The following is a 57,234-nucleotide window of genomic DNA, read 5'->3' as shown; positions in this document are numbered from 1 at the left end:
GTCGCCCACGGCCAGGAGGGCGCGGCCGAGATCGCCCGCCGGGTGGCCGGCCGCGAGGGCCTGAAGGTCGTCACGTACGGCGAGGAGCCCGAGGCCGACGTACGGATCACCAAGATCACCGCGCGCGGTCTGACCAGTGAGGTCACCGTCGTCCTGGACGGGCGGATGCTCACCTTCACCGTCTCCGTGCCCGGCCGCCACTACGCGCACAACGCCGTCGCTGCCCTCGCCGCCGGTGTCGCACTCGGCATTCCGGCGCACAACCTCGCCTCCGCCCTCGGCAAGTACACCGGGGTCAAGCGCCGCCTCCAGCTCAAGGGCGAAGCGGCCGGCGTCCAGGTGATCGACTCCTACGCGCACCACCCCACCGAGATGACCGCCGACCTGGAGGCCATCCGCGGCGCGGCCGGGGACTCCCGGATCCTGGTGGTCTTCCAGCCGCACCTGTTCTCCCGCACCCAGGAGCTCGGCACGCAGATGGGCCGGGCACTGGCCCTCGCCGACGCCTCCGTGGTCCTGGACATCTACCCGGCCCGCGAGGACCCGCTCCCCGGCGTCACCAGCGAGATCATCATCGCCGCCGCCCGTGCCGCGGGCGCCGACGTCACGGCCGAGCACGCCAAGGGCGCCGTCGCCGACGTCATCGCGGGAATGGCCAAGCCCGGCGATCTCGTTCTCACCATGGGCGCGGGCGACGTCACGGACCTCGGTCCGGCCATCCTCGCCCGCCTGTCGAACTAGAGGGAGGGAGACCCATGTCGTACGAGGTCCACAAGACGGACGAGCAGTGGCAGGCGGAGCTGACCCCGTCCGAATACCAGGTGCTGCGCCTCGCGGGCACCGAGCCGGCCTTCCGCGGTGAGTACACGGACACCAAGACGGAAGGCGTCTACTCCTGTCGCGGCTGCGGCGCCGAGCTGTTCCGCTCCTCGGAGAAGTTCGACTCGCACTGCGGCTGGCCGTCCTTCTACGACCCGAAGGACACCGACGCGGTCGAGCTGGTCGCCGACACCTCGCACGGCATGGTCCGCACCGAGGTCCGCTGCGCGACGTGCGGGTCCCACCTGGGCCACGTCTTCGAGGGCGAGGGCTACCCCACCCCCACCGACCAGCGCTACTGCATCAACTCGATCTCGCTGCGGCTGACCCCGGCCGACGGCGAGGGCTGACCCCTCGGGCCCGGGGCGGGCCCTCCCGGCCCCATGGCGGCCGGGAGGGCCCGCCTTGATGTCGGGGGCGTCGCGGTTGGGTTCCGATCAGGTCTCCCGCCTGCCGTGATCCGCCGCCAATAGCACGCTTTGGCCGCGGAAGACACCTATCTGTTTCCTCGGGATGGCTGGTTATGATCGGCACCCTCACATCCCGCCGCAACCGGACCGGTTGTGTACGGTCCGGCCGTCCGGCTGCCCCCGCCGCCCCCGTTCCCGAGGTCCGATGTCTCCGATAGAACCCGAAGGCGCACCAGGGCGGTCGACGGCCCGTCGCCGGCAACGGGTGCGCCTGCGCACCCTGCTCATCTGGCTGGCCGTGCTCCCCACCGTGGCGATGGGCACCCAAGTGGGGGTGACCGCCGGGCGGTTGCTGACGCAGGCGGAGCACCTGCGGGCCGATGTCGCGGCCGCGGAGCGGATCGGCGCGCCGCTCTACACGCTCATGGTCGACATGCAGGCCGAGCGGACGACGACCGCCGCGCTGTGGGCGGGCACCGCGGGCGCCGAGGAGGAGCTGGGGAACCGGCGGGCGGCGACCGACCAGGCCGTGGCCGAATTCCGTCGGCTGTCGGGCGAAGCGAACGCCTCCTTCGACGAAGTGAACCGGCGGCTGGACGGCCTGGCCGCGTACCGCCAGCGCGCGGACGCCCGCACCGGCGGCGCCGACGCGGCCCTCGCCCACTACACCGGCGTGATCGACGCGGTCATCCGGGCCTACCAGCGGGAGTTCAGCCACGCGGACGACGCCGACATCGTCCAGGAGAGCCGGCCCGTGGTGTCCATGCTCGCGGCCACCGAGATGGTGGCGCGCGAGGACACGATCCTGTCCCTGGCCGGACCGTCCCGGCAGCTGAACTCCGCCGGCTTCGACCAGTTCATCACCGCCGTGGGTGCCCACCGGCACCTGTACGAGACGTGGATCGTGCCGTACCTGCCCGAGGGCGACCGCCGGTTCTACGAGCGGATCGCGGCCTCCCCGGACTGGCAGACGAAGGTCCGCATCGAGAACGCCGTCATCTCCGAGCACACGGACGTCGACTCCGGCATCAGGCTGCCCGCCGACATCGCCGGCTGGCGGTCCGCACACGCGAACTTCTCGGTGCAGATGGCCACCCTCAACGTCGACCGGGCGCGGAAGGTCCTCACGCGCGGCGAGGACAAGGCCGCGGAGCTGGAGACCGAGGTCGCCTGGCTCATCGGGGGGAGCGGCGGCGGGCTGCTGGCCGTCGTACTGGTCGTCGTGTTCACCACGCGGTCGCTGCTGCGCCGGCTCCACGACCTGCACGCGCGCACCGTCACCGTCGCCGAGGAGACCCTCCCCGACGTCGTCGCCCGGCTCCAGCGCGGGCAGTCCGTCGACGACGGGGCCCTGCCGGCGGTGCGCGGGGAGCGCGACGAGGTCGGCCGCATCAGCGACGCGTTCGCCCGGGCCGTCGCCGTTTCCGTCGACGGGCACCGGCAGCTCGCGGCCGAGCGCCACGGGTTCGGCCTGTTCGCCACCGGGATCGCCTCGCGCACCGGAAACCTGGTCAGCCGGCAGCTGAGCCTCACCGAGGACCTCCAGGACGCCTTCGGGCACGACGAGGCGCTGCTCGCCCAGCTGATGCGCGCCGACCAGCTGACGGTGGGCATGCGACGGCAGATCGAGAACCTCCTCATCCTGGCGGGCGGCGAGGTCCCCGACCCGCACACCGAGCCCATGCGCATCGCCGACCTGCTGCGCGAAGCCGCCGCGGAGGTCGAGGACTTCCGGCGCATCGAGCGGCAGGCCCTGGACGAGATCAGCGTGGAGCCGCAGGCGGTCAGCCAGATCAGCCACCTGCTGGCGGAGCTGCTGGACAACGCCACCCGGTTCTCCCCGCCGCGCTCGAAGGTGGTCATCCGCGCCGAACTGGTCGCCGACGGGCTGTCGGTCGAGATCGAGGACCGTGGACCGCGGGTGACCCCCGAGCGGTACGAGGAGATGAACGGGCGCCTGCACCAGGCACCGCCGTACTCCGTCCTCGCTCAGAACGCGCACCGGCTCGGGCTGTTCGTGGTCGGTCACCTCGCCGAGCAGCTCCGGGCGACCGTCACCCTGCGCCGCTCGGTGTACGGGGGAACCTCCGCCGTGGTGGTCCTGCCCGGGGAGCTGCTGGTGGCCACCGGGGGCGCAGCAGCGCGCGAGAGCGCGCCCGCGGCGGCGGCGCCGGCCCCCGAGCCGTCCGCCGCCGTACCGGCGCCGCGCCCGGCCGGGGGCCGGGCCCCGGAGCCGGCCGGGCACACGGCCGCCGGGCTGCCCACCCGCCCCACGAAGCCGGCCGCGCGTGAGCCCCTGCCCGCGCCCGTGTCCGTATCTGCGCCCGTATCCGCGTCTGCGCCCGTGCGCGGGCCCGAGCCGGAGCCCGAGCCGGAGCCCGAGCCCCGGACGGCCCCGGCGGCCGCCCCCGCGCGGCCGGCGCTTCCCGAGCGCGTCCCGCAGACCCACATCGCCGAGCAGCTGCGGGCGCCCCGAGCCCCGGAACCAGACCTCCGGCCGGACACGGCGACACCCGACGAGGTGGCCGACGCCTGGGCGGACTACGAACGCGGGACCCAGACAGTGGAAGAAGAGCTCCGACGGGATCGGCCATGACTACCTCATCCAACACAGCGGCATCCAACGACGCCATCTACAGCGTCCTGGACAACAACCTGAACAGGATCGCCGGCATCCAGGGAGCGGTGCTGCTGTCCAACGACGGCATCAAGCTCAGCGCCTACCTGCTGGACGAGCCGCAGGCCGAGCGCATGGCGGCCGCGGCCTCCGGCATCGCGGCCACCATGAAGGCGATGTCCCGGGAGGTCGACGGCGGCCGCGTCATCCGCCAGCTGGTCGAGATGGACGACCGCTACCTGTGCATCGTCGGGTGCGGCGAGGGCAGCACGCTCATCGTGGTGACCTCCCGCAAGGCGCGCCTCGGGGAGCTCGGCGGCGAGGCCGTACGGACCGCGCAGGCGCTCGGCGAGTGGCTGGGCACCCCCGAGCGCGGCCAGGTGCCGACCGCGTAATGCCGCAGGACGAGCCCCAGCCCGCGCGCCGCCGCCGTACACGGCTGTACGCCCTGACCGACGGGCGCACGGCCGCGCCGCACACCGTCCTCACCATGGACACGACGATCACGGCGGCGGCCGGCGGGGAGGCGCCGGGCGGCCTGCCCACCGAGTGGCGGGCCATCCTCGCCATGTGCGCGCCGCCGGGCGGCCTGGCGGTCGCCGAGATAGCGGCCCGGATGCACATCCGCCTCACGCCGATGACGCTGCTCCTGGGCGAACTCGCGGACCGCGGGCTGATCCACCACCGGCCGCCCCTGGACCGGTCCGAGACCACCGACGTCCACCTGCTCAGGAAGATCAGGGACAACCTTGCCCGGATATGACATTCCCGCCCCGCGGGAAGCGGCCCCCGTCAAGATCCTCGTCGCCGGGGGGTTCGGGGTCGGCAAGACGACCCTGGTCGAGACGATCTCCGAGATCGAGCCGCTGCGCACGGAGGAGCGGCTGACGGCCGCCGGCGTCGGCGTGGACGACCTCGACGGCATCGAGTCCAAGACGGTGACCACCGTGGCGATGGACTTCGGCCGCCTCACCCTCACCGACGCCTCGGTCGTCCTCTACCTGTTCGGCACGCCGGGCCAGGAGCGCTTCTGGTTCATGTGGGACGACCTGCTGAACGGGGCCCTCGGGGCGATCGTGCTGGTCGACACGCGCCGCCTGGACCGCAGCTTCCCCGCGGTCGACTTCTTCGAGAGCCGCGGACTGCCCTTCGTGGTCGGCGCGAACTGCTTCCACGGCGAACAGCCCTACACGGCCGAGGAGATCGGGGCGGCGCTGCACCTGCGCGACCCGCACACCCCGGTCCTCATGCTGGACGCCCGTTCCCGCCCGGACGTCCGCGCCTGCCTGCTCGCGCTCCTCGACCGGCTCATCGCCGGCGCGGAAGCAGTGGCGACGGGCTGACCCGCCCGCTCCGGTCGCCCGCGGCCACCTCGGCCAGGTAGTCCGCCAGGGTCCGGCCCGGACCCCAGCCCCGGGACCGGGCCCTGGTCGTGTCCAGGACCACGGAGTGGGCGAGCTGGTCCACCGCGTAGCGGCTCAGCGCCGGTTCGGCGGTCGGCAGGCACTGGGCGAACCGGGCCGCCGCGTGCGCCACCGGCAGCGGCAGGTGCCGGATCCGGGCCCGGACGCCATGGGCGCGCAGGACCTCGCGGAGCGCCAGGTCGCGGGCGTACGGTTCGGCGTCGGCCACGTTGTAGGCGCCCGGGGGCCAGCCGGCCGCCGCCAGGCAGGCGTCCGCGAGGTTCTCCACCGCCGTCAGGCTCAGCATCACGTCCGGGCCCGGGAGCAGCAGGGTCCCGGCCCGGACCCGGGAGAGCAGCCGGGGCAGGAGCTGGGTGTCACCCGGGCCGTAGACCGCCCTCGGCCGCAGCACCACCGCACCGCCGGCCAGCGCGAGGGCCTCTCCGGCCGCCTTGGTACGGCCGTAGGCGTTCAGCTGGCCCGCGCGCGGATGGTCCTCGGTGACCAGGCTCCGGTCCAGCCGCGGGTCGTAGACGCTGGCGCTGCCGACCCAGACCACGGGCCGCCCGCCCGCCGCCCGGAGCAGCCGCTGCGTTCCCGCCACGTTGACCGCGTGCATCAGCGACTCCGCCGCGGAACCGGGCGCCGGATCGCCGACCGCGGCCGCGCAGTGCACCACCAGGTCCACCCCCGTCAGGTCCGGATCGGCCACGGCGGCGTCCCAGGTGCGGTGCTCCCCCTGCGGCCCGGGCCTGCGGCCCAGGCACACCACCTGCGCCCCGCGCGCGGCCGCCGTGCGGGCCACGTGACCGCCGCAGAAGCCGCTCGCCCCGGTGACCGCGATACGGATGCTCATGCGCCGGCCTCCACCAGCAGCGTCCGCCAGCCCGGCAGGGCCGCCCGCCGGTCCACCCGGGCCCGCGTCACCACCGGCCGCGCGGGGGCCAGCGCTGCCAGTACGTCGGCCAGTTGCACCTCGGCCAGCCGGGCTCCCGGGCAGGCGTGTGGCCCCGAGCCGAACACCAGCCGGGCGGCCCCCGGCCCGGCCGGCCGCCGGGCATCGGGGTCCCGGCGGTGCGCCTCGGCGGCGTGCCGGGCGACCAGCAGCAGCCGGTCGCCGCCCCGCACCGGGCAGCCGCCGACCGTACCGTCCGCGGCGGCCACCCGCGGCAGCAGCGGTGAGGCGGCCGTGACGCGCAGCAGCTCGGCGGCCAGCGCCGGCCGCAGCGCCTCGTCGGCGGCCTGGTCCCACAGCCCGGCGTCGGCGCACCACGCCACCGACCGCGGCAGCGCTGCCACGGTGGTGTTGACCGCGGCCACCGCCACCATCGCGGCCAGCGCCCCGTCGTTCAGCGGTCCCGGTCCCGCCGCCCCAGCCCCCCGTAGCCCCTCCGGCGGGGCCAGCACCCGCCGCAGCCGGGCGGCTGAGCGGACTGCCGCGGCCTGCGCGCGCGGGCGGCCCGGCCCGGGCAGGTGGCTGCGTACGGAAGCGGCCGCTGCCTCCGCGGCCGCCGCCGCCACGGCCCGCGGATCGGCGTCCGAGCCCAGCAGCGCGCAGACCACCGAGCCGGCCAGTTCCCGGGAGAGCCCGACCAGGTCCACCGCGCCGCCCCGGGCGAGCGGTTCGAGGCGGCGGTCGAGCAGCGGCCGCCACCCCGCCCGCAAGCGCGCCAGCCCGGCCACGGAGAGCTGCCCGGCCAGGTCCCTCCGGTCCGACCGGTGCCCGCCGCCGTCCTGGTCGAAGAGCACACCCCCGTCGCCGGCCAGCGCGGAGCGCGCGGCTCCGCCGGTGGTGCCCTGCGCGGTCCGGTCCAGCGGCAGCCGGGTCAGCGCTTCGCGGTAGGCCTCCGCCCCGTGCACCAGCACGGTGCCGCCGAGCCGGCGGACGGGCCGTCCGCGCGTCGCGGCGAGGAACCCGAACAGCACGGGATGGCTGCCGAGATAGACCCGGCGGTCGCGCCTTCGGGCCCGGGCGTGGGACGTGCTGCTCATCGGGAACGCACCTTCGTGGGGATCGGGACGGGGGAAGCGGGTCCGGCGGGCCGGGCGGATCCGGGCGGATCAGGACGGTCCGGGCGGTCCGGGACCGTCGCGGGCGATCCGGGCGGTCCGGGACCGTCGCGGGCGGGAGGTCATGCCGTCGGTCCCAGGCGTTGTGCCGCCATCGCGGACGTGGCCGCCCGGTCCGGTTTGCGCGAGCGGCCCGACAGGGGGATGCGGGCGAAGAGCAGGGCGTCGGGGCGCGCCGTGCCCATCCGGTGCAGGGGACCCGACAGGGCGCTGCGCAGGGCGGGTTCGGGCACGCCGCGCCCCGGCTGCACGACGGCGACGAGCCGTTCGTCGCCGTCACCCGCCGGGACGCCGACCAGGACGGCCAGTTCCACGCCCGGCACGTGCAGGGCGGGCTCGTACAGCCCCGGGTAGATGTTCTCCGCCCGGCGCAGCACCATGTCCTTGCACCTGCCCTCGAGGACGATCCGGCCCGCGCCGTCCAGCCGTGCCCGGTCGCCCGTGCGCACCCACGGGTCGGGCTCCTCGCCGAGGTAGCGGCGGCGGGCCGCGGCCCCGGCCAGCAGCAGTTGGCCGTCCGCGTCGGTCTCGGCCAGGACGCCCGGCAGCGGGGCGCCGACCAGGTCGCCCGGGCCCTCGAAGGCGGACTTCTCCCGCGCTTCGACGGCGGCGGCCGGGAACAGTTCGGTGAGCGCGTACACCCCCCACGCCCGGGCCGCGCCCGCGTCCCGCACCCGCTCCAGCAGGGCGGCGTCGGCCGGGGCCGAGCCCGTCCAGACCCGGCCGTGGAAGCGGGCGCCCGCGTCCAGCGCGTCCCGCAGTGCGGGCGGGGTCAGATAGGTGTCCCGGGGGCGCAGCCGGTGGAGCTGGCGGGCCAGCACCCGCGGGTCGCGGGCCGGCAGCGCGACGGGGGCGCCGCAGGTCAGCGACGGGACCAGGACGAAGAAGGTGCCCCCGAGCACGGGCTGGTCGGGGGCCGCGTCGAAGAGGGAGGCGACCGTGGCCATCCCGGCGGCCAGGCTCGACCGGGTGTGCACCACGGCGCGCGGCCGGGAGGTGGTCCCCGAGGTGAACACGATCACCGCGTCCCCGTCGTGGTCCCCGTGCACCGGGACCCCGGCCCGGGGGGCCGCCGGGTCCAGCGCGGGCGCACAGCCGGGCAGCCGGGGGCCGACGGTGGCCACCGGGCCCAGCTCGGCCAGGTGGGGCAGGGCGAGCCCCGCCCGGCGGGCCAGCGGCCGGGCCCAGCCCGCCACCGCCTGCGCCGCGGCGTCGGCGAGCACCAGCGAGGGCCGGGCCAGGGCCAGCCGGGCGCGCAGCACGTCCGGCCCGGCGCCGGGGTCGAGCACGGCCCCGCGCAGCCCGAGCCGCCACAGGGCGAGCAGGACGGCCAGGGCCCGCGGACCGGGGCGTACGGCGACGCCGACGGTGTCCCCGGCGCGCAGTCCGCGTGCGTGCAGGGCGGCGGCGAACGCATCGGACAGCTCGGCCAGTTCACCGCCGGTGGCCCGGACCCGGGCGGCGCCGGTACGCGTGGCGGTGAGCACGGCCGGCCGCTCGGGGCGGCTGCGCAGCGCGTGGTCGAGACGGTCGAGCATCAGCGGGGATCCGTTCCGTGCGGGCCGCTGCCCCGGTCCAGGTACCAGCGGGCTGTGCCCGCGATCCCGTAGGCCCGCAGGCGCCGCGTGGAGTTCTCCACGACCATCTCCCGGCAGTGTGCGATCCGGTCGGTGTGGCGGCGTACGGCGTTGAGGAAGAGCCGGTCGGTGGGGGAGGGGCGCCGGGGCATGCCGCCGACGGCCAGGTACAGGTCGGCGGTGATGGCCATGTTGTTGCCGGCGTGCATGCGGTAGGGGGCCCGGAAGCCGTTGCGGCGCGCGTGCCCGGGACGCAGCCGTCCGAACAGCGCGGCGAGCGCCACGAGGAGGCCGAAGCCGGCCCGGCCCAGCGGGCCGTGCTCGTCGCGCCGGGCGACGATCCGGCCGCACACCAGCCCGGGGCGTTCGGTGAGGGCGGCCCGCGCGGCGCGCGTCCAGCCGGGCCGGGGCAGGCAGTCGGCGTCGGTGCGGGCGAGCAGGGCGGCGCCCCGGTCGATCGCGTACCGGAAGCCGGTGTCCACGGCCGAGCCGACCCCCTTCTCGGGCTCCTCGATCACCTCGACCGGGAACGGCGCGCCCGCCGCGAACTCCCGGGCGATCGCGGCCGTCCGGTCCGCCGAGGCGTTGTCGACGACCAGCAGGGTGAAGTCCCGGTCCCGCTGGGCGGCCAGGGCCCGCAGGGTCTGCCCGAGGCGGGCCTCCTCCTCGTGCGCGGGCACGACCACCCACATCGACCGGCTCACGACTTCTCCCAGACCATCGTCATGATGCTGATGCCGCCGCCGAGGCCCACGAACAACACCCGCTCCCCAGGGGCGAGTTCGGTGAAGACCCGGTCCAGCTGGAGCCCGATGCTCGCGCTCGCCACGTTGCCGAGCTCGGGCACGGTCACCACCAGCTTCCCGGCCGGCACCCCGGTCAGCTCCGCGAACCGCTCCAGGTAGGGCACGGTCACCTGGTGCACGAGGACCTTGGCGAAGCCGTCCCACTCCATACCCGTCCGGTGCAGCGTCCGGTCGATGACGGCGGTGCCCACCTTCTCGAAGACGCCGCGCAGTTCGTGGCCGTCGCCGCGGAAGTAGGTGTACTCGTCCCCGCGCGGGTGGCGCGAACCGCCGCCCGGGATGCCGCCGACCTCCCAGTGCTCCGAGTGGGTCTCGGTGTCCACGTCGAGGATCCCGCCGCGCTCGACGGCCTCCACGACCACGGCGGCCCCCGCGTCCCCGAACGTGTATCCCGCGAAGCCGCTGCGGAACTCGGCCGCGTCGGCGGGGTCCCTGCGCACCGCCCGGCTCGGGGTCTCCCCGGTGACCACCAGGGCCCGCCGCGCCCGCCCGGCGAGGACCATGGAGCGGGCGAGGTCGATCCCGTTCACGAAGCTGTTGCAGGCGTTGGTGACGTCAAGAGCGTGGGCCCGCGAGCCCAGCTCAGCCTGCACGATGTGCGCGGTGGCGGGCTCGACCATGTCGCGGGAGGCGGAGGCGAACAGCAGCAGGTCGATGTCGAGCGGGCTCAGACCGGCCGCGTCCAGCGCCCGGCGGGCGGCGCCGACGGCCAGCGTGGAGGCGTACACCCCGGGGCCGGCGACGCGGCGGGAGACGATCCCGGTCGCCTGCCGGAGCAGCGTCGGGGGCAGGGTGAGGCCGCTGCGCAGGGCCACCTCCCGCTGCAGGGAGTCCGAGGAGAGCGCCTCGGCGGGCAGCATGCTGCCGACGGCGGTTATCCCGGCACGCGATGGTGGGTCACATGGCTGAAAGGGCATGCCCACACGATGACAAGGCGCCACAGCCCGGGCATGAGTACGCGTGCTCAGATCGGCGCACAGGCCGGATGAGTATCCCCGCCCGGCGCTCGGAGCGCGAAGTGCAGTGATTCAGGGGGCTGTTGTGCGGGGGGTGGTTCGCTTACCGTCGTCGCCAGACGCGCGGGCCGTCGGCAGCGACCTTTCCGTTCTCCGGCTGTACGGCCAGGTGTCAGACAGGGATCTCCGTCCGGTACGCCGGGGGCGCTGTCCTTGGGGCGCCCCTCGCCTCCCTCACTCACCCGCAGAGGTCGTCACGCCATGGCAGAACTCAATCGCCGCAGGTTCCTCCAGATCGCCGGCGGCACCGCCGCGCTGACGATGCTGAACGACAGCATCGCGCGGGCCGCCGCCATCGAGGCGCAGGGCACCACCGGCACGATCCAGGACATCGAGCACATCGTCGTCCTGATGCAGGAGAACCGTTCCTTCGACCACTACTTCGGCGCGATGAAGGGAGTCCGGGGCTTCGGAGACCCGCGCCCCGTCCTCCAGGACAACGGCAAGTCAGTCTTCCACCAGTCCAGCGGGACGAAGGACGTCCTTCCCTTCCACCCGCAGATCGAGGACCTCGGGATGCAGTTCCTCGAGGGCCTGGACCACGACTGGGCCGGCGGCCACCAGGCGTACAACAACGGCAAGTACGACAAGTGGATCCCGGCCAAGACGGCCACGACCATGTCGTACATGACCCGGAACGACATCCCGTTCCACTACGCCCTCGCCGACGCCTTCACGGTGTGCGACGCCTACCACTGCTCCTTCATCGGCGCCACCGACCCCAACCGCTACTACATGTGGACGGGCTACACGGGCAACGACGGCACCGGCGGCGGCCCGGTCCTCGGCAACCAGGAGGCCGGATACGGCTGGAAGACCTACCCCGAGCGCCTGGAGGCGGCCGGAGTGTCCTGGAAGGTCTACCAGGACATCGGCGACGGCCTGAACGCGGCCGGTTCCTGGGGCTGGATCAACGACGCCTTCCGCGGCAACTACGGCGACAACTCCCTGCTGTACTTCAACTCCTACCGCAACGCCCAGCCGGGCAGCCCCCTCTACGAGAAGGCCCGCACGGGCACCAACGTCAAAGCGGGCGAAGGGTACTTCGACCGGCTGCGCGCCGACGTGGCGGGCGGCACCCTTCCCCAGGTCTCCTGGATCGCCGCCCCCGAGGCGTTCAGCGAGCACTCCAACTGGCCGACGAACTTCGGCGCCTGGTACATCTCGCAGGTGCTCGACGCACTGACGGCGAACCCGGCGGTGTGGGCGAAGACCGCCCTCTTCCTCACCTACGACGAGAACGACGGCTTCTTCGACCACGTGGTGCCCCCGTACCCGCCCGCGTCCTCGGCCTGGGGCCTGTCCACCGCGAGCGTGACCGGCGACCTCTACAACGGGGGCGGCGGCTACGCGGCCGGTCCCTACGGGCTGGGCCCGCGCGTCCCGATGATCGTGGTCTCGCCGTGGAGCAAGGGCGGCTACGTCTGCTCCGAGACCTTCGACCACACCTCCGTGATCCGCTTCATGGAGAAGCGCTTCGGCGTGCAGGAGCCCAACATCTCGCCGTGGCGCCGCGCCGTCTGCGGCGACCTGACCTCGGCGTTCGACTTCACCCGGGCGGACGCCGCGCCGGCCGCCCTGCCGTCCACGGCCGGGTACGTCCCGCCGGACAAGAACCGCCACCCGTCCTACCACCCGACCCCGCCGGCCACCGGCACGATGCCCCGCCAGGAGGCCGGCTCCAAGCCGACGCGCGCGCTCGGCTACAGCCCCTACGTGGACGGCCGGGCAACGCCCTCCACCGGCAAGTTCACCCTGACCTTCGCCTCCGGCCCCGCCCTCGGCGCCCATTTCCACAGCACCTCGGGCAACCGCACGGACGGCCCCTGGCCCTACACGGTCGAGGCGGGCAAGACGCTCTCGGACACCTGGAGCACCAGCAGCTCCACCGGCAACCAGATCAACCTCACGGTCTGGGGCCCCAACGGCTTCCTGCGGACCTGGAAGGGTCCGGCGAAGAAGGCCGGCCCCGAGGTCACGGCCCGCCACGACGGAGCCACCGGAAACCTCAGGCTGACCCTGGCCAACTCCGGTTCCACCGCGGTCAACCTCACGGTGACCAACGCCTACAACGGCGCCGCCCAGACCCTGCGGGTCGCGGCCGGAGCCACGGCCGCGTACACGGCGGACCTGAGCGCGACGGGCCGCTGGTACGACGTCACGGTGGTCTCCGATGCGGACGCCACCTTCCTGCGCCGCTTCGCCGGCCACGTGGAGACGGGCGCCCCGGGCGTCTCCGACCCGGCGATCAAGACCGTCTGACCCCCTCCCGCGCGCCCCCCGTCACCTGCGCCCTCCGGGGAGCCGCCGCCCGCGGTGACTTCGCGGACGGCGGTGTGACGGTGGGGCCAATGGGCAGGAAGTACGGCGTTGGTTTTCTCCACCCCGTCACCGAGGGAGAACGCATGGCCATCGCGCACCGCAGGATCGGCACCGGACCCGTTCGCGTCATCGTCCTGCACGACTGGTTCGGGACCTGCGCCAACTGGGGCTCCGTGCTGGACTACTTGGACCCCGAGGAGTTCTCGTACGCCTTCCTCGACTACCGCGGCTACGGTGAGCGGCGCAACGTCCCGGGCCGCTACGACCTCCCCGAGATCGCCGACGACGTCCTGGAGCTCGCCGACGGGCTCGGCTGGGAGACGTTCTCCCTCCTCGGGCACTCCATGGGCGGCAAGGCGATCCAGCAGGTCCTCGTCCGCGCCCCCGAGCGGATCGAGAAGCTGATCGGGCTCGCCCCGGTGCCGGCCGCGCCGTACGAGATGGACGGCACCACCCGCGCCCTCTTCTACGGCGCCGCCGAGGACCCGGAGAAGCGGCGCGTCATCCTCGACCTGGTCACCGGGAACCGGGCCAGCCGCCACTGGGTGCAGCGCATGGTCGCCCACTCCCTGGACGTCTCGCGCCCCGAGGCCTTCGCCGCCTACCTGGCGAGCTGGCAGCCGCTCGACCTGTCCTCCGCCGTGAAGGGCAGCACCGTCCCGGTCCTGGTCCTGGTCGGGGAGTACGACCTCGCGCTGACCGCCGACGTGATGCGCGCCACGTGGCAGGCCTGGTACCCGAACTGCCGGATCCGCACCCTCGCGGGCGCCGGCCACTACCCGCCCCACGAGACCCCCGTGGCGTTCGCCACCGAGGTGGAGGCCTTCCTGCGGGCCTAGAGGTGCCCTGCCGACCGGGGAAAAGCCCGTGAGGGGTACGAGGAAACCTCGTACCCCTCACGGGACCAACAGGGTGAGTGACGGGACTTGAACCCGCGGCCACCTGGACCACAACCAGGTGCTCTACCAACTGAGCTACACCCACCACGAAGGGCGGCGGACCACCCGTTCGATGTGCAAGCACAGCATAGCCGATCAGGAGGGTGGTCCCGCGACGCGTTATCCGGCGGACCGGCCGGCGGCCGGCGTGGCGGCGAGCGTGCCCGTGAGCCCGTCCGGCCGCCCCGCGGCACGGGCGACGGCGGCCGCGGCGAGGGCCCGGACGATCGGGTGCGGCCGCGTCCCGTCCCCGTGCAGCTCCGGCTGGAACAGCGTCGCCAGGAAGAAGGGGTGGCCGGGCAGCTCCACGATGCGCGCCCCGCCGTCCTCGTCGTGCCCCGACAGCCGCAGCCCGTGCTCGGTGAGCGTCGGCAGGTGCAGGGGCGACGGCCCGTAATTGCAGTGGTAGCGCTCCATCGACCGCTCCGCGCCCAGTGCGGACTCGGCGAGTGAGCCGGGCTCGGCCCGCACGAGGCCCTCGTGTCCGACGAGCGAGCACGCGAGCGGCGCGATCAGCAGGTCCGTGGCATCCGGGTCGTTCTCGGCGTGCGCGGCGCCGGTCAGCCCGCAGACCGTCCGGGCGTACTCCAGCAGGGCGTGCTGGAAGCCGCCGCAGGTGCCGAGGAAGGGGATGCCCTCCTCGCGGGCCACCCGGATCGCGGCCAGTGCCCCGGCCTCGCTGGCGTACGGGCTCCCGGGCAGCACCCACACGGCGTCGAAGCGGGCCAGCGTCCCGGACCCGGCCTCGGCCTCGGCGTCGCCGGTGGGGATCCAGTAGGCGTCGAGGACGAGTCCGTCACGGGTGGCCAGGGCGTCGAGGAGGAGCGGGATGCGGGTGTGGGACTTCACGTGGGGGGAGCGGTCGCCGACGAGGGCGATCCGGGCGATCGGTGCGGAGGATGCGGACGGTGCGGACGGTGCGGACGGCGCGGACGGTGCGGTGGTCATGTGGATCATCCTGCGGCCGGCCCCGCTTCAGCGCCAACGATTGTTTCTGCACTGCCGATAAGCAACGCTGATGACCATGGACCCGCACCTGCTCCGCACCTTCGTCACCGTGGCCCGGCTCTCCTCCTTCTCCGCGGCCGCCCGCGAGCTCGGCTACACCCAGTCCGCCGTCTCCCAGCACATCGCCGCCCTCGAAGGAGACCTGTGCACCGGGCTGCTCACCCGCAGGCCCGTCGCTCCGACCCCGGCCGGGACCCGGCTGCTGGAGCACGCCGGACCTCTGCTGCTGCGGCTCGACGCCGCCCGGGCCGACGTGCTGCGGCTGGCCGCCGCGCCACCCGGCCGGGTCACGCTCGCCGCCTCCCCGCTGGCCATCGGCCCCGCGCTGCTCGCCGCGCTGCCCGCCACCGGGGTCACCCTGCGGGTGCTGCCCCCGGCGGAGGTGCCCGCCGCGGTCGCCACCGGCGGCTGCGACCTCGGCCTCGTCGACGGCCTCGCCGCGCCCAGCGACCCCTTGCGGCTGCCCGACGTGGCCCCGCTCACCGTGACCGGTCTGGGGGAGGAGGGCCTGGCCGTGCTGCTGCCCGCCGGGCACCCCTTCGCCGGGCGGGCCGCCGTCCGGCTGGACGACCTCGCCGACGCGCGCTGGATCGACGCCCCCGCCCTGGGGCTCGCGCTCCCCGCCACCCGCCGCGCCCTGCGCTACGACGGCACCGACGTGCTCGCCCTGTGCGCACTGGCCACCGCCGGGCACGGCCTCGTCCTGCTGCCGCGCCGGGTCGCCGGGGCCGCCGGCGCGGGGGCCGCCGTACCGCTGTCCGTGCCGCGCCTGGTGCACCGGACGGAGCTGCTGTCACCGGGTACGCCGACCGGCGCGGCCGCTGCGCTCGCCGCACGGCTCACGGCAGGATCACCCGTATGACCCACGAACCCGCACCCTTCACGGCCGAGGACTACGCCGCCCGGATGGCCGCCGCCGCGCAGAGCGCCGCCGACGCCGGACTGGCCGGGCTGCTGATCGCACCCGGGCCCGACCTCACGCACCTCACCGGCTACCGCCCCACCGCCGAGACCGAGCGGCTCACCCTGCTGGTCCTGGCCGCCGGACGGGAACCGGTGCTCGTGGTGCCCGCCCTTGAGGCCCCCGACGCCGCCAAGGCCCCCGGCGCCGCCGCACTGAGCCTGCGCGACTGGACCGACGGGAAGAACCCGTACGCGCTCGCCGCCCCGCTGCTGGACGCGGCCGGACGCTTCGGCGTGAGCGACAACACCTGGGCCCTGCACCTCCTCGGCCTGCAACGGGAGTTGCCCACCGCCTCCTACGCGCCGCTCACCGACGCGCTGCCCATGCTGCGGGCGGTGAAGGACGAGCGCGAACTGGAGCGCCTCGCCGCGGCCGGCGCCGCGGCCGACGCCGCCTACGCACAGGCCCTCCACCTCCCCTTCGCGGGCCGCCGGGAGACCGAGGTCGCCGAGGACCTGGCCGCGCTGCTGCGCGCCCACGGCCACTCCCAGGTCGACTTCACCGTCGTCGGTTCCGGACCCAACGGGGCCAACCCGCATCACGAGGCCGGTGAGCGCGTCATCCGGCACGGCGACATGGTCGTCCTCGACTTCGGCGGCCTGCGGTACGGCTACGGCTCCGACATCTCCCGCACCGTGCACGTGGGCGGGCCGACCGCCGAGGAGCAGCGCGTCCACGACGTCGTCCGCGAGGCCCAGCAGGCCGGCGTGGCCGCGGTCCGGCCGGGGGCCACCTGCCAGGACGTGGACCGCGCGGCCCGCGCGGTGATCACCGAGTTCGGCTACGGAGACCGCTTCATCCACCGCGCCGGCCACGGGATCGGCGTCACCACCCACGAGCCGCCGTACATGGTCGAGGGCGAGGAACAGCCGCTGGTCCCCGGCATGTGCTTCTCCGTGGAGCCGGGCATCTACCTGCCCGGCCGGTTCGGCGTCCGCATCGAGGACATCGTGACCGTCACCGAGGACGGCGGGCGCCGCCTCAACAACGCCCCCCGCGAGCTCGCGGTCGTCGAATAGCCGCGGTCAGGGGCCGAGGACGACCGCCGATTCGGCCGGTACCCGGATCCGCCCGTCCGGACCCGGGTGGTCGACCGGCTCCCAGGCGGCCAGCACCCGTACCCCGTTGCGCCCCAGCGCGATCGTCACCGGCTCCGGGGCGAGGTTCACGACCACCCGTACGTCGCCCCGCCGGAAGGTGAGCCAGCGGCGCTCCTCGTCATGGGCGACCCGGACCGCCGCCAGGTCCGGGTCGCGCAGGTCCGGCAGGGTGCGGCGCAGTGCCACGAGGGTGCGGTACCACTCCAGCAGGCGGGCGTGGCCCGCCCGCTCCGGCTCCGTCCAGTCCAGGCAGGAGCGGTCCCGGGTCGCCGGGTCCTGCGGGTCGGGGATCTCCTCGGCCTTCCAGCCGTGCTCCGCGAACTCCCGCCGCCGGCCCGCCCGTACGGCCTCGGCCAGCTCCGGGTCGGGGTGGTCGGTGAAGTACTGCCACGGGGTGCCCGCCGCCCACTCCTCGCCCATGAACAGCATCGGCACGAACGGCCCGGTCAGCGCCACGGTTGCGGCGCAGGCCAGCAGCCCGGGGGACAGCGAGGCGGCGAGGCGGTCGCCGAGCGCCCGGTTGCCGATCTGGTCGTGGGTCTGCGTGTAGCCGAGGAAGCGGTGGGCCGGGATCCGGCGGCGGTCCACCGGCCGGCCGTGGCTGCGGCCGCGGAAGGAGGACCAGGTCCCGTCGTGGAAGAAGGCGCGGGTCAGGGTCTTGCCGAGGGCGGCCAGCGGTGCCCGGGCGAAGTCGGCGTAGTACGCCTGGGATTCACCGGTCAGCGCACAGTGCAGGGCGTGGTGGAAGTCGTCGTTCCACTGGGCGTGCAGCCCCAGGCCGCCGTCGGCGCGCGGGGTGATGGTGCGCGGGTCGCACCGGTCGGACTCGGCGATCAGGAACAGCGGCCGGCCGGTCTCGGCGCCCAGGGCGTCCACCGCGGCGGACAGTTCCTCCAGGAAGGTCAGGGCCCGGCCGTCGGCGAGCGCGTGCACGGCGTCCAGCCGCAGCCCGTCGATCCCGTAGTCGCGCAGCCAGGCCAGCGCGCTGTCCAGGAAATAGGCGCGCACCTCGTCGGAGCCGGGCGCGTCCAGGTTCACCGCCGCGCCCCAGGGGGTGTGGTGGGTGTCGGTGAAGTACGGGCCGTAGGCGGGGAGGTGGTTGCCCGACGGGCCGAGGTGGTTGTGGACCACGTCCAGGACCACGCCCAGACCGGCGGCGTGGGCCCTCTCCACGAACCGGGCCAGCCCCGCCGGGCCGCCGTACGGCTCGTGCACCGCCCAGGGGGCGACCCCGTCGTACCCCCAGCCGTGCCGGCCGGGGAAGGGGCAGACGGGCATCAACTCCACGTGCGTGACGCCGAGGCCGGTGAGGTGGTCCAGGCGCGCGGCCGCCGCGTCGAAGGTGCCCTCGGGGGTGAAGGTGCCGATGTGCAGCTCGTACAGGACCGCGTCCTGGAGCGGGGTCCGCCGCGCCGCGGCCCCCGGCGCGGGGAGGGCCGTGAAGTCGACCACGGCGGACAGGCCGTCGGGTCCGTCCGGCAGCCGTCGGCCGCGCGGGTCGGGCCGCGGCACGCCGTCGCCGTCCAGCAGGAATCCGTACCGGCTTCCGTCGGCGGCCGGGGCCTGCACGGTCCACCAGCCGTCCCGCTCCGGATCGCGCGCCATGTCGTACGTCGTGTCGTCGAGTCGCATGGCGACATGACCGGTCAGCGGTGCCCACACCTCGAACTGCACGGACGTTCCCCTCGTCTGCGGCCCTGTTCACCATGCGTATCCTGCCCATCATTCCGGGCGTGGCGGGGGAGTTCTGGACACTCCGGCCCCGACGGGCCGACAATCACCCTGTGACGTCGAGTTTTGAGTTCCCCGCCTACCCCGCGCCGCGGCTCTCGGACGCCGAGCGCGACCGGGCGCTGGGCCAGCTCAGGGAGGGCGCTGCCCTCGGCAAGCTGTCCCACGACACGTTCCTCCGCCGGATGGAACTCGCCCTGGTGGCCCGCCGGTCCGAGGACCTCGCCGTCCTCACCGCCGACCTCCAGACGCGGGGAGCCGAAAGCCCCTGGACCCGTCGGCTGTTCGGCTGGGTGGGGCGGGTTTCGGCCGTTTCGGTCGGGGTCCGGCGCGCCTGGGCCGTCGAGAAGCTGCCCAAGCTGCTGCTGCCGCACCCCGGAGCGGGGGCCCTGCGGATCGGCCGTGACCCCGGCAACGGGCTGCGGCTCAGCCACGAGACCGTCTCCCGGGCCCACGCGGAACTCAGCCTGCGCGACGGGGTGTGGGTGCTCAAGGACCTCGGCTCCACCAACGGGACCACGGTCAACGGCCTGCGGGTGACCGGCTCCGCGGTGGTCCGCGACGGAGACCAGGTCGGCTTCGGGAAGATGAGCTTCCGGCTGTCCTCGAGCTGAAGCCGCCTACCGGCCTGTCCGAGCGCCGGTAGGGCCTGCCCGTGGAGCCCCGCTAGGAGGCGGAGGCGATGAGGCGTTCGTACGTCGCCAGGACCGTCCGGGACTGGTGTTCCACCTGGGTGGCCACCGGGACCCAGCGCGCCTGGAAGCGTGCCGCGAAATCCTCGCACCACCCGGTGACCAGCCGGTCCAGCCCGGGCGCCGAGGGGTGGCCCTGTGTGCGCAGCACCCGCAGCAGCATCGCGGCGGCGCGCAGCGACAGGCGCCGCGCGAAGGCGTCGATGCTGGCCACGTAGGCCGCGCTGGCCTCGGCGGGGGCCCCGTCGCCGGCCCACTCGGCGGTGATCCGGGGGATCAGCGCCAGCGTCCAGTCCACCGCGCGCAGCAGGGGCGCCGCGGCCGGATCCTCGTACGGCAGCGGGCCGCGGCGGATCCCGTCCCGTACGGCGGCCACGCGCGCGGTGTCCTCGCCGAGCCGCCGGGCCAGCATCCGCAGGGCCCCGCGCGGGTCCGGGTGCGGGGTCGGGTCGTCCACCAGGTCGGAGGCCCACATGGGGACTTCGACGATCGCGGTGGCGCCGGCGTAGCGGTGGGCGTGGTACCAGGTGCTGAGCCGGGTGTCCTCCGGGTGGAAGGCCCCCGCGGCCTCGCTCCCCGGCTGCGGGATCACGAAGATCCCGGGTCCGGGGGAGGGCCAGCCGGCGGCGTCCGAGGCCCCGTTCTCCACCGGGATGCGCAGCTCGGCGGCCGATTTGCCGAAGGGCTCGGCGAGGCCCGGTATGTCCCGGGTGAGCTGGACCCAGGAGCCGCCGAGGTCGGTGGCGTGCAGGGAGACCTGGAGGACGGGCCGCAGTTCGTCGATGAGCGCGGTCAGGGCCAGGGTCTCGGGCGGGAGCCGGTCCGGGGGCAGTAACGACGGTGCCCACTCGGGCTGTTCGGGCCCGGGGGGCCGGAAGAAGTGCCGGTGGTAGTCGAGGAGTGAGTACGGGCGGGGCGTGCGGTGCAGGTCGGCGCCGTCGGGATCGGCGCAGAGCAGGAAGTGCCAGCCGCTGCCGGCGCGCGGGGCCGGGTCGTGCAGGAGGCGCCGGGCGAGGGACAGGACGGTGGCGCCGCCGACGGGCTCGTTGGCGTGGGCCCCGGCGACCACGAGGACGTCCCGCGGGGCGGCCGGTGCGGATGCCGGTGCCGGTGCCCGGCCGGTGGCCGCGACGGAGAGCACCCAGAGGGGCTGCCCGGCCCGGGAGGTACCGGCCTGGCGCAGCCGGACCACGGCGGGGTGCTCGTCCGCGAGGGCGCGGGCGGCCAGGGCGAGCTCGTGCGGTGTGGGGTAGCGCATGTCTCGGAGGAGGGTCACAAGGGATGCCATGCCCGCAGCACAGGGCCCCTACTGCTGCGCAGCCCCCGTAGTTCCCCTCACCCCGGGCCGTCCCCGCACCTCGCGCCCCGCGCCTCGAACGCCGGCGGGGCTGGTGGGGGTCGGCGGGGACGGAGATCGGGGCTTCGTCCCCGGGGCCCGGGCGGGGGCCCGTGGTCACGGGGTGCGCAGGAGGAGGGCCACGGGGGACGCGGTCAGGAGGGTCGACAGGTTCGCCTCGGTCTCGTACGGGGGCTCCGTCGGGTGGGACGGGAGGCGGGTCCAGCGGCCCGGGGGGAGGGGGAGGGCCGTGCCGCGCCAGCCGCCCGCCAGGGCCAGGCGGTGCGAGAGGCGCGTGGCCACCACCACCAGGCCGGGCGAGCGGGCGAAGGCCAGGCAGTGGTCCGCCGCGGGACCCCGGGCGGCCAGCGGGGCGTACCCGGCGAACAGTCCCGGCCGGTCCCGCCGCAGCCGCAGCAGGGCGGCCGTCAGGGCGAGCTTCTCCTCGTCCGGCCCGGACGGCTCGGCCCCCGCGTCCAGCCGGGCCAGTTCCCGGCGCGGGAAGCGGGCCGGCCGCCGGTTGTCGGGGTCGACCAGGGCCCGGTACTCCGTCTCCGCGCCCTGGTAGACCTCCGGCACCCCCGGCATCGCCAGGTGCACCACCGCCATGCCCAGCAGATTGGCCCGGGCCGCCTCCGCCAGCTCCGCCGGCAGGTCCAGCGGCCCGGGCGCGTACCCCGGTACGGCCGCCTCGTAGGCCTCGTCCGGCTCCGTCCAGCTGGTCCGCAGCGCGGCCTCCCGGGCCCCCTTGAGCAGCGCGTCCGCCAGCCGCGGCGCGGCCTGCGGCACCTCCCCGAGCCCCAGCGCGGTCTGCCGGGCCGTCCACGCCAGCGCCGGGTCCGCCCCGGCCGTCCCGTCCATCGGCTCCGGCGCCTGCGACAGCACCGAGATCCTGGCCCGAACGTCCGCGCTGCGCTTGGTGTCGTGCGTGGACAGCACCGTCCCGGTCCGGGGCCACTCCCGCTCCAGCCGGTCGCAGTACGCGTGGAACTCCGCCACCGACACCGCCGGCTGCCCCGGATCCCCGCCGACCTCGGTGGCCGACAGCAGCGGCGCGTACCGGTAGAAGGCCCGGTCCTCCAGCGACTTGGCGCGCAGCGCGGCCGAGGTCTGGGCGAAGCGGGCCGCGAACGCGGGATCCCGCAGCAGCAGCTCCCGTACGCCGGCCACCGCAGCCGGACCGGCCACCGCGGCGGCCCGTTCCACGGCCCGCGGATCCGGCTGCGGCTCGCCGGGGTAGGGCCGGTAGACGGGGTAGGCGATCAGCAGCTCGCGCACGGCCACCGCCAGGTCATCCCCGGCCAGGCGCTCCAGCGTGCCCAGTTCGGCCGCCAGGTCGCCGGCCAGTACCTCCCGCGCGCACGCGTGCGCCGTCAGCTCCCACTCCGGGAGACCGGTGAACTCCCGGTAGCGGGCGGCCAGTTCGGCAGACCCGTCCGGGTCGGTGAAGACGCCGTCCACCCGGTGCAGCGCGTCGTACCCGGTGGTCCCCGCCACCGGCCAGGCGGGCGGCAGCCGCTCCTCCCGGGCCAGGATCTTCTCCACCACCACCCAGCAGTGCGGGCCCGCCGCCGCGCGCAGGCGCCGCAGGTAGCCCTCGGGATCGGCCAGCCCGTCCACGTGGTCGATCCGCAGCCCCTGCGCCACCCCGTCCCGGACGAGTTCCAGCACCTTGGCGTGCGTGGCCGTGAACACCTCCGGGTCCTCCACCCGGACCCCGATCAGGTCCGAGATGGTGAAGAAGCGCCGGTAGTTGAGCGTGGTCCGGGCCTCCCGCCACCAGGCCGGCCGGTACCACTGCGCGGCCAGCAGCTCGGCCATCTCCAGGCCCGCGGTCCCCTCCCGCAGCGGGAACTCCTGCTCCCCGTACCGCAGCACCTCCCCGTCGGCCTTCAGCTCGGCGGCCTCCACCGGTCCGGCGAGCACCGGGAGCAGCACCTGCCCGCCGCCCGCCTCCCAGTCGATGTCGAACCAGCGGGCGAACGGCGAGCCGGGCCCCTCCCGCAGGACCTCCCACAGGGGCCTGTTCAGCCGCAGCGGCGCCGGTACCGCCATGTGGTTCGGCACGATGTCGAGCACCAGGCCCAGCCCGTGCGCGCGGGCGGCCGCGCCCAGCGACCGCAGGCCGCTCTCGCCGCCCAGTTCCTCGCGCACCCGGGAGTGGTCGGTGACGTCGTACCCGTGCGCAGAGCCGGGCACCGCCTCCAGCACGGGGGACAGGTGCAGGTGGGACACGCCGAGCGAGGAGAGGTACGGTACGGCTGCCTCGGCCGCCGCGAAGGGGAACTCCGGACGCAGCTGGAGACGGTAGGTCGACGCCGGGGTGACCGGTGCCGGAACGTCAGATTCCGAATGGATGCTTGACGGTGGCAGGCTCATGAGAACGTACGTACCCAGTCAGCCGGATTCCGTGCCATGACCCAATGCATACGAGTGACTGCGGCGCGTTAGCGTTGCTCGAATGGTTGGAACCGTCAACACCTATCGAAGAGTCATCGCCCTGACCGGGCCCCTCCTGCCCCTCATCTCCTTCCTCGCCCGACTGCCCGTCGCGATGTCCCAGTTCGGCAGCGTGGTGCTGGTCGCCCAGACCAGCGGCTCGATCGCCACCGGCGCCGTCGTCGGCGGCACCCTCTCCGCCGGCCAGGTGGCCTTCGGGCCCGTCCTGGGCCGGCTCGCCGACCGGTACGGCCAGCGGCCCGTCGTCCTGACCGCCGCCGCGGTCAACGCCGTCGCGACGGCCGCCCTGGTGGCCGGGGCCCTCGGCCACCTCGCCACCGCCCCGCTCGCCGCCGTCGGAGCCGTGGCGGGCGCCTCCATCCCGCTGATCGGGCCGCTCGCCCGGACCCGCTCCGTGGCCCTGGCGCACCGGGCGAAGTCCGGGGAGGGCGTGGTGGGCGCCGTCCACTCGCTCGAAGGCACCCTGGACGAGGTCTCCTTCGTCCTCGGCCCGGCCCTCGTCGGACTCGCCTCGATCGTCGCGCACCCCGCGGTCGCCCTGGGCGGGGCCGCCGTCCTCGTCGCCGTGTTCGCCACCGCCTTCGCGCTGCACCCGACCGCCGCCGTCACGGCCGGGGGCCCCGCACGGGCCCGTACCGCGGGGCGCCGGACCCGGCATCCGGGCGTGGTCCACGCCGTCCGCGGCTCCCTCGCCCTCCAGGGCGCCATGTTCGGCGCCTGCCAGGCCGGGATCGCCGCGCTCACCCTGCAGCTGGGCGTCCCGGAGCAGGCCGCCGTCGTGTACGCCGCCATGGGCGTCGTCAGCGCCGTCGTCGGCATCTCGCTCGGCGCGCTGCCCGCCCGCTTCGGGCTGCGGCTGCGCTGGCGGGTGGCCACCGGCGCCGCGCTGGCGCTCTCCGTGCCCCTGCTCCTCACCGGCTCCCTGGGGACGCTGTACCTGGTCGTCACGGTCCTCGGCGCGGCCTACGCCCCGCACCTGATCACCGCGTTCGCCCTCACCGAGCGGGTCGTCGAGCCTTCCCGGCTCGCCGAGTCGATGGCCTTCGCCGCCAGCTCCCTCGTCGCCGGGCAGGCCCTCGCGCTGCCGCTCTGCGGACGCCTCGCCGAGTCCTACGGGCCCCCCGCGGCCTTCGCCGTGGCCGTGGGGGCCGCCGCCCTGTGCCTGCTCCTCGCCCTCCTCACCCGGGTGCCGGCCGCCCGCACCCACGGCGCCGCCTTCATCCCGGCGCAGCAGACCGGCTCCCCGTCCGTGGACGGGAGCTCCGCCTACGCCGGGCGCTGAAGCACCACCAGACACCGTCCCGTCAGCGCCACCCGGTCCCCGGCCGCGTACTGCGGCCCGGTGCCGGGTGGCAGCACCTGCGGCCGCGCCGTGTCCACCACCAGCCGCCACTGCGCCCCGTGGCCCGGCGGAACGGTGAACTCCTGGGGATCCGCGCCCGCGTTGAACATCAGCAGGAACGAGTCGTCGGTGATCCGCTCCCCGCGGGTCCCCGGCTCGGAGATCGCCTCCCCGTTGAGGAACACCGTCAGCGCCCGCGCGTGCTGCGCCTGCCAGTCCCGGGCCCGCATCTCCTCGCCGTGCGGGGTGAACCAGGCGATGTCGGAGAGCTCGTCGTGCGTCCCCTCCACCGGCCGCCCGTGGAAGAACCGGCGCCGTCGGAAGACCGGGTGGTCGCGGCGCAGCCACACCATCCGCCGGGTGAACTCCAGCAGCGAGGGCGCCGGTTTGCCCGGCTCCGGCCAGCGCACCCAGGACAGTTCGTTGTCCTGGCAGTACGCGTTGTTGTTGCCGCCCTGCGTGCGGCCGAACTCGTCGCCGTGGCTGAGCATCGGCACGCCCTGCGACAGCATCAGCGTCGCCGTGAAGTTGCGCATCTGCCGCTCGCGCAGCTCCAGTACCTCGGGATCCTCGGTGGGGCCCTCCACCCCGCAGTTCCAGGACCGGTTGTGGGTCTCGCCGTCCCGGTTGCCCTCCCGGTTGGCCTCGTTGTGCTTCTCGTTGTAGGAGACGAGGTCGTGCAGAGTGAAACCGTCGTGGCAGGTGGTGAAGTTGATCGAGGCCAGCGGGCGCCGCCCGTCGTCCTGGTAGAGGTCCGAGGAGCCCGTCAGCCGCCCCGCGAACTCCGCCAGCGTCCGCGGCTGACCGCGCCACAAGTCCCTGACGGTGTCGCGGTACTTGCCGTTCCACTCGGTCCACAGCGGCGGGAAGTTGCCCACCTGGTAGCCGCCCTCGCCCAGGTCCCACGGCTCGGCGATCAGCTTCACCTGGCTGACCACCGGGTCCTGCTGCACCAGGTCGAAGAACGAGGACAGCCGGTCCACCTCGTGGAACTGGCGGGCCAGCGTCGCCGCCAGGTCGAAGCGGAAGCCGTCCACGTGCATCTCGGTCACCCAGTACCGCAGGGAGTCCATGATCAGCTGGAGCACGTGCGGGGACCGCATGAGCAGCGAGTTCCCCGTGCCGGTGGTGTCCATGTAGTGCCGCGGGTCGTCGGCCAGCCGGTAGTACGAGGCGTTGTCCAGCCCCCGGAAGGACAGCGTCGGGCCCAGGTGGTTGCCCTCCGCCGTGTGGTTGTAGACCACGTCGAGGATCACCTCGATCCCCGCCTCGTGCAGGGCGCGCACCGCCGACTTGAACTCCAGCACCTGCTGGCCGCGGTCACCCGAGGCGTAGCCGTTGTGCGGGGCGAAGAAGCCGATGGTGTTGTAGCCCCAGTAGTTGCTCAGCCCGTCGTTGACGAGCCGGTGGTCGTTGACGAACTGGTGCACCGGCATCAGCTCCAGCGCCGTGACCCCGAGCTTGGTCAGGTGCCCGATGACCGCCGGGTGCGCGAGCGCACCGTACGTGCCGCGCAGCTCCTCCGGGAGGTCCGGATGGCTCATCGTCAGACCCTTGACGTGGGCCTCGTACAGCACGGTGTGGTGGTACTCGTGACGCGGGGGCCGGTCATTGGCCCAGTCGAAGTACGGGTTCACCACGACCGAGCTCATGGTGTGCGGGGCGGAGTCCAGGTCGTTGCGGGAGTCGGGCCGCCCGAAGTGGTACCCGTACACCGCCTCGCCCCAGTCCACGTTCCCGCTGATCGCCCGCGCGTACGGGTCCAGCAGCAGCTTCGCCGCGTTGCAGCGCTGCCCGCGGTCGGGCTCGTACGGTCCGTGGACGCGGAAGCCGTAGCGCTGGCCGGGCATGATGCCCGGCAGGTAGGCGTGCCGGACGAAGGCGTCCGTCTCGCGCAGTTCCACGGCGGTTTCCGAGCCGTCGTCGTGGAGGAGGCACAGCTCGATGCGTCGGGCGGCCTCGCTGTAGACCGCGAAGTTGGTTCCGGCGCCGTCGTAAGTGGCGCCGAGCGGATACGCCTGTCCCGGCCAGACCTGCATAGATAACGACTCTTCCCATCCTGCTCCGGCTGATCCGGCTGGACCACGTCACTGCCAGATCTTCCCCGAAAGAGGGTCCTCACGCGTGGACTTGGGTTGGTCCCTCCGGGTGACCCGCAGAGCTGATATCCGGGTCGGACGACTGTGTGGGCATCGGATAATGGGTCAACGGGCAGCCGGTGTAAGGGCCATCGGGCTGCGTCGGGCCGCGCGCGCGGAGTACTCTTCCGTGATCACTGGAGACGGGCGTCCAGACGCAGAAGGCGGTGCACGGGTGAGCTCGGGAGGTCTGGAGCTGCCCCCTGGTGACAGCGGTCACGAGGGCGGCCCCGCGGACGCACCGCCGGCGGGGGTCGCGGCCGGGGCGGTGTCGCTGGCCCCGCAGACGGCCGGCAGCGCCCCGGCCGGCGCCGAGCTGGACTGGAGCACGGAGGCCTGGAGCGAGGTCCGCACGCGCGCCCAGCGGGCCGGCCGTGCGTACATCTGGCTGAACCTCATCGAGCAGCGGCTGCGGTCGGTGGTCGGGGCGGTGCTGCGGCCGATCTACGAGCCGGTGCACGGCGGGGACGACTGGGTGGTCGCCGCCGCCGGGCCCGCCGGGCAGGAATGGGTGCAGCGGGCGGTGGCCGTGCGCGAGGTCAGCCGGCGCAAGGGGTACCTGCTCGACTCGGCCGACGACAACGTGCTCAGCTTCCTGACGCTGCCGCAGCTGCGCGAGCTGATGGTCCAGCACTGGCCCTGCTTCGAGCCGTACTTCGACGACCGGCGCGAGATCGAGCTGGCCCTGGACGAGCTGGAGGTCACCCGCAACGTGGTCTCCCGCAACCGGGCGCTGTCGCGCCCGGTGCTGGAACAGGCGGAACGGGCCTCGGCGCGGCTGCTGGAGGTGCTGGGCGGGGGCTCGGGCAGCCCGGCGGCCGACCGGTTGCCGATCGACGCCGTCGAGGACCTGGTGGGCGACCGGTACGCGGACGTCATCTCGGTCCATCCGGACCGGGTGCGCCTGCAGCGCCAGCTCCCGGCGGAGGACCTGTTCGGCGGCGCGCGGCGGCTCGACGCCATCGGCATAGGCCTCAACCTCCTGGTCCAGAACTTCTCGGGCCGAAGACTCGTCCGGCTCACGGAGGCCGGCTGCCGGGTGCGGCTGCTGTTCCTGAACCCGGCGAGCAGCGCCGTCAAACGGCGCGAGCGCGAGCTCGGGCTGCGCAAGGGCGAGCTGAGCCGCTCGGTGGAGATGAACATCCTGCACGTCCGCCGGGTGCGGGCGGGCCTGCGGGACCCCTCGCGCTTCGAGATCCACGTCTTCGACGAGACCCCGCGCTTCACCGCCTACCTGGTGGAGGGCCAGTCCTCGGGGATCGCGGTGGTCCAGTCGTACCTGCGGCGGGCGCGCGGCATGGAATCGCCCGTCCTGGTCCTGCGCGGCGGCGGCCGCGGCGTGCCGAAGGACGCCGACCACGGGCTGTTCGCGACGTACCGCGAGGAGTTCGAATCGGTGTGGGAGGACTCCCGGCCGGTGTCGTGACGCGCTCCCGTGGTGCGCTCTCCTGCCCGGTGGCGTGCCGCGGTGCCGGGACGCGGTGCCGGGACGCGGTGCCGTGCCCCCGCCGAGCCCCCGGCGGCCGGCCTGTCAGTGGCCCGTGGCAGGCTGAAACTCGTTGACCGGAGCTGTACGGGGGGAAGGGCGCGTGATGGGGGACTGGCACGGCGGTGTGCTGATCGGGTTCGACCTGGAGACGACCGGCACCGAGCCGGGGGAGTCGCGGATCGTGACGGCGGCGCTGGTCGAGGTGCGGGGCGGTGAGGTGCGCGAGCGGCGCGGCTGGCTCGCGGACCCGGGGATACCGATTCCTGAAGGGGCGTCGGCGATCCACGGGATCAGCACGGAGCGGGCCGTCGCCGAGGGCCGTCCGGTGCGGGAGGTCGCCGACGAGGTCGCGCAGGCGCTGGTCGGGCACTGGCGCGGCGGGGCGGTCGTCGTCGCCTACAACGCGGCCTTCGACCTGACGCTGCTCTCCGCGGAACTGGCCCGGCACGGGCTGCCCTCGCTCGCCGACCGGCTGGGCGGGGCGGAGACCGGGCCGGTGGTGGACCCGCTGACCATCGACCGGGCCGTCGACCGCTACCGGCGCGGCAAGCGCACCCTGGAGGCGGTCTGCGGGGTGTACGGGATCACCCTCGACTCCGCGCACGACGCCGGGGCGGACGCCCTGGCGGCGGTCGAGGTGGCCCGCGCGATAGCCGCGCGCCACCCCGAAGTGGCCGCGCTCAGCCCGGCCGACCTGCACGCCCGGCAGGGCGGCTGGCACGCCCGCTGGGCCCGCGACTTCCAGTCCTACCTCCGCCGCCAGGGCACCCCCGACGCGGTGATCGACACCGCCTGGCCGCTGCGGGGCCTGGTCCCGGCAGCCGGTTAGACGGCGTGGCCGGGCCCGCGGGCCGGGTCACAGGCGGAAGGCGGACGGGTCGATCGAGGCCAGGCGCCTCACCACGGCCGGTACGCCGAGCCCGCGGTCCTCGCGGTGCTCCACCGCGCGGAGGGTGGGGATGACCAGGCGGGCGCCCGGGTAGCGCACCGGCTCCGGGGGGATCCAGCCGCCCGGCGGGCGGGTGAAGGCCGAGCCCGACCATTCGTCCTTCGTACCCAGGACGAGGGAGGCCAGTACCTTGGCCATGAGCCGGGAAGGGCCCACGCCGTCCCCCGAATAGCCCGTGGCGTAGCAGACCCCGGGCACCGACTTCAGCCAGCCGGCGAAGGGCAGCGAGGTCGTCGAGTACTCGACCGGGGCGGTCCACGCCGCGTCCACCGGCGCGTCGGCGAGTTCCGGGAAGAGCCGGGCGAGCTGGCGCCGCAGCTCGCCGGGCCGCAGCGGATCGCCCCACAGCGTGTCGGCCCCGCTCCGGCCGAAGGCCACCCCGGAGCCTCCCTTGCCGAAGAGCAGCCGGCCGTCCGGGGTCGTGCGGTAGTAGTTCAGCCTGCGGCGGGAGTCGCAGACCGAGGTGCGGCCGTCCCAGCCGAGTGCCTCCAGCCGCTCGGGAACGGGCTCGGTCAGGACGGTGTCGCTGGCCACGGTCACCATCCGGCGGTCGAGGTCCTCCAGTTGCCCGGCCCAGGCGTTGATGGCCAGGACGACCCGGTCGGCGCGGACCCGCCCGTACGGGGTGTGGGCGGTGGTGGCTCCGCCGGGCGCGGCCCGCAGGGCGGTCAGCGGGGTGCGCTCGTGGATGCGGACGCCCGCCTCGATCGCCACTCGGCGCATGCCCCGCGTCAGTTTGGCGGGCTGCAGTGTGGCGCAGCCCGGGTCGAGGACGCCCCCGAAGTGGTTGCGGGTGCCGACCGCCCGGCGGGATTCGGCGGCGGACACCTCGTGCAGCGGCTCGGTCCCGGCCCGGCGCAGATCCTCCAGGGTCTGCCGCCACGCCCCGCGCTGGGCGGGGGAGGAGGCGGCCCACAGCCACGGACCTCGCGTGTACTCGACGTCGATGCCGTGCTCCTCGGTGAAGGCGAGGATGTCGTCGACCGCCTGGGCGGAGGCCTCGCCCAGCCGGCGCGCCTCCTCGTGCCCGCCGATCGCGACGAGGCTGCTGAACCGGGCCCACATCGGCATCAGATAGCCAGCGTTGGCGCCGCTGGCGCCACCGCCGCAGACGTCCGCCTCGATCAGCACGATGTCCGTGCCGGGGGCCCGCCGCAGGATCTCCAGGGCGGTCCACAGGCCGGTGAAACCGCCGCCCACGACGAGGACGTCGCAGCGCACCTCGTCGAGCAGCTGCGGGGAGCGCCCGTCGTCGGGTCCGGCGCGCAGGGCGTCCCGCAGCCAGGCGGTGCGCCGCGCCGGGGGCGGGGTGTCGGGGCGGGGCCAGGTGCCGGGCAGGACGAGATCGGGATCGGTCACGGGTACGGGTCTCCACGGTCGGTGCGGTGCGGGCGGGTCGCAGGGAAAGGTGTGGTGCGGTGCGGTGCGGGTCGCAGGGAAGGGGGTGGTGCGGGAGGGGCCGCAGGGCGGGTGTCAGTTCTGGCGGGCGCGGCCGGCGGCGTCCAGGTGCTCCGCCGCCGTCAGCAGGTCGATCCGCGAGCTCACCCCGTAGGTCTTGAACAGCTTGCGGAGGTGGTAGTTGACGGTGTGCGGGGACAGCGCGAGGCGCCGGGCGATCTGCTGGTTGGTGAGGCCCTCGCGCACCAGCCCGACCAGGACCCGCTGCTGCTCGCTGAGCTCCGGTCCGGCGGGCGGCGCCTCGGCGAGCCCCGCCGTCGCCCGCAGCGCCGCCGCTTCCCGCTGGAGGGACAGGCGCAGCGAGTCCGGCATGGAGTCCGAGATGAGCCGGCGCAGCAGCGGGTTGGAGAACACGGCCCGGCCGCCGTCATTGCGCACGACGCCGGTGGCCTCCACCTCCTCGAGGGCGGGGAGCAGGGCGGAGACGGAGGTCCGCAGCATCAGTGCCAGGTCCTCGTAGACCACCTCGCACCCCAGGAGCGAGGCCACGCACAGCAGTTGGCGGCATCCGGGCGAGAAGCGCTCCAGGGTGGCCCGCACCCGGGTGGCCAGGCGCGCGGGCAGCTGCGGGGTCAGCAGCCTGACCTCGTCGTCCGCGGTCTCCAAGGAGCCCTCCTCCTGGAGCCCGGTGAGCAGTTCGATCAGCAGCCGCGGGTGCCCGCCGGCCTGGTCGATCAGCTGGACCAGGGCCGGTGCGGGCGGCGCGCCCAGCAGGTCGCGGGCCAGGCCCAGCGAGGGGGACGGCCCCAGCGGGCCCAGCGACAGCCGTTCGCTGCGGCCCGTGAGCCCGGCCGGCAGGGCCGGTCCCTCGCCGGGCCGGTGGGCCACCAGCCAGACCACGGGCTCGCCGCCACGCCGTTCACGGGGGGCGAAGGGCATCCGCGGCGGCCCGTCCACGGTGCGCCGGGTGTCGTCGACGAGCACGAGGACGGGCCCTGCCGGGGCGGGGCAGCGGCCGGGCCGGCCCCGGGTGTGGCGGGCCGGCGCGGCCCGGCGCCGCGGGTGACGGGGGTCCGCCCACGGGTCGGGGTGGTGCCCGGCGTAGCCCAGGCCGTCGGCGAGGAGGGCGGCTTCCCGCAGCAGCCGCGTCTTGCCGATGCCGGGCATGCCCTCGATCGACAGGACGGCGGGGCCCGAGCGGCGGCCGTACTCCAGCACCTCGCGGATGAGCCGCATCTCCCGCTCGCGCCCGCGCAGCGGCATGTGGGTGAGGGTGCCGTTCATATCGAGCCGCCGTAGCGGCGTACGCCGACGGTGTGGAAACGCGCGGACACGAAGGCGGCGTCGCAGTACACCGCGTTCCCCGACGGGTTCATCCCCGTGCCGTGCAGATCGGAGTAGACGGCCGACTGGGAGATGTACCAGTCGCCCATCAGGTTCGCGGACAGCATCACCCCGGCCTCGGCGCAGGCCCGTTCCATCGCCGCTTCCACCTCCGGCGACGTGGAGTAGAGCCCGACCGACAGGGCGCCGCACTCGCGGGTGGTACGGGAGACCAGCGCCACCGCGTCGGCGACGGAGTCCACCGCGACGGCGAAGACGACGGGGCCGAGCCATTCGGCGAGCAGCGTGGCCCGGTCCGCGGCCCGGTTCGCGTCGAGCGTGACGACGGCCGGAGTGCGGACGACCGCTTCGGGGTGTGCGGGGTCGCGCACGGCGCGGGAGGGCACGGCCACGGTCCCCGCCTCCCCGGCCATCACCCGTTCGAGCCGGTCCAGGACCGGGGGTCCCAGGAGCGCGCCCAGGACGGCGACCGCCTCGGCGTCATCGGCGAGCAGCGCGGCGAGGGCGGCGCCGAGGTCCGCGACGACCTCCTCGTACGTCCGGTGCCCCTCGTCGGTGCTGATCCCGGCGCGCGGGATCAGCAGGTTCTGCGGGCTGGTGCACAGCTGCCCGCTGTAGAGGGAGACCGAAAAGGCGAGGTTGGCGAGCATGTCGCGGTAGTCGCCGGTCGATTCGACGAGCAGGGTGTTGACGGCGGACCCGGCGGTGAAGACGCGTGCCTGGCGGGCGTTGTCCTCCAGCCACTCGCCGAAGGCGGTGCCGCCCGCGTAGTCGACGAGGCGGACCTCGGGTCGGGTGGCCAGCCGGCGTGCCAGCCCCTCGCCGGGGTGTTCGGCGGCCAGGCACACCAGGTCGGCGGGGAAGCCGGCCTCGGCCAGTACCTCGCGGGCGGTCCGGACGGTGAGGGCCAGCGGCAGGACGGCCGCCGGGTGCGGTTTGACGAGGACGGGGTTGCCGGTGGCCAGCGAGGCGAAGAGGGCCGGGTAGCTGTTCCACGTGGGGAAGACGCTGTTGGCGATGACCAGGGACACGCCCCGGGGCACGGTGGTGAAGGTCTTGGTCAGGGTGACGGTCCGGCCGTCGGCCTGCGGCTTGTGCCAGACGGAGGCGGCCGGCAGCCGGGTCTGCTCGGCGAGGGCGAAGGCCACCGCCTCGAGACCGCGGTCCTGGGCGTGGACGGCGCCCGCGTGGAAGGCCATCAGGAAGTTGTGGCCGCTGGTGTGCACGGCGGCGTGGGCGAACTCGCAGCTGCGGGCGTTGATCCGGTGGAGGATCTCGGCGCAGACCGCCGCACGGGCCTCGGGGCCCGCGTCGCGCCAGGCGGGCAGGGCGGCCTGCATGGCGGGCAGCAGGACCTCGGGGTCGCAGTGCGGGTAGGAGACCCCCAGCGGGCCGCCGTAGGGGGAGCGCTCGCCGCCGTTTTCCGGGGCGGGGCCCACGGCGCCGTCCCGGCCCGGCTGTCCGAGCTCGAAGGGCCGGCCGAGGAGCCGGCGGAAGGCGGCCTCGCCGGCGGCTCTCGCGCCCGGGCCGTAGGCCTGGGGATCCTCCGGGTCCTCCGCGTACGGCGACCAGTGCTCGCGGGAGCGGATCACTTCGCGCGCCCGCTCCAGGGTGCCGCGGTGCCGGGCGGCGAATCGGGTCAACGCGCCTGCGTCGGCGCGGGTTTCGGGAACGGGCGGCCGCACGCTGTGCGCCATGGTCCTCATCCTTTGTCGAACGGTGGGGGTCGGTCCGGGCCGGGGGTCACCGCGTCCGGAAAGCCTCGGCGATCACGCTAATTCGGCCGGTTCGCACGCACGGCGGAGTCTGGTCACGAAGGGAATTGACGGTCCGTTCACGCGGCCGCCCGGGAAAAGCGGCGGCAGGGCGGCCGCCCGGCCCGAGGGGGATACGGCGAAATGCGGGCCGGATCTGGGACGTTGGGCACGCCCGCCGAGAAGACGGGGCAAACTGTGACGATGGCCATATCCTGGGCGACTTGCCGCTCTCGGCCATCATCTGGCGTGATACCACCGCTCGGCGCCTCTCGGCGGGCGTGCCAACTGGCTGGTTCTGTACGGCCTCCTCGGCGGCCCCGCCCATTACTCAGGCGGGTCGCCCGGCGCCCGCGGCTACTCGGTGATCGGCCGGAGGTACCGGTCGAGCGCCGTGTCGGGCAGCACCCTCGCCAGGACGCTCACCTTCCGGGCGTCCCGGCCCACCCGGTAGCGGGTCCTGGGCCGCCGGGCCGTGAGGGCTTGGCGGACCGTTTCCGCGAAGTCCTCCGGACGGGTGGGGCTCTCCCGCGCCTGCCGCTCGTTGTGGTGCAGGAACCGGTTGAACGGGATCCGGTACAGCTCGGCCAGCTGCTCCGGGACACCCTCCATCGCCGCCCGTGCGACGTCGGAGACCTTGCCCCAGATCGGCGTCATGATGGCGCCCGGCTGCACGAGGGCGACGTCCACTCCCTGCGGCGCCAGCTCGCGCCGCAGCACGTCGGTCAGGGCCTCCTTGGCGAACTGCGCCGCCGCGTACGCCCCGAGGAAGGGGATCGCCACGCTGCCCAGGCCCGAGGTCACGTTGACCACCCGGCCGCGGGTGCGCCGCAGCAGCGGCAGGAACGCCTGGGTGACGGCGAGCTGCCCGACCACGTTGGTGTCCAGTTGCTCGCGCAGCCGCTGCGGCGAGACGCACTCCAGCGGTGCCGAGACGCAGATGCCTGCGTTGTTCACGAGGCCCCACAGGCCCTCCTGGCCGACCTCGGCCCCGACCCGCTCGGCCGCCGCGGCCACCGACTTCTCGTCCGTCACGTCGACCAGCACCGGGATCAGCCGGCCGTGCGCACCGGCCTCGGTCAGCGCCAGGGCGTCGGCCTCCTTGCGGACACCGGCGAAGACCCGGAAGCCCGCCTCCTCCAGCTGGAGGGCGCAGACCCGGCCGAGGCCGGAGGAGGCCCCGGTGACCAGGACGGACCGGCCGCGCGGCGACAGGTCGGAGCGGTGTGCGGCGGCGGACACGGGGTTCCTCCTACGGGAAGCGGGGGCGCTCATCCGGCCACCGCCGGGAAGGTGAGGGCGTCCTCCAGCGTGCGGGTGAGCCTGGACTGCGGCATGAACCGGAAGTACGCGTCCCGCACCGGCCGGCGGAACGGGTCCTCGGACTGCTCGAAGGAGCTGATACCGCGCGAGGCGGCCACCATCCCCCGGGTCCGCTCGCGGCGCTCGTCCTCGTACCGGCGCAGCGCCCGCGGCAGGTCGGGCGCGTCCTTCAGGGCCCGCCCGAGCACCACGGCGTCCTCGATCGCCATGCCCGAACCCTGCCCGAGACTGGTCAGCATCGGGTGCGCGGCGTCCCCCAGCAGGGTCACCGGCCCCCGGCCCCAGCGCTCCAGGAACGCCCGGTCCCGGGAGGGCACGGCGATGATCGACTCCTCCTGCGTGGCCAGGATCGCCTGCCGCACCTCGTCGGCCCAGCCGTCGTAGGCGTGCAGGATCTCCGCCTTGCCGCCCTTCCAGTCCCGCGAGAGCTCGGCCGGCATGTTCTTGGTGCCCCACCAGTACAGCCGTCCGGCGCCCATGTCCACGAGCCCGAAGCGCTTGCCGCTGCCCCAGAAGTGGGTCACCGAGCCGGGGGTGAAGCGGGGGTGCGAGAACGGCACCACCGCGAGCCAGCAGATGTAGCCGCTGTCCTGCGAGTCCTCCGGCCCCACCAGCTGCCTGCGGACCACCGAGTTGAAGCCGTCGGCCCCGATCAGTACGTCGCCCTCCGCGGTGGTCCCGTCGTCGAACGCGACCCGCACCCCGCCGCCCGGTCCCTCCTCCGTCTCGAAGCCGGTGGCCGCCGCGCCGAAGTGCAACGGGATGCCCTCGGCCGCCTCCAGCAGCGACTGCTGGAGGTCCGCCCGGGTGATGAGCACACTGGGCACCCCCAGCCTGCCGATGATCTCCGGGAAGGGGAACTCCCGGATCAGCCGGCCCGAGGCCGTCTTGACGTGGTAGGAGCGCAGGGCCTCCCCGCGCTTCTCCAGGTCGATTCCCACGCCCAGCGAGTTCAGCGCGCCCACCGCGTTGCTCATCACCGACAGGCCGGAGCCCGCGGCCCGCAGCTCGCCCGCCCGCTCGTGGACCTCTACGTCGAGACCCGCCTCGCGCAGTGCGACGGCGGCGGTGAGCCCGCCGATCCCCGCGCCGATCACCAGGGCCTTCTTGCGGTCCGTCATCCGTGTCATCTCACTGTCCGATCAGTTCGGTGACGACCTGGACCATGTGGGCCACGTACGGCTCCTCCATGATCGTGAGGTGGTCGCCGGGTACGTCCACGACGTCGAGCACTCCGCTGGTGCGCTCGCCCCAGCCGTTGCTCGGGTCCGCGTGCATGCTCTCGATGGCCGTGTGCATCGAGTTGAGGACCCCGGGCAGCGGCTCCGCGGCGTGGATGAGGACCATGTCCTGGTCCACCACCTCGGGCCGGTAGGCGAACGCCGCCTTCCAGTTGGCCTCGTACACGTGGAACAGGCGCCGCACGACGGCCCCGGTGCTCCCCGCGGGCAGGACGCCCTCGTCGATGGCGAGCCGGGCGATGAAGTCGAACTTCTCCTCCAGCGTCGTCAGCCGGTCCGGGATGAGCTCCAGCGGGGAGTCGCCCCCGCGCCGCAGCCACAAGAGCTCCCAGAAGAACCAGCCGAGCAGGGCCTCGTCGTCCGTGGTCAGGCGCCGGCCCGGGTTCAGGGCCGTGGTGTCCAGCAGCACCAGCCGGGCGATCTCCTCCCCGGCCGCCCGCAGCTGCCGGGCGATCTCGAAGGCGACGAACCCGCCGAACGACCAGCCGCCGACCACGTACGGACCGCTGGGCTGCACCCGGCGCATCGCCTCGATGTAGCTGGCCGCGATCTCCTCGACGCTGCGCAGCGGTTCGGTGCCGGGATCGCCGCCGGCCGCCTGGAGGGCGTAGAACGGCTGGTCCTCCTCCAGGTACGTGGCGAACCGGACGTAGCAGAGCACGTTCCCGCCCATCGGGTGGACGAAGAACATCGGGCGCTTCGACCCGTCCGGGCGGATCGGCACCAGCGGGTCGAACGCGGCCATGGCCTCGCCCGAACGCAGCCGCGCGGCCAGCTCGGCCACCGTCGGCGCCGACACGAACTCCGAGAGCGGGACGCTGATCCCGTAGCGCTGCTCGATCTGCACCACCAGGCGCATCGCGGTCAGCGAGGTCGCCCCGAGGTCGAAGATGTTGTCGTGCAGGCCCAGCGCGGGCAGCTGGAGCAGCTCCCCGACGATCTCCGCCAGGGTCTCCTCGTACGCGTCGCGCGGGGCCGCGGCGGCGTCGACGGCGGCCCCCGTGCTCAGCGCGGCGGCGCGCAGCGCCTGGTCGTCCCGCTTGCCGCTCGGCGTCCGCGGCAGGGCCGCCAGCCACTCGAAGTGCGAGGGCATCATGTACTCGGGCAGCACCGTCCGCAGCTGCTTGCGCAGCAGCGTCAGGTCCGCGCCGTCGGGGTCGCCCGTCAGGAAGGCGGCGAGGAAGGAGTCGTTGCCCTCCCGGCGGCGGGCGACGACCGCGGCCTCCGCGATGCCCGGGTGGCCCGCCGCGAAGCGGGTGATGGCCAGCTCGACCTCGGCCGGCTCCACACGGTATCCGCGCACCTTGACCTGCGCGTCGGCCCGGCCCAGGCACACCACGTCACCGCCGGGCAGGGCGAAGCCCAGGTCGCCGGTGCGGTAGAGCCGCGTCCCCGCCGCGGCGGCCCCGGGCGAGGGGTGCGGGACGAACCGCTCCTCGGTCAGGTCGGGGCGGCCCACGTAGCCCTCGGCCAGGCAGGCACCCGACAGGTACAGCTCACCGCGCACGCCGGCCGGGACCGGGCGCAGCCGGTCGTCCAGGACGTGGACGGCGGAGCCGGCGATGGCCCGCCCGATGGGCGGCAGGGCCGGGAACGCGGCCGGATCGCCCTGCATCGTGAACGCGGTCACCACGTGCGACTCGGTCGGCCCGTACTGGTTCTCCAGGATCACCCCGGGCAGGGCAGCGCACAGCCGGCGTATCTCGTCGGTGACGCGCAGCTGCTCGCCGGAGGAGAGCAGGGCCCGCAGCGAGCGTGGGGCGATCCCGAGCGCGTCAGCGGTCTCGGCCAGCTGCTGTAGGGCGACGTACGGCAGGCAGATGCGCTCCACGCCCTCCCGGTCGAGCAGGCGCAGCAGGGCCGGCATGTCGCGGCGCTCGTCCTCGGAGAGCAGGAGCAGGGTGCCGCCGCCCGCGAGGGTGGAGAAGATCTCCTGGAAGGAGACGTCGAAGCTCAGCGGCGCGTACTGGGCGGTCACTCCGCCGACGACCCCGCTGGGGACGCCGTTCTGCCAGGCGACCAGGTGGGCCAGTGAACGGTGCGGCATCGCCACGCCCTTGGGCGCACCGGTGGAGCCGGAGGTGAACAGGACGTAGGCGAGGGAGTCGGGGGTGATCTCCTGCGTCACCTCCGCGGGGATCCGCGGCAGGTACGGCCGCTCGCCGTCCTCGGCGAAGATCTCCTCGGCCTGCAGGACGAGCGCCGGCCCGCCGAAGACGGCGCCGTGGGCGGCGTTCGCGATGACCCGGAACGGGCGGGCCTGCTCGACCATCGCGGTCAGCCGGTCCACCGGGTAGCCGACGTCCAGCGGCACGGTGGCGGCGCCCGCCTTCATGACGCCGAGGATCACGGCGACCGTCTCGGGCGACCGGTCCATCGCGATGCCGATCCGGTCGCCGGGGCGCGAACCGAGCGCGATCAGCTCGCGGGCCACCCGGTCGGCGGCCTCGTCCAGTTCGGCGTAGGTCCAGCGGCGGGCGCCGAAGACCAGGGCCGTGGCGTCCGGGGTGCGGGCGGTCTGCTCCGCGACGGCGCGTACGACGTCGAGCGGGGCGTCGGCCTCCTGCCGGTCCCGGGCGGCGTCCCGGTCCCGGGCCGCGGCCCGGTCCTGGTCAGCGTCCTGGTGCGCGGCCCGATCCGGTGTCCCGGAGAGGTCCGGGCCGGGCGCCAGGAAGCCGAAGTCCGGTGCCTCGTCCGGATGGTGGACCAGCCGGTCCAGGATCGCCGTGAACCGCTGCGCGTAGAGGTCGGCCTGGGACGGCGTGAAGGTCAGCCCGTGGTGGTCCAGCCGCAGCCGGACGGAGCCGTCCACCGGATCGGTCATGGCGTTGACCAGCAGCTGGAAGTTGGTCTCCTCCCAGGTCCGGAAGTCCAGGAGGCGGACCCCGGGCAGCTCGAAGACGGCGGCCAGCTGGCGGAAGTGGATGTAGTTGAAGGCGGTCTCCAGGACGGTGGCACCCCGGTCCTCCTGGATCGCGCTGAGCGGGTAGCGGCGGTGGGCGTGGCTCTGCTGCTCCTGCCGGAAGGCGGCCCGGACCACGTCGGCCCAGCTGTCGGCGGCGGTACCGAGCCGCACGGGCATCGTGTTGAGGAAGAGGCCGGCGATGCGGTCGGCGTCCTCCAGCTCGGGGCGGCCGTGGGTGACCAGGCCGGTGGTGACGTCGTCGGAGCCGGAGAACAGCCCCAGCGTCAGGCAGTGCGCCGCGAACAGCACCGACTTCACGGGCAGCGTCCGCTCCCTCGCGAACCGGCCGACCTGCTCGGTGAGCTCGGCGGGCAGGTCCACGATCCGGGTGATCTGCGTGTCCGGGCCCGGGGCCTCGTGCTGCCGGAAGGCCTCCAGGCGCAGCAGTGGCGCGTCCCGCAGCCGTTCGCGCCAGAAGGCGCGGGCCGGCTCCGATTCCAGGGCCTCGCGCTCGGCCCGTACGTGGTGGGCCGCCGAGGGCAGGACGCGCTCGGCCACGGCCTCGATGGGGTGGCCCAGGCCGTGCAGGTAGTCCTGCAGCAGCTCGGCGACCAGGGTGGCCACGCTGCCGCCGTCGAGGATCGCGTGGTGGAAGCTCAGGACCAGCTCGAGGGTCTCCTCGCGGACGTGGGCGCGCAGGTGGTAGAGCGGGGCCTGCTCGAAGTCGTAGCGGTGGTAGCGCCGTTCGTCGACGTGCGCACGGATCGCGGCGAGCGCCGCGGCCTCCTCGCGGCCCCTCAGGTCCACGGCGTCGAAGCCGCCGGTCACCTGGTGTTCCACGATCTGCAACGGCTCGGAGAAGGAGCCCAGGTCGAAGGAGGACCGCAGGACGGGGTGGCGCGCGACGAGCCGCTCGAAGGCGCGCCCGAACGCCTCCTGGTCCCAAGCGGCCGTGACGCTGTACTGGAAGACGTCGCGGTAGACGGCGGAGTCCTGCTCGGCCCTGCTGTGGTAGAGCAGTCCGAGCTGGAGGCGGGTGAGCGGGTAGGCGTCGGCGCGGCCCTCGAGGCGGGCCCGGTCGACGCCCGAGACCAGGGCGAAGGGGGCGAGTTCCGCGGCGGGCGCGACGGCCGCGCCGCCGGTGGCCGACCGGGCGGCCAGCTGGGCGACGGTCGGCTGCTGCACCAGGTCCGTCAGGTCGAACACGATGCCGGCCTTCTCGGCCCGGGCGCGGATGCGCAGCATCGTGATGGAGTCGCCGCCGAGCGCGAAGTAGTCGTCGTGGATCCCGACCCGCTCCGCCTCCAGGACGTCCGCCCAGATCGCGGCGAGCGTCTCCTCGGTGGCGTTGCGCGGCGCCGTGTAGCGGGGGCCGGCGGCGGCGGCGGAGGAGGAGGGGGCGGGCAGGGCGCGGCGGTCGGCCTTGCCGTTCGGGGTCAGGGGGACGGCGTCGATCCGGATGAAGTGCGCCGGGACCATGAACTCGGGCAGGGCGGAGGCGAGTTCGGTGCGCAGCAGGGCCGGGCTGAGCTCGGTGTCCGCGACGTAGTAGCCGATCAGCAGGGTGCCCCGGCTGCCCGACTGGTGGTCGACCACGACGGCGTCCCGTACGCCGGCCACGGAGGCCAGCCGGTTCTGGACCTCGCCGAGCTCCACCCGGTTGCCGCGGATCTTGACCTGGCCGTCGATGCGGCCGAGGTACTCCAGGGTGCCGTCGGCCAGCCAGCGGGCGAGGTCACCGGTGCGGTAGAGCCGCCCGCCGGGGGAGAAGGGGTCCTCGGTGAACTTCTCCGCCGTCAGCTCGGGCCGCTCCAGGTAACCGCGGGCGACACCGACGCCGCCGATGCACAGCTCACCGGGGACGCCGACCGGCTGGAGCCCGCCGTGCGCGTCCAGGACGTACAGCCGGGTGTTGTCGATGGGCCGGCCGATGGGGACGCGCCGGACCGGCATCCCGGGGGCCGTCGGGCATTCGAAGTACGACACGTCGACGGTGGCCTCGGTCGGCCCGTACAGGTTGACCAGCCGCGGCGTGGCCGCGCCGCCGGTGCCGAAGACCCGGTTGAACTGCTCCACGCGCGCCGCGGGCAGGGCCTCGCCGCTGCAGAACACCTGCCGCAGCGAGACGGCTTCGGCGCGCAGCTCCGGGCGGTCCTCCAGCAGGTCCAGGAAGGGTCCCAGCATGGAGGGGACGAAGTGCAGGGTGGTGACCCGCTGTTCGGCGATGGTGCGCAGGATCCCGCGCGGGTCGCGCTGGCCGCCGACGGGCAGCAGGGCGAGCCCCGCGCCCTCGATCGCCCACCAGAACAGCTCCCACACGGAGACGTCGAAGGAGATCGGCGTCTTCTGGAGCAGGACGTCGTCCGCGCCGACCGGGTAGGCCTTCTGCATCCAGGCGAGCCGGTTGACCACCGAGTGGTGCTCGACCATGACGCCCTTGGGCCGGCCGGTGGAGCCGGAGGTGTAGATCACGTACGCGAGGTCGCGGGAGGTGGCCCGGTCCTCGAGCGGCTCGCCCGGGCCGGTCAGCAGCTCGTCGGTGCGCAGGACGGGGACGCCCTGGTCCCCGACCGGGGTGCCGCCGTCGGTCAGCACCACCTTGGCCCGGCTGTCCTGGAGGAGGAAGGCGATCCGCTCCGCCGGATAGCCGGGGTCCACGGGTACGTAGGCGCCGCCCGACTTGAGGACGCCGAGGAGGGCCACGATCAGCTGCGGCGAGCGGTCCATGAGGACGGCCACCCGGTCGCCGACGCCCACGCCCCGGCCGCGCAGGGCGTGCGCCACCTGGTTGGAGCGGGTGTCGAGGTCCGCGTAGGTCAGCGGCGGGGTCCCGTCGGCGCCGGTGACGGCGGTCCGGTGCGGGGTGCGGGCGGCCTGGTCGGCGATCAGGCCGTGCACGGTCCGGTCGTCGGCGTAGGAGGCGTCGGGCCCCTGCCGCAGCAGGGTGAGGTCCTCCTGCTCGGCCTCGTCCAGGACCGGCAGCGTCACCGCGGCCCGGCCGGGCTCGTCGAGCCCCGCGCCGATGAGGCGCAGCAGGTGGCCGGCAACCGAGGTGATCGGGTAGTCCTCGTCGAAGACGTCGACGGCGTAGTCGAGGTCGACCCGCAGCTCGGCGTCGTCCTCGAAGGCGTGCACCATCACCGACAGGGCGTCCTGGTGGTGGACGGGCGCCAGTACGACGGACTCCACCGCGGTGCCCGGGAGGGGGGCGGGCCGGGGGTGGCGCAGGTAGGAGAGGGTGATGTCGAACAGCCGGCGCGCGCCGGCGCCGCCGGCCGGGAGGTCGCGCAGCACGTCGCCGAGGGCGAGCCGCTCGTGGGCGCGCAGCTCGTCCGTGCTGCGGCGGACGGAAGCGGCCAGTTCGTGCAGGGTGGCCGCGGGGCCGACCGGCACGCGCAGCGGAAGGTTGTTGGCCAGCTGGCCGACCGTCTCGAGGTCCGCGGCCGCGTGCCGGTTGCGGAAGGGCACGCCGAGCACCAGCTCCTCGGTGCGGTGCACGCGGGAGAAGTAGGCGGCGAAGGCGGCCGCGAGGAACGCGAACGGGGAGCTGCCGCCGCCGCGGATGCGGCGGACCAGGTCGGCGTCGACGGTGAAGGTGTGACGGGCCCGGCGCCGCCCGCCCGCCGCGGGCGCCACGGTGGCGCGGGTGAACAGGGCGGGCTGGACGCCCTTCAGCGCGTCGCGGAAGTACGCCCGGTCCTCCTCGAAGGCGCCGGAGGCGCGGTAGGCGGCGTCGGACTCGACGAGCGCGGTGACGGACGGGGGAGCGGGACGGTCCGCGGGCACGGCGGCGGCCGGGGCCCCGGCCGCCCCGGCCCCGGCCGCGGCCGCGCGGTCGGCGTAGCGCTCCCACAGCTGCCGGCTGACCTGGTTCAGCGCCCAGGCATCGGCGATCAGGTGGTGGGCATTGAGGTGCACGTGGACGACCGAGGCACTTTCGCGCAGCACGGCAGCCGTGAACAAACGCGAACGCCGCAGCGTGAAGGGGTGCGTGAAGGAGTACTCCTGCCACGCCGCGCAGGCCGCCGCGGGGTCGGCCGCGCCGGAAAAGTCGACGTACTGCACCCACGGGCCCGCCTCCTCCTCGGCGTCGGCCCCGGCCACCCACTGGCAGGGGGTTCCGTCCCGTTCGTCGAAGCGCAGCCGGAACGCGTCGTTGTTCCGCAGAACGCCTTCCAGCGATTCCTTCAAGCTGTCCACGTCGACGTCGCCGGTCAACCGCTCATGAATGACCACGTTGAACTGGGGGTCACCCGGTGCGGTGGACTCGGCAGCCCAAATGTCCAGCTGATAGGCGGACAGAGGGAGCTGGCGTGTTGCGGGCATCGGCCTTCCTTCGCTCATTCGGACGGCCGGAATGTGCCGTCCGATGCTCAGGAGCCTACGTTTCCTCCAATCCGGTTCACCACTACTCGTATGAGTGGAGGAGGACTACTCGATCAAGTAGTCGCCGGGGGGAATATGTGATCCGCGCGATATTCCTCAGGGATTACCGAGCGTTCTCGCTAACATCTCGGGCATGACCTCTCCACTTCCTTCCCAGAAATCCGTCCTCGTGCGCGGCGCCGGGCCAGGACTGCTGCTCGCGCATGGTGCGGGCAGTGACATCGAGGACAGTTACGGTCCGGTGCTCGAAAGTCTCGCCAGTCGCCGGACCGTCGTCGGACCCGATTATCCGGGGTCCGGGAATAACCCCCTCCCGGACCGTCCGCTGACCCTTGACGGGCTCGCCGACCACATTGTGGAAAGCGCCGCGCAATCCGGCGTACATTCTTTTGCCATATCCGGATTCTCCCTGGGGACGACGGTGGCCGTGCGTGCCGCGGTGCGCCATCCCGAGCGGGTTACCGCGCTCGTTCTTTCCGCCGGATTCGCCCGGCCGAACGCCCGTCTCAAGCTCGTGATCGACACCTGGCGGGCCCTCGGCGCGCCGGACGGCGACAGCCGGGTCCTGGCCTCCTACCTCTCCCTGGTGGTCGGGGGCACCCGCTGGCTCGACGCGCGCTCCTCCGCGCAGATCGAGGAGCAGATCGAGCTGTTCTCCGCCGGAATGCCGCCGGGCACCGACGCGCAGCTCGCCCTCTTCGACGACATCGACGTGCGGGCCGACCTGGCGCGGATCGATGTACCGGTCCTCGTCGTCTCGCCCCTCGGGGACCTCCTCACCACTCCCGTTCACTCCCGCGAACTCGCGGACGGTATCCGGGGTGCCCGGCTGGCGACCCTGGACTGCGGCCACGCCATCGCCGCGGAGCGGCCGGCCGAGTGGGCCGCGCTCATCAACGAGTTCCTCGACACAGTCGCGGGCTGACCGTCGCGGGCCGGCCGTCACGGGCGGTACGGGCAGGCCCGCCCGTACCGCCCGAGCCGCACCGCCCGAGCCGTCGCACCGTCCCGCTGCGGACGGACGGCCCGGACGGCCGGTCGTCGGCCCGGCGCCCGGCCCGCCGACCCCGGGATCGGGGTGGCGCGGCCCGGGGGTGGGCGCCGGGGCCGGTCTCGCAGGCGCCCGTTGCGGCGCCTGGTCTCAGAGGGGCCTGGTCTCGGATCCGCCCGGTCTGGGAGTCGCCCGGTCTGGGAACTACCCGGTCTCGGAGCCGCCCGGTATCAGAGCCGCCCGGACGAGGGGGCCTTGCCCAGCGCCGTCACCGCGAGGGCCGCGACGGCGAGTCCGCCGCCCAGCCACATCACCGCGCTGACCCCCGCGCCGTCCGCGGCGAGCCCGCCGACCAGCGCGCCCAGGGCGATCGCCCCGTTGAACACGCCGACGAACAGCGAGGAAGCGGCCTCGCGCGCCTCGGGAGCCGACGCCAGCAGCCATGTCTGCGTGCTCACCGACACACCGCCGTAGGACAGCCCCCAGACGGCGAGCAGCACGCCGGCCGTCAGGACGGACCCGCCGAGCACCGGCACCAGTGCGACCGTGGCCGCCAGCACCGTGCTGATCACCAGCAGGGTGGAGCGCGGGGACCGGCCGGCGCCCGCGCCCGCCGCGAAGTTGCCCGCCACGCCCGCGACTCCGTACACCAGCAGCAGCGTGCCGATCATCCCGGCCCCCGCCCCCGAGACCTCCTCGAGCACGGGGCGCACGTAGGTGTAGGCGGCGAAGTGACCGGTGACCAGCAGCGCCACCACCACCAGCCCCGTCCGCACCCGCGCCTCGCCGACCAGCCGCAGCACACCGCCGAGCCGCACCTCCTGCTCGGCGGGCAGCCTCGGCAGCAGCACCGCCAAGGCGACCAGTACGGCCAGCGCGAGCGCGCCCACCGTCACGAACGCCGTACGCCAGTCGGCCAGTTCGCCGATGTACGTACCCGCCGGAACACCGAGCACCGAGGCCACCGCGATGCCGCTGAAGATCAGCGAGGTCGCGGAGCCGATCGACTTCGGCGGCACCAGGCGGACCGCCAGGCCCGCCGCGATCGCCCACACGCCGCCCATCCCGATGCCGACGAGCACGCGAGCGGCGACCATCACCGCGAAGTTCGGCGTCCACGCCGCGAGCAGGTTGCCCGCGGTCAGCACCGCCATCAGCGCACACAGCACCGTCCGCCGGTCGAACCGCCCCAACAGCGGTGTCAGCAGCGGCGCCGACACCGCGCCGACCAGGCCGGTGATGGTCAGGGTGAGCCCGGCGGTCCCCTCGGTCACCTCCAGCGCGTCCCCGATGGGCGTCAGCAGGCCCACGGGCAGCATCTCGGACGTCACCACCGTGAACGTCGCGCTCGCGACCGCCGTGACGCCCAGCCAGCCGCGGGTCGCGGATCGCTCCGGCACCCCGGTGGTGTCTGCAATTTCCTCAGTCTGTGCCATGCGACCAGCCAACCCGCCCCGACCTGCGGGAACAACGGCCGATCCCTCATCCTTCGATAAGCAGGGCTACTCGATCGGCCGCGCCGGGCGGCGGTGTAGAAAGGAAACCATGAGCGGTCTCGAGATACGCGAGCTGGAGACGTTCCTCGTGCTCGCCCAGGAGTTGCACTTCGGACGGACCGGCGAGCGGCTGTACGTGTCCCAGAGCCGGGTCAGCCAGCTGCTGCGCTCCCTGGAGAGCCGCATCGGCGCCCCGCTCGTCGAACGCACCAGCCGCCGGGTGCGCCTGACCCCGCTGGGCGAGAGCTTCCTCGCCGGTCTGCGCCCCGCCTACGACGCGCTGCGCGCGACGGTCGACGAGGCCCGGGCCGCCGCGCGGGGGATGGGCGGGGAGCTGCGCATCGGCTTCCAGGGCACCGTCGACGACTACCTCAGCCGGGCGATCGCCCTGTTCGGGGACCGGTATCCCGAGTGCTCGATCGACATCGTCGAGGTCCCGCTCTCCGATCCCTTCGGCCCGCTGCGCCGCCAGGAGGTGGACTGCGCGGTGGTCCTGCTGCCCGTGGCCGAGGACGACCTCGTCCTCGGCCCGGTCTTCTCGCGGCAGCCGCAGACCCTGGCCGTGTCCGTACGGCACCCCTTCGCCGCCCGGGAGTCGATCTCCGCCGAGGAGCTCGCCGACTGCCGGCTCATCGGCATCGACGGCGGCGCCCCCGACTACTGGCGCCAGGCCCAGGCCCCCGGCCTGACCCCGGGCGGCCTCCCGGTGCCGGCCGGGCCCAGCGTCAACACGCTCCAGGAAGGCCTGAGTCTGACGGCGGCCAACCGCGGCGCGATGCTGCTGTGCCGTTCCACGGCCGACTACCACGGGCGCCGCGACTCGCTTACCTTCGTCCCGGTGCAGGGCCTGCCCGACTCCGAACTGGGTCTGATCCGCCACCGCACGCGGCCCTGCGCCCAGGCGGAGGCCTTCGCCCTGGCGGTCGGCGAAACCGCCGGCCGGGCGGCCTGAGCGGCGAGACGGCCTAGTGCTCTGACCGGAAAGGTTCACCGCCTCACGACGCCCGGCACGGCACCTCGCCGCGTTGTCCGGCCACGCAGGTACGTCCAGTACGAGCCGCGGCCCTCCGCCTTGCGATGCACCGCACCGGACGCCGCGAACCGGCAAACCTTTCCGGTCAGAGCACTAGAAAGGGTGCCAGCGCACCTCGGACGCGCCCTCGCGCAGGGAGTCCACCCGGCGGCGGAATTCGGCCAGCGCCTGCGGGTTGCTCGGGGCGTGCTGCGCGACCCAGGCGCAGCTCGCCGTCTCGCGCGCCCCGCGCAACACCGCGCATCCCTCCCACTCGCGCACGTCCCAGCCGTACGCCGTCACGAACGCCTCGTAGGAGGCGGCGGGCAGCCCGTACCGGTCGCGGGACAGGGCCATCACCACCAGGTCGTGCTCGCGCAGATCGGCCGAGACCGTCTCCAGGTCCACCAGCACCGGCCCCTCCGGGCCGACGTGCACGTTGCGGGGCAGGGCGTCGCCGTGGATCGGGCCCGGCGGCAGGTGCGCGACCAGCCCGGCCACCTCGCCCGCGTAGGCGTCGCGGCGGGCCCGCAGGTACGCCGCGTCCGCCGGGTCGATCGCCTCGCCGGCCAGCCGCAGCCAGCGTTCGACGCCGCCCAGCAGATCCCGCGCGGCGAGCGGGAACGGCGGCGCGGACAGGGCGTGGATCCGCCGCAGCAGCCCCGCCAGGTCCCCCGGTCCCGCCGGACGCACCGCGTCCGGGAGCCGGTGCCACAGCGTCACCGGATGCCCCGCCACCAGGCGCGGCTCCGGCTCGGCCGCCCGCACCGCCGGGACCCCGGCCTCCTCCAGCCAGTACGCGACGGCCAGTTCACGCCGGGCCCGCGCCGCCAGTGCCGGGTCCGCGCGGCCCACCTTCACCACCAGCCCGCCGGCCGCGAAGACCGCGTTCTCGCCCAGGGCCAGCAGCGCGGCACCGCCGCTGCCCAGACCTGCGGCCGCCAGTACGTCCCTGGCCCGCGCCTCGTCCATCTCGTACTCCGGATCCGGATCGTCGTGAATGCGCCAAGTCTCCCATCCGGAGGTGCGCTGCCTTGACGTGCCATCAGGCCCTGCGCACGATGACCGCAACGGAAGGGGGTGCGCAGGTGACCGCAGCCGCCCCCGCGCCCGAGGCCCGCCGCGCCGACCACGGGGCGTGGTTCCTCGTCCTGCCGGCGCTCCTTCCCATCCTGATCCTCAGCGTCGGCCCGCTGCTCTACGGCATCGCCCTCGCCTTCACCGACTCCCAGTCCGGCCGCACCGACCCCACCCAGTGGGTCGGGCTCCAGGGCTTCCAGGACCTGCTCCACGACCGGCTGTTCTGGGAGTCCTTCCGGATCGGCCTGCTGTGGGCGGTCGCGGTGACCGTCCCGCAGTTCCTGCTGGCCCTCGGGCTGGCCCTCCTGCTCAACCAGAACCTCCGCTTCCGGTGGCTGGCCCGCTCGCTCGCGATCATCCCCTGGGCCATGCCCGAGGTGGTGGTCGGCATCATCTGGCGGCTCGTCTACCACCCCGACGCGGGGGTGCTCAACCAGACCCTGTCCGGAATCGGGTTCGCCGGGGACACCGACTGGCTCAGCGGCCTCGCGACCGCCCTGCCGGCCGTCGTCGTGGTCGGCATCTGGGCCGGCCTGCCGCAGACCACGGTCGCGCTGCTCGCGGGCCTGCAGCACACCCCGCACGACCTGCACGAGGCGGCCGCCCTCGACGGCGCCGGCGCCTGGCGCCGCTTCCGGGCGGTGACCTGGCCCGCGATCAGGCCCGTGGCCCTGTCCGTCACCGCCCTCAACCTCATCTGGAACCTCAACTCCTTCGCCCTGGTCTACGTGCTCACCAACGGCGGGCCCGGCGGCCGCACCCGGCTGCCGATGCTCTTCGCGTACGAGGAGGCCTTCCGCTACGGGCAGTTCGGGTACGCCGCCGCCATGGGCTGCGTGATGGTCGCGGTGGTCTCGGTGCTGCTCGCCGTGTACCTGGCCGGCCGGCTCCGGGGAGGCGACACCTGATGGGACCCGCGCGCAGCCGCACCCGGACCCGCCCGCGGGCGGCTCGGACCGCCCGGGCCGCCCGGGCCGCCCGGGCCGCCCGGGCCGCCCAGTACACCGCGCTCGCCGCCTACCTCGTCTTCCTCGCGTTCCCGCTCCTGTGGCTGCTCTCGACCGCCTTCAAGCCCGCGCGCGAGCTCGCCAGTCTGCACCCCACCTGGATCCCCGAGGACCCCACCCTCGGCAACTTCCGCCAGGCCTTCGCCGAGCAGCCGCTGGCGCACGCGGCACTGAACAGCCTGGTCGCCGCGGTCTGCGCCGCCGTGCTCGCGGTCGTACTGGCCACGCCGACGGCCTTCGTCCTCGCCCGCAGGCGGGGAAGGCTGGCCACCGCCGCCACCGGCTGGGTCGTGATCAGCCAGGCCTTCCCCTTCGTCCTGGTGATCATCCCGCTGTTCCTGGTGCTGAAGAACCTGCACCTGATCAACTCCGTACCGGGCCTGATCCTGGTGTACGTGGTCTGGTCGCTGCCCTTCGCGCTGTGGATGCTCGTCGGGTACGTGCGCGCCGTCCCGCCCGAGCTGGAGGAAGCGGCGGCGGTGGACGGCGCCGGGCGGCTGCGCACCCTGGTCTCGGTGGTCGCACCGCTGCTGGCGCCGGGCATCGTGGCCACCTCGCTGTTCGCCTTCATCACCGCCTGGAACGAGTTCTTCTTCGCCCTCGTCCTCCTCAAGACCCCGCAGAAGCAGACCTTGCCGGTCGTCCTGACCCATTTCCTGGGCGCCGAGGGCGCCGCCGACCTCGGCCCGCTGGCCGCCGCGGCCTTCCTCGCCACCCTGCCCTCCCTGGTGGTCTTCTCCGTCATCCAGAAGCGGATCACCGGCGGCATGCTGGCCGGGGCGGTGAAGAGCTGATGGGCCGGCGCCGAGGCCGGCGGGCGGGTACCGGTGCCGGGGTCGCTGCCGTTGCCGCTGCCCGGGCCGGGGTCTGGGCCGTCCTGCTCGCGCTGCTGGCCGGTGTGCTCGGCGGCTGCGCCGCGCCGCGCGACGACGCCCGGGACGGCGTGGTGCGGCTGCGCTTCCAGTCGCTCGCCTGGCAGAAGGAGTCCGTCGACGCCAACAAGGCCCTGGTCGCGGAGTGGAACGCCGCCCACCCCCGGGTCCGGGTCGAGTACGTCCAGGGCAGCTGGAGCAGCGTCCACGACCAGTTGCTGACCTCCTTCGAGGGCGGCGAGGCCCCCGACGTCATCCATGACGCCTCCGACGACCTCGCCGACTTCGCCTACGGCGGCTACCTGGCCGACCTGCGGCCCCTGCTCTCCGAACGGCTCAAGGCCGACATCCCGGCCGGCTCCTGGGAGAGCGTCACCTTGGGGTCCGGGGGCGGGGTGTACGGGGTGCCCTTCCTCCAGGAGCCCCGGGTCCTCATGGCCAACACCGAGCTGCTGCGCGCCTCCGGAGTGCGTGTCCCCACCCCCGAGGCGCCCTGGAGCTGGGAGGAGTTCCGCACGGCCGCCCGGCGGCTGACCGCGCCCGCCGAGGGCCGGTACGGGGTGGCCTGGCCGCTCAAGGACCCCGTCTCCGCCACCCTCAACCTCGGCCTGTCCGCGGGCGGCCGCCTCTTCCACCGCGCCGCCGACGGCAAGGCCGTCATCCGCTGGTCCGAGGGCGACGCCGTCGTACCCGCCACCATCCGGGCCCTGACCGAGACCGACCGCAGCGCCTCCCGGGCGACCCTCGGGATGGGCGGCTCCGACACCCTGCCCGGCTTCTTCGCAGGTCGCTACGCCATGGTGCCGCTCGGGTTCTCCTACCGCCAGCAGATCGCGCGGCAGGCGCCGCCCGGCTTCGCGTGGCAGGTGCTGCCGCCCCCGGCCGGTGCCGGCGGTCCGGCGCAGGGGGTCAGCCCGCAGACCCTCTCCATCGCGCAGGACAGCCCGTACAAGAAGGAGGCGGCGGCCTTCATCGACTTCCTGCTGAGCCCGGCCAACATGGTCCGCCTCGCGCGCGGCGACTGGATGCTGCCGACCGGCACGCGGGCCCTGGCCGACCCCGCCCTGGGCACGCCCGAGCTGGGCTGGGCCACCGGCGCGGCCCTGGCGGCCGGGCTGCGTCCCGCGCCCGCCCAGTCGGTGCGCGGCTATCCGGAGTGGAAGGACAAGGTGGCGACCCCCGCGCTGCAGGAGTTCTACAGCGGGGCGATCGACCTGGCCGAGCTGGAGAAACGCCTGGTGGAGGACGGGAACAGGGTGCTGGCGCGGTACCAGAGGTAGGTCGCGGCGGGAGATCAAAGCGATTGCACGAGACGTCTCGTCTCGTTATGGTCGGGTCATGACCTCAGCCAAGCCCGCACACATCGCCATGTTCTCCATCGCCGCCCACGGGCACGTGAACCCGAGCATCGAAGTGATGCGGGAACTCGTCGCCCGGGGACACCGCGTCAGCTACGCCATCCCCGCCCCCTTCGCCGAGAAGGTCGCCGAGACGGGCGCCACTCCGGTGGTCTGGAACTCCACCCTCCCCACCGACGACGACCCGGAGGCCTGGGGCACCGAACTCATCGACCACCTCGAACCCTTCCTGGACGACGCCGTCCAGGCGCTCCCGCAGCTGGCCACCGTCTTCCAGGGCGACGAACCGGACCTCGTCCTGCACGACATCACCGCCTACCCGGCGCCCGTGCTCGCCCACCGCTGGGGGGTCCCCGCCGTCTCCCTCTCCCCGAACCTCGTCGCCTGGGAGGGCTACGAGGAGGAAGTGGCCGGGCCGATGCTCGCCGACCTCAAGGCGTCGGAGCGGGGACGGGCCTACTACACCCGTTTCGGCGCCTGGCTGAGCGAGAACGGCCTGCGCGAGGAGGTCGACCGCTTCCAGAGCCGCCCGCGCCGCAGCCTCGTCCTGATCCCGCGGGCCCTCCAGCCGCACGCCGACCGCGTCGACACCTCCGTGCACACCTTCGTCGGCGCCTGCCAGGGCGACCGCACGGCGGTCCAGGGGCAGTGGCGGCGCCCGGAACCGGCCGAGGGCAAGAAGGTGCTCCTGGTCTCCCTGGGATCCGCCTTCACCAAGCAGCCGGCCTTCTACCGCGCCTGCGTCGAGGCCTTCGGGGACCTGCCCGACTGGCATGTCGTCCTGCAGATCGGCAAGTTCACCGACGAGGCCGAACTCGGTGCGGTCCCCGCCAACGTCGAGGTCCACCGCTGGGTCCCCCAGCTGGACGTCCTGCGCCAGGCCGACGCCTTCATCACCCACGCGGGCGCCGGCGGCAGCCAGGAGGGACTCGCCACCGCCACCCCGATGGTCGCCGTCCCGCAGGCCGTCGACCAGTTCGGCAACGCCGACATGCTGGTCTCGCTCGGCGTGGCCCGGCACGTCCCGATGGACCGGGCCGACGCCGCCACCCTGCGGGACGCGGTGCTCACCCTGACCTGCGACCCCGCGGTCGCGGCCCGCTGCGAGGAGATCCGTGCGCAGATGGCCACCGAGGGCGGCACGCACCGGGCCGCCGACCTCATCGAAGCCGAACTGTCGTAGGGGCGCCCTAGGGTGCACCCATGGCCAAGAAATACGCGGCGCTGCTGCGCGGGATCAATGTCGGCGGGAGCAAGAAGGTGCCCATGGCGGAGCTGCGCTCCGTACTGGAGGACCTCGGCCACGGCGACGTGCAGACCTACCTGCAGAGCGGCAACGCCGTCTTCAGCAGTGCGAACGAGGACCCGAAGGCGCTCGCCCGGGAACTGGAGGCGGCCATCGAGGCCCACTTCGGCTTCCGGGTGGCGTGCCTGGTCGTGGACGGCGCGTACCTGAAGGCCGTCGCCGACGCCTGCCCGTTCCCCGCCGCCGACCTGGAGGGCAGGCAGCTCCACGCCACCTTCTTCTCCGAGCAGCCCGGCGCGGAGCGTTTCGCCGCACTCGACCCGGCGGCGTACCTTCCCGAGGAGTACCGGCTCGGCGACCACGTCCTGTACCTGTACGCACCGAACGGACTGGGCCGCTCCAAACTGGCCGAGGCCCTCGCCAAGCCCGCCGTGGTCAAGGGCATCGACGCCACCACCCGCAACTGGAACACGGTCGCCAAGCTCGTCGAGCTGACCGCCCCCTGACCGTCGCCGACGACGTATTGGCGAACCCGGCGGCCTAGGCCAGGGCGTCCAGCAGCTCGCGCTCCCGCGCGGTCAGGCGCACCGTCGCCGCGTCCAGGTTCTCCGCCAGGTGGTCGGGCGAACCGGTGCCCGGAGTCGGGCACAGGACCGGTGAGCGGTGCAGCAGCCACGCCAGCGCCACCTGGCCCGGGCTCGCCCCGTGCGCCGCGGCCACGGCGCTGACGGCGGCCGCGCTCTCCCGGGTCAGCGAGCCGCTGCCCAGCGGGTAGTACGGGAGGAAGGCGATCCCGTGCGCCTCGCACAGCGCCAGCACCTCCGCCGAGCCGCGGTCCAGCAGGTTGTACGCGTTCTGCACCGCGGCGACCGGCACCAACTCCCGTGCCGCGCGCAGCTGCTGAGCGGTGACGGTGTCCAATCCGATGTGCCGGATCTTGCCCTCCGCCCGCAACTGCGCCAGCAGGCCCAGCTGTTCGGCCATCGGGACAGCCGGGTCGAACCGGTGCAGCTGGTAGAGCCCGATCCGCTCCACCCGCAGCCGCCGCAGGCTCGCCTCGCACATCTCCCGCAGCCGCTCCGGGCGGCCGTCCACGTGCCACTGGTCGGGGCCGGTGCGCACCACCCCGCCCTTCGTGGCGACGACCAGCTGCTCCGCGTACGGGTACAGGGCCTCGGCGACCAGCTCCTCCGCCAGGCCGGGGCCGTAGTTGTCGGCCGTGTCGATGAGGGTGACCCCGCGCTCCACCGCCGTGCGCAGCAGCGCCCGGGCCTGCGCCCGGCTGCCGCGCGGCCCCCAGAAACCCGGCCCGACCAGACCGCCCGTACCGAAGCCGAGCCGTCTCACGGGCACGTCCCCGCCGAGGGCGAACACCTCTTCCACCATGCCCCGACGGTAACGCAACCGGCGGGATGTGCCAGGCTCGTAGGCATGCGGTACATCATCATCGGCGCGGGCGCCGTGGGCGCCACCATCGGCGGACGGCTCGCGGAGGCGGGCGGCGAGGTCGTCCTCACCGCCCGCGGCGCGCACGCGGAGGCCTTGCGGGCGGACGGGCTGCGGCTCACGACCGCCGACGGCACCCGCGTCCACCGGCTGCCCGTGGTCACCGGACCGGACGAACTGGGCGAACTGCGCCCGGACGACGTCCTGCTGCTGACCGTCAAGACCCAGGACGCGATCGCCGCGCTCGACGCGTGGGGAGACGCGGAGGTCGCGGGCGGCGGGACGGCGGCGCAGCGGCTGCCCGTGCTGTGCGCGCAGAACGGCGTGGAGAGCGAGCGGCTGGCCCTGCGGCGCTTCGCGAAGGTCTACGGGGTGTGCGTGTGGCTGCCCGCGACCTTCCTGGAGCCGGGCGTGGTCTCGGCCCTGTGCGCGCCGCTGACCGGCATCCTGCACGTGGGCCTGGCGGCGGGCGGTACCGACGCGCTGGCGCGGGCGGTCGGGGCGGACCTCGACAAGGCCGGCTTCGAGGCGCCCGTGGTCGGGGACGTGATGCGGTGGAAGTACGCGAAGCTGCTCGGCAACCTCGGCAACGCGGTCCAGGCGACCACCGGCCCCGAGCCGTCCCCGGCGAAGGCCGCACTGCTGCTGCGGGCCGTCCGCGAGGCGAAGGCGGCCTTCGGCGCGGCCGGTATCGCCTACGCCTCGGACGCGGAGCAGGCGGCCGCGCGCGACGGCAAGGTGAACCAGCCCCCGGGGCTCCGGGGCGGGTCCTCGTGGCAGAGCCTGGCGCGGGGCACCGGGTCGGTGGAGGCGGACTACCTCAACGGGGAGATCTCCCTGCTGGGGCGGCTGCACGGGGTGCCGACGCCGGTGAACGACGTGCTGCGGCACGCGGCCAACATCTTCGCCCGCGAGGGGCTCCCGCCGGGCGCGATGTCCATCACGGACCTCACCGCCCTGGCCGACGAGGCCGCGGCCCGGGTGTAGCGGGCCTGCCGGGCTCCGCCCGGTCCCGCGTCCCCCTCGCCGACGGGGCCGGATCAAGGCCGGGGTGCGCTCGCACGTACCGGGCAGCGGTACATCCGGCCCGCGGGTGTTTGAGGCGCGGGGTCCGGGGCGGAGCCCCAGGAGCTGGGTCAGGCCGTCAGGGCCGGGATGCCGGCCGCAGCGGCGGCGGCGTCGTCGAAGCGGCGCAGCAGCAGGCGGGCCAGTTCCGGGGCCGCGCCCAGGACACCGGCCACGACGTCCGCCCCGGCGGCTTCCGCGCCCGCCGCGATCCGGTCCGGCAGCCGCCCGGGGGCGATGACGTACGGAGCCACCGCCACCCGTGCGAAGCCTTCCGCACGCAGCGCCCGTACGGCGTCCTCCGTACGGGGAAGGCCGGCGGAGGCGAACGCAGGCCGCACGGCGCACCAACCGGTGTGCCGCCACTCCCGCGCGGTTTCAGCGATCGCTGCGATCGCCTCCGGGTCTGTGGATCCGGCGGACGCGAGCACCACCGCGGTGGTGGCGCGGTCCGCCGGGGTGAGGCCGGCCTCGGCCAGCCGGCGCTCGAGGGCCGAGACGAGCAGGGGCGACGGCCCGAGCACGTCGGCGACCCGCACCGACAGTCCCGGCAGCCGGGCCGTCGACTCGGCCAGCGCCGCCGGGACGTCGGACTTCGCGTGGAAGGCCCGCGTGAGGAGGAGGGGGAGCGCGACCACCTCGCGTACGCCGGACAGGTACAGCGAGGACAGGGCCTGCCCGACCGACGGGGTGGTGAAGTCCAGGAAGGCCGTCTCCACCCGCAGCCCGGGCCGCAGCGCCCGCACCCGCCCCGTGAGGGCGTGCACGGTCGCCGCGTGCCGCGGGTCGCGGCTGCCGTGGGCTATGACGAGCAGGGCGGGTGCGGGGGACACGTGACTCACTTGACCAGGAGGCCGCGGCTGCGCAGCACCCACCGCTCGATGGGGCTGAAGATCAGCAGGTCGATGGCGATGCCGACGACGAGGATCAGGATGATCGCGAGGAACACGCCGGGGAGGTCGATGTTGTTGCGGCCGTTCTCCAGGAGTTGGCCCAGGCCCAGGCCGAGGTCGGGGGAGGAGGCGATGATCTCGGCGGCCATCAGGGAGCGCCAGGAGAAGGCCCAGCCCTGCTTGAGGCCGGCCACGTAGCCGGGCAGGGCGGCCGGCATGACGACGTGCCAGGCGCCGCGCAGCCCGGTGGCGCCCAGGGTGCGGCCGGCCCGCAGGAACAGCGGCGGGACCTGGTCGATGCCGGAGACCAGACCGTTGGCGATCGACGGGACGGCGCCCAGCAGGATCACCGTGAACATCATGGCGTCGTTGAGGCCGAACCAGAGCACCGCCGGCGGCACCCAGGCCACCGAGGGCAGGGACTGCAGACCCTGGAGGATGGGGCCGATCGCGGCGCGGACGAACTTCACCCGGGCGACCAGCAGGCCGAGCGGCGTACCGATGGCCAGGGCGAGGAGGAAGCCGAGCAGACCGCGGGAGACGCTGGTCCAGATGACGTCCAGCAGCGTGCCCTTGAGCCACATGTCGGACAGGCTGTCCCACACGCCGGACAGCGGGGGGAGCTTGGTCTCGTCGGTGACCTTCGCCGCGACGAGGACCTGCCAGACGACCAGGACGAGTCCGACGGCCAGGAGCGGCGGCAGGACCTTCTTGGTGAGGACCTCGCGGACCGGCGTGCGGTGGGTCTGGACCGCGTCGAGTGCGTCCAGGCCGGCTTCCAGGCCGGCCAGGTCGTCGCCGCTCTTCGCCGTGACCTTCGGGGTGGTGTCAGTGCTGGCCATGGCGGCGGATCTCCCCACGCAGGTGTTCAGTGATCTCAAGGGACAGTTCGGCGACGTCCGCGTCCTCGATGCGGCGCGGCTGGGGGATGCCCACGGTCCATTCCTTGGCGACGCGCCCGGGCCGGGAGGAGAGCAGGACCACGCGCTGGGCCAGGCGCACGGCCTCGCGCACGTTGTGCGTGACGAAGAGGACGGACAGGCCGGTCTCCTCCCAGATGCGGGTGAGTTCGCCGTGCAGCACGTCGCGGGTGATGGCGTCCAGCGCCGCGAACGGCTCGTCCATCAGCAGCAGCCGGCTGTCCTGGGCGAGCGCCCGGGCCAGGGCCACGCGCTGGCGCATGCCGCCGGACAGTTCGTGGACGCGCTTGTTGTGGGCGCCGCCGAGCCT

Annotated in this window: 44 protein-coding genes and 1 tRNA gene (1 of these 45 only partly in view); 22 read left to right on the top strand and 23 right to left on the bottom strand. The window is 74.2% G+C overall.

Features of this window, described 5'->3' with window-relative positions; genetic code table 11:
• The 6 genes from murC to AB0D44_RS12880 form a co-directional block, all read left to right on the top strand.
• Positions 1-741, top strand: partial view of a UDP-N-acetylmuramate--L-alanine ligase gene (gene murC / locus AB0D44_RS12905; RefSeq protein WP_362588747.1) — the 3' portion only. The gene continues 657 nt to the left of window position 1, outside the view; only the last 741 of its 1,398 coding nucleotides appear in the window; its start codon lies beyond the left edge, outside the window; the stop codon is at positions 739-741.
• A gap of 14 nt (positions 742-755) precedes the next feature.
• Complete coding sequence (gene msrB / locus AB0D44_RS12900) at positions 756-1,169, top strand: peptide-methionine (R)-S-oxide reductase MsrB (protein WP_362588745.1); 414 nt, start codon at positions 756-758, stop codon at positions 1,167-1,169.
• Positions 1,170-1,494: 325 nt separating this feature from the next.
• Positions 1,495-3,825 carry a sensor histidine kinase gene (locus tag AB0D44_RS12895; RefSeq protein WP_362588742.1) on the top strand — a complete coding sequence of 777 codons (2,331 nt, stop codon included), beginning with the start codon at positions 1,495-1,497 and terminating at the stop codon, positions 3,823-3,825.
• The gene (locus AB0D44_RS12890) at positions 3,822-4,241 is read left to right on the top strand and encodes a roadblock/LC7 domain-containing protein (protein ID WP_362588740.1); all 420 of its coding nucleotides are present in this window, start codon (positions 3,822-3,824) and stop codon (positions 4,239-4,241) included. The genes AB0D44_RS12895 and AB0D44_RS12890 overlap by 4 nt, the downstream gene beginning before the upstream one ends.
• Positions 4,241-4,609: a DUF742 domain-containing protein gene (locus AB0D44_RS12885; protein WP_362588737.1), complete on the top strand. Its 369-nt coding sequence runs from the start codon at positions 4,241-4,243 to the stop codon at positions 4,607-4,609. Before AB0D44_RS12890 ends, AB0D44_RS12885 begins: the two co-directional genes overlap by 1 nt.
• Positions 4,596-5,189 (top strand): ATP/GTP-binding protein, encoded by a 594-nt coding sequence (locus tag AB0D44_RS12880; protein WP_362588735.1) that lies wholly within the window; start codon positions 4,596-4,598, stop codon positions 5,187-5,189. Before AB0D44_RS12885 ends, AB0D44_RS12880 begins: the two co-directional genes overlap by 14 nt.
• On the opposite strand, the gene AB0D44_RS12875 is transcribed toward AB0D44_RS12880, so the two are convergent.
• The 5 genes from AB0D44_RS12875 to AB0D44_RS12855 form a co-directional block, all read right to left on the bottom strand.
• Positions 5,155-6,105 carry an NAD(P)-dependent oxidoreductase gene (locus tag AB0D44_RS12875; protein WP_362588732.1) on the bottom strand — a complete coding sequence of 317 codons (951 nt, stop codon included), beginning with the start codon at positions 6,103-6,105 and terminating at the stop codon, positions 5,155-5,157. The two genes, AB0D44_RS12880 and AB0D44_RS12875, sit on opposite strands and share 35 nt — an antisense overlap.
• Complete coding sequence (locus AB0D44_RS12870) at positions 6,102-7,241, bottom strand: cytochrome P450 (protein WP_362588729.1); 1,140 nt, start codon at positions 7,239-7,241, stop codon at positions 6,102-6,104. The genes AB0D44_RS12875 and AB0D44_RS12870 overlap by 4 nt, the downstream gene beginning before the upstream one ends.
• Before the next feature lie 140 nt (positions 7,242-7,381).
• The gene (locus tag AB0D44_RS12865; protein ID WP_362588726.1) at positions 7,382-8,857 is read right to left on the bottom strand and encodes a class I adenylate-forming enzyme family protein; all 1,476 of its coding nucleotides are present in this window, start codon (positions 8,855-8,857) and stop codon (positions 7,382-7,384) included.
• Complete coding sequence (locus AB0D44_RS12860; RefSeq protein WP_362588723.1) at positions 8,857-9,600, bottom strand: glycosyltransferase family A protein; 744 nt, start codon at positions 9,598-9,600, stop codon at positions 8,857-8,859. Before AB0D44_RS12860 ends, AB0D44_RS12865 begins: the two co-directional genes overlap by 1 nt.
• Positions 9,597-10,562: a ketoacyl-ACP synthase III gene (locus AB0D44_RS12855; RefSeq protein ID WP_362588720.1), complete on the bottom strand. Its 966-nt coding sequence runs from the start codon at positions 10,560-10,562 to the stop codon at positions 9,597-9,599. The genes AB0D44_RS12860 and AB0D44_RS12855 overlap by 4 nt, the downstream gene beginning before the upstream one ends.
• A gap of 357 nt (positions 10,563-10,919) precedes the next feature.
• On the opposite strand from AB0D44_RS12855, the gene AB0D44_RS12850 reads away from it, so the two are divergent.
• Both AB0D44_RS12850 and AB0D44_RS12845 read left to right on the top strand, forming a co-directional pair.
• Positions 10,920-12,980, top strand: a complete 2,061-nt coding sequence (locus tag AB0D44_RS12850) for a phosphocholine-specific phospholipase C (protein WP_362588717.1) — start codon at positions 10,920-10,922, stop codon at positions 12,978-12,980.
• 143 nt (positions 12,981-13,123) lie between these two features.
• Positions 13,124-13,879, top strand: coding sequence for an alpha/beta hydrolase (locus tag AB0D44_RS12845; RefSeq protein ID WP_362588714.1), 756 nt, complete (start codon positions 13,124-13,126; stop codon positions 13,877-13,879).
• Between the two features lie 72 nt (positions 13,880-13,951).
• Here AB0D44_RS12845 and AB0D44_RS12840 read toward each other — a convergent pair.
• Together AB0D44_RS12840 and AB0D44_RS12835 are read right to left on the bottom strand one after the other, a co-directional pair.
• Positions 13,952-14,024 (bottom strand) — tRNA-His (locus tag AB0D44_RS12840).
• A gap of 74 nt (positions 14,025-14,098) precedes the next feature.
• A complete protein-coding gene (locus AB0D44_RS12835; protein WP_362588711.1) occupies positions 14,099-14,926 on the bottom strand; it encodes a hypothetical protein in 828 nt (275 codons plus the stop codon).
• A gap of 76 nt (positions 14,927-15,002) precedes the next feature.
• Here AB0D44_RS12835 and AB0D44_RS12830 point away from each other — a divergent pair, with 76 nt between their 5' ends.
• Together AB0D44_RS12830 and AB0D44_RS12825 are read left to right on the top strand one after the other, a co-directional pair.
• Complete coding sequence (locus AB0D44_RS12830) at positions 15,003-15,848, top strand: LysR family transcriptional regulator (protein ID WP_362588855.1); 846 nt, start codon at positions 15,003-15,005, stop codon at positions 15,846-15,848.
• The gene (locus tag AB0D44_RS12825; RefSeq protein ID WP_362588708.1) at positions 15,845-16,969 is read left to right on the top strand and encodes an aminopeptidase P family protein; all 1,125 of its coding nucleotides are present in this window, start codon (positions 15,845-15,847) and stop codon (positions 16,967-16,969) included. The genes AB0D44_RS12830 and AB0D44_RS12825 overlap by 4 nt, the downstream gene beginning before the upstream one ends.
• Before the next feature lie 6 nt (positions 16,970-16,975).
• Here the strand turns inward: AB0D44_RS12825 and treZ are convergent, their stop codons facing one another.
• Entirely contained in the window at positions 16,976-18,724 is a 1,749-nt protein-coding gene (gene treZ / locus AB0D44_RS12820; RefSeq protein ID WP_362588705.1) for a malto-oligosyltrehalose trehalohydrolase, read from the bottom strand.
• A gap of 110 nt (positions 18,725-18,834) precedes the next feature.
• Between treZ and AB0D44_RS12815 the strand changes: the two genes are divergently transcribed.
• Positions 18,835-19,395 carry a DUF1707 and FHA domain-containing protein gene (locus tag AB0D44_RS12815; protein ID WP_362588703.1) on the top strand — a complete coding sequence of 187 codons (561 nt, stop codon included), beginning with the start codon at positions 18,835-18,837 and terminating at the stop codon, positions 19,393-19,395.
• Positions 19,396-19,447: 52 nt separating this feature from the next.
• Here the strand turns inward: AB0D44_RS12815 and AB0D44_RS12810 are convergent, their stop codons facing one another.
• Positions 19,448-20,749, bottom strand: a complete 1,302-nt coding sequence (locus AB0D44_RS12810; RefSeq protein ID WP_362588852.1) for a M14 family zinc carboxypeptidase — start codon at positions 20,747-20,749, stop codon at positions 19,448-19,450.
• 177 nt (positions 20,750-20,926) lie between these two features.
• A complete protein-coding gene (gene treY, locus AB0D44_RS12805; protein WP_362588701.1) occupies positions 20,927-23,188 on the bottom strand; it encodes a malto-oligosyltrehalose synthase in 2,262 nt (753 codons plus the stop codon).
• A gap of 82 nt (positions 23,189-23,270) precedes the next feature.
• Here treY and AB0D44_RS12800 point away from each other — a divergent pair, with 82 nt between their 5' ends.
• Positions 23,271-24,551, top strand: coding sequence for an MFS transporter (locus AB0D44_RS12800; RefSeq protein ID WP_362588698.1), 1,281 nt, complete (start codon positions 23,271-23,273; stop codon positions 24,549-24,551).
• Here AB0D44_RS12800 and glgX read toward each other — a convergent pair.
• Positions 24,536-26,650: a glycogen debranching protein GlgX gene (gene glgX, locus AB0D44_RS12795; protein ID WP_362588695.1), complete on the bottom strand. Its 2,115-nt coding sequence runs from the start codon at positions 26,648-26,650 to the stop codon at positions 24,536-24,538. The genes AB0D44_RS12800 and glgX overlap by 16 nt on opposite strands.
• A 274-nt stretch (positions 26,651-26,924) precedes the next feature.
• Here glgX and AB0D44_RS12790 point away from each other — a divergent pair, with 274 nt between their 5' ends.
• Together AB0D44_RS12790 and AB0D44_RS12785 are read left to right on the top strand one after the other, a co-directional pair.
• Positions 26,925-28,175 carry an SAV2148 family HEPN domain-containing protein gene (locus AB0D44_RS12790; protein ID WP_362588693.1) on the top strand — a complete coding sequence of 417 codons (1,251 nt, stop codon included), beginning with the start codon at positions 26,925-26,927 and terminating at the stop codon, positions 28,173-28,175.
• Positions 28,176-28,341: 166 nt separating this feature from the next.
• Positions 28,342-29,067, top strand: a complete 726-nt coding sequence (locus tag AB0D44_RS12785; protein WP_362588691.1) for a 3'-5' exonuclease — start codon at positions 28,342-28,344, stop codon at positions 29,065-29,067.
• Between the two features lie 27 nt (positions 29,068-29,094).
• Here the strand turns inward: AB0D44_RS12785 and AB0D44_RS12780 are convergent, their stop codons facing one another.
• The 6 genes from AB0D44_RS12780 to AB0D44_RS12755 form a co-directional block, all read right to left on the bottom strand.
• Positions 29,095-30,546, bottom strand: coding sequence for an FAD-binding oxidoreductase (locus AB0D44_RS12780; protein WP_362588688.1), 1,452 nt, complete (start codon positions 30,544-30,546; stop codon positions 29,095-29,097).
• Between the two features lie 114 nt (positions 30,547-30,660).
• Positions 30,661-31,869, bottom strand: coding sequence for a LuxR C-terminal-related transcriptional regulator (locus tag AB0D44_RS12775; RefSeq protein ID WP_362588686.1), 1,209 nt, complete (start codon positions 31,867-31,869; stop codon positions 30,661-30,663).
• Positions 31,866-33,626 carry a phenylacetic acid degradation protein PaaN gene (gene paaN, locus AB0D44_RS12770; protein WP_362588683.1) on the bottom strand — a complete coding sequence of 587 codons (1,761 nt, stop codon included), beginning with the start codon at positions 33,624-33,626 and terminating at the stop codon, positions 31,866-31,868. The genes AB0D44_RS12775 and paaN overlap by 4 nt, the downstream gene beginning before the upstream one ends.
• Before the next feature lie 414 nt (positions 33,627-34,040).
• On the bottom strand, positions 34,041-34,925 hold the full coding sequence (locus tag AB0D44_RS12765; protein ID WP_362588680.1) for an SDR family oxidoreductase: 885 nt from the start codon (positions 34,923-34,925) through the stop codon (positions 34,041-34,043).
• Between the two features lie 29 nt (positions 34,926-34,954).
• Positions 34,955-36,127, bottom strand: a complete 1,173-nt coding sequence (locus AB0D44_RS12760) for an NAD(P)/FAD-dependent oxidoreductase (protein WP_362588677.1) — start codon at positions 36,125-36,127, stop codon at positions 34,955-34,957.
• Positions 36,128-36,137: 10 nt separating this feature from the next.
• Positions 36,138-43,478 carry an amino acid adenylation domain-containing protein gene (locus tag AB0D44_RS12755; protein ID WP_362588674.1) on the bottom strand — a complete coding sequence of 2,447 codons (7,341 nt, stop codon included), beginning with the start codon at positions 43,476-43,478 and terminating at the stop codon, positions 36,138-36,140.
• 193 nt (positions 43,479-43,671) lie between these two features.
• Between AB0D44_RS12755 and AB0D44_RS12750 the strand changes: the two genes are divergently transcribed.
• Positions 43,672-44,463: an alpha/beta hydrolase gene (locus AB0D44_RS12750; protein WP_362588671.1), complete on the top strand. Its 792-nt coding sequence runs from the start codon at positions 43,672-43,674 to the stop codon at positions 44,461-44,463.
• Between the two features lie 296 nt (positions 44,464-44,759).
• Here AB0D44_RS12750 and AB0D44_RS12745 read toward each other — a convergent pair whose 3' ends face one another.
• On the bottom strand, positions 44,760-45,965 hold the full coding sequence (locus AB0D44_RS12745; protein WP_362588668.1) for an MFS transporter: 1,206 nt from the start codon (positions 45,963-45,965) through the stop codon (positions 44,760-44,762).
• Between the two features lie 109 nt (positions 45,966-46,074).
• Here AB0D44_RS12745 and AB0D44_RS12740 point away from each other — a divergent pair, with 109 nt between their 5' ends.
• Positions 46,075-46,977: a LysR family transcriptional regulator gene (locus AB0D44_RS12740; protein WP_362588666.1), complete on the top strand. Its 903-nt coding sequence runs from the start codon at positions 46,075-46,077 to the stop codon at positions 46,975-46,977.
• 174 nt (positions 46,978-47,151) lie between these two features.
• Here the strand turns inward: AB0D44_RS12740 and AB0D44_RS12735 are convergent, their stop codons facing one another.
• Positions 47,152-48,009, bottom strand: coding sequence for an aminoglycoside phosphotransferase family protein (locus tag AB0D44_RS12735; RefSeq protein ID WP_362588663.1), 858 nt, complete (start codon positions 48,007-48,009; stop codon positions 47,152-47,154).
• A 116-nt stretch (positions 48,010-48,125) separates the two neighbouring features.
• Between AB0D44_RS12735 and AB0D44_RS12730 the strand changes: the two genes are divergently transcribed.
• The 5 genes from AB0D44_RS12730 to AB0D44_RS12710 are packed head-to-tail and all read left to right on the top strand — an operon-like array spanning position 48,126 to position 53,106.
• Positions 48,126-49,025 carry a sugar ABC transporter permease gene (locus AB0D44_RS12730; RefSeq protein WP_362588660.1) on the top strand — a complete coding sequence of 300 codons (900 nt, stop codon included), beginning with the start codon at positions 48,126-48,128 and terminating at the stop codon, positions 49,023-49,025.
• The gene (locus tag AB0D44_RS12725) at positions 49,025-49,918 is read left to right on the top strand and encodes a carbohydrate ABC transporter permease (RefSeq protein ID WP_362588657.1); all 894 of its coding nucleotides are present in this window, start codon (positions 49,025-49,027) and stop codon (positions 49,916-49,918) included. The genes AB0D44_RS12730 and AB0D44_RS12725 overlap by 1 nt, the downstream gene beginning before the upstream one ends.
• Positions 49,918-51,276 carry an extracellular solute-binding protein gene (locus AB0D44_RS12720; protein ID WP_362588654.1) on the top strand — a complete coding sequence of 453 codons (1,359 nt, stop codon included), beginning with the start codon at positions 49,918-49,920 and terminating at the stop codon, positions 51,274-51,276. The genes AB0D44_RS12725 and AB0D44_RS12720 overlap by 1 nt, the downstream gene beginning before the upstream one ends.
• Before the next feature lie 58 nt (positions 51,277-51,334).
• A complete protein-coding gene (gene mgt, locus AB0D44_RS12715; protein ID WP_362588651.1) occupies positions 51,335-52,537 on the top strand; it encodes a macrolide-inactivating glycosyltransferase in 1,203 nt (400 codons plus the stop codon).
• 20 nt (positions 52,538-52,557) lie between these two features.
• Positions 52,558-53,106, top strand: a complete 549-nt coding sequence (locus AB0D44_RS12710) for a DUF1697 domain-containing protein (RefSeq protein WP_362588648.1) — start codon at positions 52,558-52,560, stop codon at positions 53,104-53,106.
• A gap of 34 nt (positions 53,107-53,140) precedes the next feature.
• Here the strand turns inward: AB0D44_RS12710 and AB0D44_RS12705 are convergent, their stop codons facing one another.
• A complete protein-coding gene (locus tag AB0D44_RS12705; RefSeq protein WP_362588645.1) occupies positions 53,141-53,986 on the bottom strand; it encodes an aldo/keto reductase in 846 nt (281 codons plus the stop codon).
• A gap of 45 nt (positions 53,987-54,031) precedes the next feature.
• Here AB0D44_RS12705 and AB0D44_RS12700 point away from each other — a divergent pair, with 45 nt between their 5' ends.
• Positions 54,032-55,033, top strand: coding sequence for a 2-dehydropantoate 2-reductase N-terminal domain-containing protein (locus AB0D44_RS12700; RefSeq protein WP_362588642.1), 1,002 nt, complete (start codon positions 54,032-54,034; stop codon positions 55,031-55,033).
• A 149-nt stretch (positions 55,034-55,182) separates the two neighbouring features.
• Here AB0D44_RS12700 and AB0D44_RS12695 read toward each other — a convergent pair whose 3' ends face one another.
• The 3 genes from AB0D44_RS12695 to AB0D44_RS12685 all read right to left on the bottom strand — a co-directional run.
• Entirely contained in the window at positions 55,183-55,944 is a 762-nt protein-coding gene (locus AB0D44_RS12695; protein WP_362588639.1) for a CbiX/SirB N-terminal domain-containing protein, read from the bottom strand.
• A 5-nt stretch (positions 55,945-55,949) separates the two neighbouring features.
• On the bottom strand, positions 55,950-56,846 hold the full coding sequence (locus tag AB0D44_RS12690) for an ABC transporter permease subunit (protein WP_362588636.1): 897 nt from the start codon (positions 56,844-56,846) through the stop codon (positions 55,950-55,952).
• Positions 56,833-57,234: ATP-binding cassette domain-containing protein (locus AB0D44_RS12685; RefSeq protein ID WP_362588633.1), on the bottom strand; the 402-nt coding region annotated here is incomplete at its 5' end. The genes AB0D44_RS12690 and AB0D44_RS12685, both read right to left, overlap by 14 nt.

The organism is Streptomyces sp. NPDC048349, assembly GCF_040651925.1.
Classification (GTDB): domain Bacteria; phylum Actinomycetota; class Actinomycetes; order Streptomycetales; family Streptomycetaceae; genus Streptomyces.
This window is presented reverse-complemented; position numbering and strand designations above follow the sequence as displayed.

What these genes read in the sequence shown, in the direction of transcription:
- msrB (WP_362588745.1), top strand. Translation starts at nt 756, where the DNA reads ATGTCGTACGAGGTCCACAAGACGGACGAGCAGTGGCAGGCGGAGCTG.
- AB0D44_RS12890 (WP_362588740.1), top strand. Translation starts at nt 3,822, where the DNA reads ATGACTACCTCATCCAACACAGCGGCATCCAACGACGCCATCTACAGC.
- AB0D44_RS12885 (WP_362588737.1), top strand. Translation starts at nt 4,241, where the DNA reads ATGCCGCAGGACGAGCCCCAGCCCGCGCGCCGCCGCCGTACACGGCTG.
- AB0D44_RS12875 (WP_362588732.1), bottom strand. Translation starts at nt 6,105, where the DNA reads ATGAGCATCCGTATCGCGGTCACCGGGGCGAGCGGCTTCTGCGGCGGT.
- AB0D44_RS12870 (WP_362588729.1), bottom strand. Translation starts at nt 7,241, where the DNA reads ATGAGCAGCACGTCCCACGCCCGGGCCCGAAGGCGCGACCGCCGGGTC.
- AB0D44_RS12865 (WP_362588726.1), bottom strand. Translation starts at nt 8,857, where the DNA reads ATGCTCGACCGTCTCGACCACGCGCTGCGCAGCCGCCCCGAGCGGCCG.
- AB0D44_RS12855 (WP_362588720.1), bottom strand. Translation starts at nt 10,562, where the DNA reads ATGCTGCCCGCCGAGGCGCTCTCCTCGGACTCCCTGCAGCGGGAGGTG.
- AB0D44_RS12850 (WP_362588717.1), top strand. Translation starts at nt 10,920, where the DNA reads ATGGCAGAACTCAATCGCCGCAGGTTCCTCCAGATCGCCGGCGGCACC.
- AB0D44_RS12845 (WP_362588714.1), top strand. Translation starts at nt 13,124, where the DNA reads ATGGCCATCGCGCACCGCAGGATCGGCACCGGACCCGTTCGCGTCATC.
- AB0D44_RS12835 (WP_362588711.1), bottom strand. Translation starts at nt 14,926, where the DNA reads ATGACCACCGCACCGTCCGCGCCGTCCGCACCGTCCGCACCGTCCGCA.
- AB0D44_RS12830 (WP_362588855.1), top strand. Translation starts at nt 15,003, where the DNA reads ATGGACCCGCACCTGCTCCGCACCTTCGTCACCGTGGCCCGGCTCTCC.
- AB0D44_RS12825 (WP_362588708.1), top strand. Translation starts at nt 15,845, where the DNA reads ATGACCCACGAACCCGCACCCTTCACGGCCGAGGACTACGCCGCCCGG.
- treY (WP_362588701.1), bottom strand. Translation starts at nt 23,188, where the DNA reads ATGAGCCTGCCACCGTCAAGCATCCATTCGGAATCTGACGTTCCGGCA.
- AB0D44_RS12800 (WP_362588698.1), top strand. Translation starts at nt 23,271, where the DNA reads ATGGTTGGAACCGTCAACACCTATCGAAGAGTCATCGCCCTGACCGGG.
- glgX (WP_362588695.1), bottom strand. Translation starts at nt 26,650, where the DNA reads ATGCAGGTCTGGCCGGGACAGGCGTATCCGCTCGGCGCCACTTACGAC.
- AB0D44_RS12785 (WP_362588691.1), top strand. Translation starts at nt 28,342, where the DNA reads ATGGGGGACTGGCACGGCGGTGTGCTGATCGGGTTCGACCTGGAGACG.
- AB0D44_RS12775 (WP_362588686.1), bottom strand. Translation starts at nt 31,869, where the DNA reads ATGAACGGCACCCTCACCCACATGCCGCTGCGCGGGCGCGAGCGGGAG.
- paaN (WP_362588683.1), bottom strand. Translation starts at nt 33,626, where the DNA reads ATGGCGCACAGCGTGCGGCCGCCCGTTCCCGAAACCCGCGCCGACGCA.
- AB0D44_RS12760 (WP_362588677.1), bottom strand. Translation starts at nt 36,127, where the DNA reads ATGACGGACCGCAAGAAGGCCCTGGTGATCGGCGCGGGGATCGGCGGG.
- AB0D44_RS12755 (WP_362588674.1), bottom strand. Translation starts at nt 43,478, where the DNA reads ATGCCCGCAACACGCCAGCTCCCTCTGTCCGCCTATCAGCTGGACATT.
- AB0D44_RS12750 (WP_362588671.1), top strand. Translation starts at nt 43,672, where the DNA reads ATGACCTCTCCACTTCCTTCCCAGAAATCCGTCCTCGTGCGCGGCGCC.
- AB0D44_RS12745 (WP_362588668.1), bottom strand. Translation starts at nt 45,965, where the DNA reads ATGGCACAGACTGAGGAAATTGCAGACACCACCGGGGTGCCGGAGCGA.
- AB0D44_RS12740 (WP_362588666.1), top strand. Translation starts at nt 46,075, where the DNA reads ATGAGCGGTCTCGAGATACGCGAGCTGGAGACGTTCCTCGTGCTCGCC.
- AB0D44_RS12735 (WP_362588663.1), bottom strand. Translation starts at nt 48,009, where the DNA reads ATGGACGAGGCGCGGGCCAGGGACGTACTGGCGGCCGCAGGTCTGGGC.
- AB0D44_RS12725 (WP_362588657.1), top strand. Translation starts at nt 49,025, where the DNA reads ATGGGACCCGCGCGCAGCCGCACCCGGACCCGCCCGCGGGCGGCTCGG.
- AB0D44_RS12720 (WP_362588654.1), top strand. Translation starts at nt 49,918, where the DNA reads ATGGGCCGGCGCCGAGGCCGGCGGGCGGGTACCGGTGCCGGGGTCGCT.
- mgt (WP_362588651.1), top strand. Translation starts at nt 51,335, where the DNA reads ATGACCTCAGCCAAGCCCGCACACATCGCCATGTTCTCCATCGCCGCC.
- AB0D44_RS12710 (WP_362588648.1), top strand. Translation starts at nt 52,558, where the DNA reads ATGGCCAAGAAATACGCGGCGCTGCTGCGCGGGATCAATGTCGGCGGG.
- AB0D44_RS12705 (WP_362588645.1), bottom strand. Translation starts at nt 53,986, where the DNA reads ATGGTGGAAGAGGTGTTCGCCCTCGGCGGGGACGTGCCCGTGAGACGG.
- AB0D44_RS12700 (WP_362588642.1), top strand. Translation starts at nt 54,032, where the DNA reads ATGCGGTACATCATCATCGGCGCGGGCGCCGTGGGCGCCACCATCGGC.
- AB0D44_RS12690 (WP_362588636.1), bottom strand. Translation starts at nt 56,846, where the DNA reads ATGGCCAGCACTGACACCACCCCGAAGGTCACGGCGAAGAGCGGCGAC.